Here is a 53,595-nt window from a genome sequence, read left to right as displayed (position 1 = left end):
GTTTTGGGGATAAATTTTGGGGGGTGGGTGCTACGTCGTCCCACCCGTTTGACCAGTCAAAATTTGTGGGGGTTAAAACCCAAAACGGCCGTAAACCCACCCCGGGGGCAACGCGAATCGCGTTCCCGCCGCTGCGGTTTCGTACTGGGCGAGGACTACGCCTCGTCCTCCAGGAGGTTGCGGGTGCGGTTCGGGTCCACCGGGATGCCCGGGCCGGTGTTCGTCGACACCGTCACCTTCTTGACGTAGCGCCCCTTCGCGGTCGACGGCTTGGCGCGCAGGATCTCGTCCAGCGCGGCGCCGTAGTTCTCCACCAGCTTGGCATCGTCGAACGAGGCCTTGCCGATGACGAAGTGCAGGTTGGCCTGCTTGTCGACCCGGAAGTTGATCTTGCCGCCCTTGATGTCGGCCACGGCCTTGGTCACGTCGTTGGTGACCGTGCCGGTCTTCGGGTTCGGCATCAGGCCGCGCGGGCCGAGGACGCGCGCGATCCGGCCGACCTTGGCCATCTGGTCCGGGGTGGCGATCGCGGCGTCGAAGTCCAGCCAGCCGCCCTGGATCCGCTCGATCAGCTCCTCGGCGCCGACCGCGTCCGCACCGGCAGCTTCGGCCTCGGCGGCCTTCTCGCCCGCGGCGAACACGATGACGCGCGCGGTCTTGCCGGTGCCGTGCGGCAGGTTCACGGTGCCGCGGACCATCTGGTCGGCCTTGCGGGGATCCACCCCGAGCCGGACGGCGACCTCCACGGTCGCGTCGGTCTTGGTGGTGGCGGTCTCCTTGGCCAGCTTCGCGGCGGCCAGCGGGGAGTAGAGCGTGTTGCGATCGACCTTCTCGGCCGCGGCGATGTACGCCTTGCTGCGCTTTGCCATGTTTCTCTGTCCTCTTTCGAAAAGTCAGCGGTGGTTCTCGGGCCTGGCCGGCCCTCCCACGGGGAGCGAGCGGGGTGCGCTCAGCTCTGGACGGTGATCCCCATCGACCTGGCGGTGCCTGCGATGATCTTGGTCGCCTGCTCCAGGTCGTTGGCGTTCAGGTCTTCCTGCTTGGTCTTGGCGATCTCGCGCACCTGGTCCAGGGTCACCGTGGCGACCTTGAGGCGGTGCGGCTCGGCCGAGCCCTTCTCGACGCCTGCGGCCTTCAGCAGCAGCTTCGCGGCAGGCGGGGTCTTCAGCTTGAAGTCGAAGGACCGGTCCTCGTACACCGAGATCTCGACCGGGATGACGTTGCCACGCTGCGACTCGGTCGCGGCGTTGTACGCCTTGCAGAACTCCATGATGTTGACGCCGTGCTGGCCGAGCGCGGGACCCACCGGGGGGGCGGGATTCGCCATTCCGGCCTTGATCTGGAGCTTGATGATCCCGGCGAGCTTCTTCTTCTTGGGGGGCATCTTTCTTTCCTCGGTTGTCGGTCGTGCTTTCCTACAGAGCGGCTCTGCAAGTACTAGATCTTCGCGACCTGCGTGAAGGCCAGCTCGACCGGGGTCTCCCGGCCGAAGATCGAGACGAGCACCTTGAGCTTCTGCTGCTCGGCGTTCACCTCCGAGATGCTGGCGGGCAGGGTGGCGAACGGGCCGTCCATCACGGTGACCGACTCGCCGACCTCGAAGTCGACCTCGATGACCGGCTTCGGCGCGAGGTCGTTGCCGGAATCCGCGCTCTGCGCGGCGGCGGCGGGCTTCTTCTGCTGCTGCGCCGCCGGGACCAGGAACTTCACCACGTCGTCCAGGGACAGCGGGGAGGGCCGTGAGGTCGCGCCGACGAAGCCGGTGACGCCGGGGGTGTTCCGCACCGCGCCCCAGGACTCGTCGTTCAGCTCCATCCGGACCAGGATGTAGCCGGGCAGCACCTTGCGGCTGACGTTCTTGCGCTGGCCGTTCTTGATCTCGGTGACATCCTCCGTCGGCACCTCGACCTGGAAGATGTACTCCTCCAGGTCCAGGTTCTGCACGCGGGTCTGGAGGTTGGTCTTCACCTTGTTCTCGTAGCCGGCGTAGGAGTGGATGACGTACCAGTCACCGGGGGCGCGCCGCAGCGCGGCCTTCATCTCGGCGACCGGATCCGCGGGCTCCTCGGCGACGGCGGGGGCCGGCTCCGGCTCGGCGGCTGCGGTCTCCGCGGGCTCGGCCGCGTCGTCCGATGCGGCGGCGTCCTGCTCGTCCGCACCGGCGACGACGGAATCCTCGACGGACTCCGCGGGGTCGGCCGGGAACTCGTCGCTGGTGTCGTTCTCCGGGGTGGTCACCGGTGCGCTCGCTTCCTGTGTCGTCACAAACATCTTCTGCCTGCCGGAGTGGCACGGCGGATCACGCCGCCCGGCTTCCCCGGGATCGGCTCCCGGTGTCGGCGTCGTTCCGCCCGGCCGGTGGGCCGGTCAGCCGAACAGCCAGTCGACACCCTTGATGAACGCCAGATCGATCCCGGCGATGAACGCGACCATGAAGACCACGAACACCAGAACAACGATCGTGTAGGTGATCATCTGCTTCCGGTTGGGCCAGATCACCTTGCGCAGTTCCGCGACGACCTCGCGCAGGAACTTGATCAGGCGCTTGAACGGATTGCCCGTTCCCTCGCGCCGGGCCTTGGCGGCGGGCTTGGCAGCCGGACGTTCGATCGTCGCCACCGAACCGGTGTCGGCCGACGAGGCAACGCGACTCCGCCGCGCGGTCCGTTTGCCGCTCGGCCGAGTCGATGCGGCGGTGTCCTCACCGTCGTCGGACGCATGCGCGCCGTGGCGAGTATCCCGCTCGTCGCTCACGTCGATCCTCTCTCGTCGCCGGCATTGAGGGCAGGGGCGACAGGACTTGAACCTGCAACCTGCGGTTTTGGAGACCGCTGCTCTGCCAGTTGAGCTACGCCCCTTCGGTCGGACCGATGCTGCCCGTGAGCTCGCCGGGCCCGACCACATTTCCCATCTGAAATTATAGTTTCGGTCCCACACAACACGCGCGCCACTCCTCAGAGCAGCGCGCTACGACCGGTGATCCCAGATTCCCGAGTGTACGTTACCGTCCACCCGATAAGCCAATCCGGTACCGACCCGCAGGTCAGGACAGCTGCACCGTCGCGGTCGCGCGGCCGAAGATCTTGCGCCCCGCCGACTTCGCCACGATGGCGACGACCGCGGTCCGCGCCTCCGGATCCACCGACTTCACCTTACCGGTGTACTCGACCTCGGCGGGCTCGTCGGCGCCGACGAAGACCGGGCTGGTGAACCGGACGTTGTACTCCTTGACCGCGCCCGGATCGCCGAGCCACGAGGTGACGAAGCCGCCGCCGAGCCCCATGGTGAGCATGCCGTGGCCGACCACGTTGTCCAGCCCGACCAGCTTGACGACCTCGTCGCTCCAGTGGATCGGGTTGGCGTCGCCGGAGACGCCCGCGTAGTTCACCAGGTCGCCGCGGGTGAGCCGGACGGTGCGCGGCGGCAGCTCGGCGCCGACCTCGACGTCGGCGAGGGAGAGCGCGTGCCTGCTCGCGGTGATGCCGTCGGCGGGCGGCACCGGCGCCGCCGTGACGGTCGGCGCGCTGTGCGCGGGCTCGTCGTCGCCCATGCCGTGCATGAGCACCTTGCGGACGGCCTCGTTCACGTTCGGGTCGATGTCGCCGCCGGTGCGGCCGACCAGCGTGGTGTAGGTGGTGAGCACCAGCTCACCCGCCGCGTCCGAGACGATGTTCTTGGTGACGATGATGTCGCCGCCGAACGCCTGCCGGAACGAGTCCAGGTAGACGTCGCAGATCAGCTTGTCGCCGACCGCGATCGGGCGGTGGAACTCCAGCACCTGGTCGGTCTGCATGATCTGGCTCAGGTCGTAGCCGGTGACCACGTTCTCGAACAGCTTGCGCTGGGCCAGGATGCCGACCAGCGAGATGAAGGTGAGCGGAGCGAGCAGCCCGGGGTAGCCGTACTCGCGGGCGACATCTTCCTCCCAGTGCACCGGGTGGTAGTCCTGCACGGCCCGCGCGTACTCGCGCACCTTCTCGCGCCCGACCTCGTAGTAGTCGTCGACGCGGTAGTGATGACCGACCATCGCCGCCGCGTGTGCGGCCGGATCGACTTCGGTGGTGCCGGTGTTCGATGTCACGGGAGGGACTGTACCTATCTGACCCCGGACGCCGGGATCTCGTCGGACGGTTACCGCCACGGTCCGGCAACGCGAGCGGGGCCGGACATGACGTCCGACCCCGGCGGGCTGTTCACGCGGCAGTGGCCACGCGTGCCAGATCAGCGCGATTCGCGGTGCGCCCGGTGCGTGCCGCAGTTCGGGCAGAACTTCTTCAGTTCCAGCCGATCCGGGTCGTTGCGCCGGTTCTTCTTGGTGATGTAGTTGCGATGCTTGCACTGCTCGCAGGCCAGAGTGATCTTCGGCCGGACATCAGTGGACTTCGCGGCCACGGCTTTGCCTTCTTTCCGGTGTTCGGTGCGTACTCTCTACATGGTAGCGATGGCCGGACTTGAACCGGCGACACAACGATTATGAGTCGTTTGCTCTACCGACTGAGCTACACCGCCTTGTGCACGGGAATTGCGAGCCCCCTAACGGAATCGAACCGTTGACCTTTTCCTTACCATGGAAACGCTCTACCGACTGAGCTAAGGGGGCATGACTGCGCTCGCACCGAACTCGAAGGACGTCCGACTCGGTGGCTCGAAGTCTTGAACGAGGTTACACACTCCCCCGTCGCCGCACCAAATCGCCTGGTGAGAGGCGGTAAACAGCGAAGTCCCCGCCGACCGTGATCGACGGGGACTTCGGGGTGGCAGATGTAGGATTCGAACCTACGTAGGCTTTCGCCGACGGATTTACAGTCCGCTCCCATTGGCCGCTCGGGCAATCTGCCGTGCGCACCTCAGTGCGATGAGCAGAATACATCCCGGGGCCCCCCGGATTGCAAACCACCAGGTCACGCGCGCTAATGTGCCCGGTGCATACATACCTCGGGGACAGGAGCACAGCGTGGCCGATTCGTCGTTCGATGTCGTGAGCAAGGTCGACCGCCAGGAGGTCGACAACGCGCTGCAGCAGGCCGCGAAGGAGCTGGGCACCCGGTACGACTTCCGCGGCACCGGTGCCGCCATCGAGTGGTCCGGTGACGACAAGGTCGTGCTCAGCGCCGACGCCGAGGAGCGGGTGAAGGCGGCGCTGGAGGTCTTCAAGGAGAAGCTGATCCGCCGGGACATCTCGCTCAAGGCGTTCGAAGCGGGCGAGCCCGCGGTCTCCGGCAAGATCTACAAGCTCACCGGGACGCTGGTGCAGGGCATCGACACCGAGCACGCCAAGAAGATCACCAAGAAGATCAGGGACGAGGGGCCGAAGGGCGTCAAGGCCCAGGTCCAGGGCGAGGAGCTGCGGGTGAGCAGCAAGAAGCGAGACGACCTGCAGGCCGTGATCTCGCTGCTCAAGGGCGAGGACTTCGGGATCGCGCTGCAGTTCGTGAACTACCGCTAGGGCAGGCGGCGGCCGCCGGCCAGCTCCTCCAGCCGGGCGATCCGGTCGGCGATCGGCGGGTGCGTGGAGAAGAGCCTGGCGCCCCGCTCGCCGACCCGGAACGGGTTCGCGATCATCAGGTGCGACTGCGCAGTGAGCTGCGGCTCCGGCGGCAGCGGCGCCGCCTGCGTGCCGCGCTCGAGCTTGCGCAGCGCGGAGGCGAGCGCCAGCGGGTCGCCGGTCAGCTCGGCGCCGGACTGGTCGGCCTGGTACTCCCGCGACCGGGAGACCGCCAGCTTGACCAGCGCGGCCGCGATCGGGCCGAGCAGCGAGAGCAGCAGCACCCCGATCAGGTTCGGCCCGCCGTCCCGGTTGCCGCCGAAGAACGAGGTGAAGTAGGCCAGGTTCGCCAGGCCGGAGATCACCGCGGCGAGCGCGCCCGCGACCGACGAGATCAGGATGTCCCGGTTGTAGACGTGCGAGAGCTCGTGGCCGAGCACCGCGCGCAGCTCACGCTCGTCGAGCAGCTGCAGGATGCCGCTGGTGCAGCAGACCGCGGCGTGCCGCGGGTTGCGGCCGGTGGCGAAGGCGTTCGGGGCGTTGGTCGGGCTGATGTAGAGCCGCGGCATGGGCTGGCGGGCGAGGGTCGCGAGCTCGCGGACGATCCGGTAGATGACCGGCGCCTCCAGCTCGGAGACCGGCTGGGCGTGCATGGCCTTCAACGCCAGCCGGTCGCTGTTGAAGTAGGCGTACGCGTTGGTGCCGACGGCGATCAGCACCGCGAGCACCAGGATCACCGGATTCCGGAACAGGGCGCCGGCCAGCACGATCAGGGCGGAGAGCCCGACCATGAGGCCGAAGGTCTTCAGTCCGTTGGCGTAGCCGTGCCCGTGCATTCCGCTCCTCGCCCCCCGCGATCCCCCTTCTCACCCTTGCTGTCCTAGGCGACAACGACCCGGACCCCGCGCGGAGTTCCGCACGGGGTGGGTCGATCGGGGTGATTCAGCCGACGCGCTCGATGGTGTAGCGGACCAGCTGCTCCAGCGCGTCGTTGGCCGGGCCTGCGGGCAGCGCGGCCAGCTCGGCGTAGGCGAGGTCGGCGTAGCCGCGCAGCTTCTCCCCCGCCTCGACCAGGCCGCGCGAGTCGGCGAGCAGGGCCAGCGCCTCGCTCACCTCGTCGTCGCTGCTCAGCGGGCGGGCGAGCAGGGTGCGCAGCCGGTCGCCGACCGGCCCCTCCTCGCGCAGCGCGTACAGCACCGGCAGGGTGTGCACGCCCTCGCGCAGGTCGGTGCCCGGCGTCTTGCCCGACTGCTCGGCGGCCGAGGAGATGTCGATGATGTCGTCGGAGATCTGGAAGGCGGTGCCGACCGCGTCGCCGAGCCGGGCCAGCCGCTCGACGTGCTCGCCGGCACCGCCGGAGAAGGTGCCGCCGAAGCGCCCGGCCGCGGCGATCAGCGAGCCGGTCTTCTCCCAGACCACGCGCAGGTAGTGCTCGACCGGGTCCTGCCGCTCGGTGGCGCCGATGGTCTCCCGCATCTGGCCGGTGACCAGCTCGGCGAAGGTCTCGGCGATGATCCGCACCGCGTCCGGGCCGAGCGTCGAGGTGAGCCGGGAGGCGTGCGCGAAGAGGTAGTCGCCCGCCAGGATGGCGAAGCTGTTGCCCCAGCGGGCGTTGACGCTCGGGGCGCCGCGGCGCAGCTGTGCCTCGTCCATCACATCGTCGTGGTAGAGCGTCGCGAGGTGCACCAGCTCGACCACGGTGCCCGCGGTGATCAGGTCCGGGTCGGTGGGGCGCGGGCCGAGCTGTCCGGTGAGGATCGTGAAGAGCGGGCGGAACCGCTTGCCGCCGGCCTTGGCCAGGTGCAGCGCGGCCTCCTGGAGGAAGTCCGCGCCGTCGGAGAGCTCCTCGACCAGCAGGTTCTCCACGGCGGCGAGGCCGGTGCGAACGGTCTCGGCGAGTTTGTCGTCGCCGAGTTCGACCCCGCCCACCACCGTGTTCCCCGCGCTCACAGCCGATGTACTCATCTCTTCTCCCAGCGACGCGTCCGACCCCACGGTAGAGAACCTAGCCTGTCGCGTCACGGCCGCCCATGAACACCGTCACTTGCGCGGGGGCGCGGCCCTGCGAGGATGGAGTCATGGAAGCACCGGACGTCATCCCCGCCGCGGTCGAGGTGCTCGTGGTCGGCGCGGGCCCGGCGGGCTCGGCGGCCGCCGCCTGGGCGGCCAGGGACGGCCGTGACGTGCTGTTGATCGACGGCGCGGTCTTCCCGAGGGACAAGACCTGCGGCGACGGCCTCACCCCGCGCGCCACCGCCGAGCTGGAGCACCTCGGGCTCGGCCCGTGGCTGCGCGCGCACACCGTCAACCACGGTTTGCGGATGGCGGGGTTCGGCCGGGAGGAGCTGCTGCCCTGGCCGGGCGGGTCGTTCCCGACCTACGGCAGCGCGGTGCCGCGCACCGAGCTGGACGACACGCTGCGGCAGACGGCGGTGAAGTCGGGCGCGCGCATGCTGGACGGCACCAAGGCCGTCGAGGTGCTCCGCGACGGCGAGCGGGTGCGCGGGATCACCGTCAAGACCGGTTCCGGCATGCACACCGTCGAGTGCAGGACCCTGGTGGTGGCCGACGGGGTGCGCTCGCCGATCGGCAAGCAGCTGGGACGCAGCTGGCACCGCCGCTTCGCCTACGGCACCGCGGCGCGGGCCTACATCCGCTCGGCGCGCAGCGACGACCAGTGGATCACCTCGCACCTGGAGCTGCGCAACGCCGACGGCGCGCTGGTACCCGGGTACGGCTGGATCTTCCCGCTCGGCAACGGCGAGGTGAACATCGGCGTCGGCTCGCTGGCCACCGAGCGCAGGCCGTCGCACATCGCGCTGAAGCCGCTGCTGGAGCACTACACCGCGCAGCGCAGGGACGAGTGGGGCTTCGACGGCGAGCTGCGCGCGGTGGCGTCGGCGCTGCTGCCGATGGGTGGCGCGGTGTCGAACGTCGCCGGGCCGAACTGGGTGCTGATCGGCGACGCCGCGGGCTGCGTGAACCCGCTCAACGGCGAGGGCATCGACTACGGGCTCGAAGGCGGGCACATGCTGGCCGCGCTGCTGGACGAGCCCGACCTGAGCACCGTCTGGCCGGAGCTGCTCCGCGCCCGCTACGGCCGCACCTTCTCGGTGGCGCGCCGGATCGCGGGCATGGCGACGCACCCGAGGATGGTGCCGCTGGGCGGGCCGCCGCTGATGCGCTCGGCGCTGCTGCGCCGCACCGCGGTGCGGGTGATGGGCAACCTGGTGACCGACGAGGACGCCGACCTCACCGCCCGGCTGTGGCGGACGGCGGGGCGCGGGTCGATGCGCGCCGACGACCTCGTCCCCTTCGCCTGAGATGGCCGCAAGGCCGCCGCTGGCGCTGCTGCCGCACCTGCGCCGGGCCCGCGACCTGGCCGACCGGCACTACGCCGAGCCGCTCGACCTGACCGCGCTGGCCGCGGCAGCGGGCGTCTCCAAGTTCCACTTCCTGCGCGCCTTCGCGGCGGTATACGGCCGGACCCCGGCCGCGTACCTCACCGAGCGCCGGATCGAGCGGGCGCAGGACCTGCTGCGCGCGACCAACCTGACCGTGACCGAGGTCTGCATGCTGGTCGGCTACAGCAGCCTCGGCTCGTTCAGCAGCCGGTTCCGCGCGCTGGTCGGGGTGGCGCCATCGGACTACCAGGCCAAGTTCGCCGACGGGGCGCCGCGCATCCCCGGCTGCTACGTCTTCATGCACGGGCTCTCGGACCGGACCGCAATTCCGGAGAAGCGCGAACCTGCCTCCGGCTCCTAGCCTCAGCGGTATGACGATCACCAATGTTTCCCTGGTCACCGTGTACGTCACCGACCAGGAGGCCGCCAAGCAGTGGTACCTGGAGAAGCTGGGCTTCGTCGAGGCCGCCGACGTCAGCATGGGTGACAACGGCTTCCGCTGGCTCACCATCGTGCACCCGGACCACCCGGAGCTGGAGGTCACGCTCATGGTGCCCGGCCCGCCGCTCGACCCGGAGCTGGCCGACGCCATCCGCCGGGCGCTCGCCAACGGCACGCACGGGGCGCTCGGCCTGCGGACCGACGACTGCCAGCGGACCTTCGAGGAGCTCACCGCGAAGGGCGTGGAGTTCGTGCAGCCGCCTGCCGAGCGGCCCTACGGCACCGAGGCCATCGTCCGGGACAACTCCGGGAACTGGCTGGTGCTGGTGGAGCGGAAGGAGTTCACCCCCGCCGACTTCGCCTGAGCCTCACCCCTCGGGGTGCTCGGTGAGCCACGTGGCGAAGAACTCGCGCTCGTTCTGCACCACGCGCTGGTGCAGTTGCTCGACCATGCGCTCCAGCGCGCCGCCGACCACCGGGACGTCGAACTTGGCCTCGCCGCTGATCTCCAGCACGGCGCCGTCGGCGGTGGGGCGGAGCAGGTAGTCGCCTGCGAGCTCGCCGCGCACCCCGGTGGTGGCGGCGGTGAAGAAGCCGGTGGCGCGCTCGCCGTCCAGCCGGTTCCAGGTGTCGGTGCGCTCCAGGGTGAACTCGCGGCCGAGCACCGAGCGGACCACCTTGGGCACGGCGTCGCCGCCGACCCGCTCGGACATGTGAATGCGGATACTGCCCTCGCCGTCGGGGTGCTCGAGGTCGTAGTTCGCGGACTTGGCCTCGGCGAAGCGCGCGCGCCAGGCCTCGGGATCGGTGTATGCCCGGTGAAGCAGGGTCACCGGGGCGGAATAGGGCACGGTGAAGCTATAGGTGCGGGACATGGGCGCACACGCTAGCGGACCCGTCCACTAACCTGGCCCGGTGTCGGAAACCAGCCTCCGCGTGGCGCGTTCGGGTTCGCTGGGGCGGGGCGGGCTGACGGTGCTCGTCGTCGCCGCGGCGATCAGCGCGCTCATGGTGCTGCTCGTGCTCGCCGCCTTCCGCAACGACTACCTGATCAGCTCGGATCGCGGCGTGACAACGGCCGAGGTGCTCTCCGCCGGGCGGCTGCGCTCGGCCGTGATGTACGTGACGCCGGACGGCGTGACGCACAACCCCAAGGTCGGGGTGCTGTACCCGACCAACCTGACCGCGGGGCAGAACATCAACGTCGAGTACAACCGGGCCGACCCGGATCTGGTGCGGGTGGCCGGGCGCGACGCCACCGTGGCGATCATCCCGGCGGGATCGGTGATCGTGGTCGTCTGGCTGATCGCCCTTCCGTTGCTGTGGTACCTGCCGCGGCGCAGGAAGAACTGAGCGTTCGCCCGAACTTTCCGCGCCCTTCACGAAGCCGTGGCGCCGCCGGTCACCGGAATTGCGAGGCTGGACGGGTGCGCGTAGCCATCGTCGCGGAGTCGTTCACGCCGAACATGAACGGTGTCACGAACTCCGTCCTCCGGGTGCTCGACCATCTGGACCGGCTCGGCCACGACGCCCTCGTGGTCGCGCCCGACACCGTGCGCGGGCTGCCGCCCGCCCCGGATCACCAGGGCAGATTCCGGGTGCACCGGGTGCCCGCGGTCATGGTGCCGAAGATCAGCTCACTGCCGGTCGGGCTGCCGCAGCCCGGCATCACCGCCGCCATCGCCGCCTTCGACGCCGACGTGGTGCACCTGGCCTCGCCCTTCCTGCTCGGCGCCGGCGGGCTCGGCGCGGCGCTGCGGCTGGACCTGCCGAGCGTCGCCGTCTACCAGACCGATGTCGCCGGCTTCGCCGAGAGTTACGGGCTGAGCCTGGCCGCACGGGCCGCCTGGGGCTGGACCAGGCGGATCCACGAGGGCGCCACCCGCACGCTCGCGCCGTCCAGCGCGGCCGCCGCCGATCTGGCCGCACACGGCATCCCCCGGGTGCACCGCTGGGGCCGAGGCGTCGACATCGCCCGCTTCGCGCCCTCGCGGCGCAGCCGGGAGCTGCGCGAACGCTGGCTCGGCGGCGCCGAGCGGATGCTGGTCGGCTTCGTCGGCAGGCTGGCGCCGGAGAAGCACGTGGACCGGCTGGCCGTGCTCGCCCGCGATCCGGGCGTGCGGCTGGTGATCGTCGGCGACGGCCCGGAGCGCGCCCGGCTCGAACAGCTGCTGCCCGGCGCGGTCTTCACCGGCGAGCTGGGCGGGCTGGAGCTGGCCGCGGCGTACGCGAGCCTCGACGTCATGGTGCACCCGGGCGAGCACGAAACCTTCTGCCAGGGCGTGCAGGAGGCACTGGCCGCAGGCGTTCCGGTGATCGGGCCGGACGCGGGTGGCCCGCGCGACCTCGTCGCGCACTGCCGCAACGGCTACCTGCTCCCGGTCGAGCGGTTCGAGGAGCTGCTGCCGAGCGCGGTCGACGCGCTGCGCGACCTGACGCTGCGCGCCAGATACGCCGTCGCGGCCCGCAGGTCGGTGCTGCACCGCACCTGGCCCGCGATCTGCGACGAGCTCATGGGGCACTACGCCGCGGTGACCGGCTGGACGGAACGCACATCACACACGGCCTGAAGGGTGAAACACCCGTGACCGGATAGGGTCGCGGTGTGGCGAAAACAGGACAGCGCGAGACGATCCGGGCCTCGCTGGAGAAGCGGCCGGACGAGGTCGCGTCGATGTTCGACGGGGTCGCGAAGCGGTACGACCTCACCAATACCGTGATCTCCGGCGGGCAGGACCGGTACTGGCGCTGGGCGACCAGGCGCGCGCTCGATCCGCGCCCCGGCGAGCGGGTGCTCGACCTGGCCGCGGGCACCGGCGTCTCCACGGTGGAGCTGCGCCGCTCCGGCGCCTGGTGCGTCGCCGCCGACTTCTCGCAGGGCATGCTGGCCGCCGGTCGCGGCAGGCAGGTGCCGATGGTCGCGGGCGACGCCATGGCGCTGCCCTTCGCCGACGATTCCTTCGACGCCGTCACCATCTCCTTCGGGCTGCGCAACGTCGCCGACATCGACCTCGCCATGCGCGAGATGCTGCGCGTCACCAAGCCCGGCGGGCGGCTGGTGATCTGCGAGTTCTCCACGCCGGTGCTCGGGCCGTTCCGCACGGCCTACATGGAGTACCTGATGAAGGCGCTGCCCCGGGTGGCGCGCGCGGTGAGCAGCAACCCGGACGCGTACGTCTACCTGGCCGAGTCCATCCGGGCCTGGCCCGCGCAGCGCCAGCTGGCGCGGCGGATCACCGAGGCGGGCTGGTCCACGGTGAAGTGGCGCAACCTGACCGGCGGCGTAGTCGCCCTGCACCGGGGTTTCAAGCTCGGTTGACCTGCGCTTTCGTGATTCCCGCCACAGCTCACCGGGAAAATTTTCGCCGGTGAGGCGGAATGTCACCTGACGATAACGTCGGGTAAAAACCGCGCAACCGCGCCGCAGCACCATGGACTCCATGCGGGAAGCGGATACGGTGCGCACACAGTGCTCGTACTGCGGTGTCGGCTGCGGCATCACCGTGGCGACCGGGGTCGAGCGCGGCGTGCCGGTGATCGCGAAGGTCGCGGGCGACAAGCTGCACCCGGCGAACGCGGGCAGGCTCTGCACCAAGGGCGCGACGCACGCCGAGCTCATGCGCACGGACGGGCGGATGAGCACCGCGCTGCGGCGTCCGGCGCGGAACCGTGAGCCGGAGCCGGTTCCGGTGGACGACGCCGTCGCCGAGGCCGCGGCCCGGCTGAAGGCGATCCTGGACGAGCACGGGCCGGACGCCGTCGCGCTGTACGTCTCCGGGCAGATGTCGCTGGAGGCGCAGTACCTGGCCACCAAGCTGGCCAAGGGGTACCTGCGCACGGTGCACATCGAGGCCAACTCGCGGCTCTGCATGGCCAGCGCGGGCACCGGCTACAAGCAGTCGCTCGGGTCGGACGGCCCGCCCGGCTCCTACGACGACTTCGACGCCGCCGACCTGTTCTTCGTGATCGGCGCCAATACCGCCGACTGCCACCCGATCCTGCACCTGCGGATGGCGGACCGGCTCAAGGCCGGGGCCAAGCTGATCGTGGTCGACCCGCGCCGCACCGAGACCGCCGACCGCGCCGACCTCTTCCTACAGATCGCGCCAGGCACCGACCTGGCGCTGCTGAACGGCCTGCTGCACCTGCTCGTCGCGGACGGCGCGATCGACGCCGAGTTCATCGCCGCGCACACCGAGGGCTGGGACGCCATGCCGGAGTTCCTTGCCGAGTACCCGCCGGAGCGGGTCGCCGAGCTCACCGGGCTGGCCGAGCCGGACATCCGCACCGCGGCGCGGATGATCGCCGAGGCCGGCGAGTGGATGTCGCTGTGGACCATGGGGCTGAACCAGTCCACGCACGGCACCTGGAACACCAACGCGGTGGTCAACCTGCACCTCGCCACCGGGGCCATCTGCCGTCCGGGCAGCGGGCCGTTCTCGCTCACCGGCCAGCCGAACGCCATGGGCGGGCGGGAGATGGGGTACATGGGGCCGGGGCTGCCCGGCCAGCGCAGCCTGCTCTCCCCCGCCGACCGCGCCTTCGTTGAGACGGCATGGGAGCTGCCTGCGGGCACCATCCGGGACGAGGCCGGGCCGGGCACCATCGAGATGTTCCGGGAGCTGAGCGCGGGGCGGATCAGGGCGGCCTGGATCATCTGCACCAACCCGGTGGCGACGGTGGCGAACCGGACCACGGTGATCGCCGGGCTGGAGGCCGCCGACCTGGTGATCACCCAGGACGCCTACGCCGCGACGGCGACCAACACCTACGCCGACATCGTGCTGCCCGCCACGCTCTGGGCCGAGGCGGAGGCCACCATGGTGAACTCCGAGCGCACGGTGACGCTGCTCGGGCAGGCGGTGCCGCCGCGCGGCGACGCCAGGCCGGACTGGCTGCTGATCGCGCAGGTCGCGCGGGCCATGGGCTTCCCAGGCTTCGAGTTCGAGACGGCGGCCGAGGTCTTCGCCGAGATCACCCGCTTCGCCAACCCGGCCACCGGCTACGACCTGCGCGGCATGAGCCACGCGGCGCTGCGCGACGGGCCGATGCAGTGGCCGTGCCCCGACCCGGAGCGGCCGCGTAACCCGATCCGCTACGTCAACGACGGGGTCAGCCAGACGCTGTTCACCGCCGCGGACGGCAGCACCCCGCGGCTGGCCTTCGCCACGCCGAGCAGGCGCGCGGTGTTCCTCGCGCGGCCGCACCTGCCGCCGCGGGAGATGCCGGACGACGACCACCCGTTCCTGCTCAACACCGGCAGGCTCCAGCACCAGTGGCACACCATGACCAAGACCGGGCGGATCGGCAAGCTGACCAAGCTCACCGGGGAGCCGTTCCTGGAGATCTGCCCGGCCGACGCGGATCGGCTGGAGATCCGGCCCGGCGACGGAATCGAGATCACCTCGCGGCGGGGCCGGGCGGTGCTGCCCGCGCGGATCTCGGATCGGGTGCGGCCCGGTGACTGCTTCGCGCCGTTCCACTGGAACGACGAGCACGGCGAGTACCTGACCATCAACGCCGTCACCAACGACGCGGTCGACCCGGACTCGCTGCAGCCGGAGTTCAAGGCCTGCGCGGTGGCGCTGCGCCGGGTGCCTGCCGCGCCGAGGCCCACGCCGCAGCCTGCCCCCGCGGCGCACCCGCTGGCCGCGGTGCTCGGGCTGGCCGGCACCGCGCCGACGCTGAGCGAGGCGGAGCGGATCTACCTCTCCGGCTACCTCGCCGCGCTGCAGTCGCTCCCGGTGACCGGGCAGCCGGTGCTCCCGGTGACCGCGCCGATCTCGCCGGGCAGCCGGATCTGGATCGACGGGCTGCTGGCCGGGATGTACTCCCGGGCGGGCGAGACCGCCGACGCGGCGCCGGAGCGCGCGGTGACGGTGCTCTGGGCCTCGCAGACCGGCACCGCGGAGGAGCTGGCGGCGAGCGCGGCCGGGCGGCTCACCGCGGCCGGGTTCAGCCCCAGGCTGCGCGACATGGACGCCTGCGACCCGGCCGAGCTCGGCGGCGACGTGCTGGTGGTGAGCAGCACCTTCGGCGACGGCGGGCCGCCGGACAACGGCCGCGACTTCTGGGAGCGGCTGGCCGAGCACCCCGGGCGGTTCAGCGGCATGCGGTACGCCGTCTTCGCGCTCGGCGACTCCTCCTACGACGACTTCTGCGGGCACGGCCGCAAGCTGGACGAGACCTTCGCCGCCCGCGGCGCGCAGCGGTTGCTGACCAGGGTGGACAGTGAGCCGGAGTACGGCGAGGCGGCGGATGCCTGGTTCGACGCGGTGCTCGCGGCGCTGGGGCCGGGCGGTGCCGATGCCGGGCAGGCGGGCGATGGCGCGGGTCGCGGCCCCTCGGGCGCGAACGGCGGCCCCTCGGGCACCGACGGTGTGCCGGTCGGCCCCGGTGGGTTTCCCGACGGGGCCGACGGCCGCCCGGTCGGTGCGGGCGGGGTACCGGCCAACGGCGGCGTACCGCTGAACAGGGGCGGCATCCTGCTCGGCGCGGGTGCCGGCCCGGCAGGCATGGGCAGCATGCGTGCCGGAGCGGGGGGTGTCCCCGGTCCGGCCGGGGGCGGGATCGCGACGGCGGTGCGCCCGGAGACGAAGCGCGCCGCGCGGTTCACCCGCAATGCGCCGGTCCGCGCGCCCCTGGTGCGCAACGAGGTGCTCTCCGCGGGCCGCGCGAAGGAGGTCCGCCGCTTCGGCTTCGACCTGCGCGACCTCGACGTCCGCTACGAGGCGGGCGACGCGCTCGGCATCTGGCCGCGCAACGGCGACGCGCTGGTCGCCGAGTGGCTCGCCGCCACCGGCCTGGACGGCGCCCGCTCGGTCGAGGTGGACGGCGCCGAGCTCCCGCTGGCCGAGGCGCTCGCCACCCGTTACGACATCACCAGGGTCAGCAACGACCTGCTCACCTTCGTCGCCGAGCACCACCCGGGCAACAACCAGCTGGCGAAACTGCTGCGCCGGGACAACCGCAACGAACTCGACAGCTACCTGTGGGACAAGCAGGCGGTCGACGTGCTGCGCGACTTCCCGGTCCGCGCCGACCTGGTGGAGTGGCTCGGCGCGCTGAAGAAGCTGCAACCGCGCCAGTACTCGATCTCCTCCAGCCCGCGGGTGAGCCCGCACGAGGTGGAGCTCACCGTCGGCGTCGTCCGCTACGCCGAGCGCGGCGGCGTCTGCTCCACCTTCCTCGCCGACCGGGCGGGCACCGAGGTCCCGATCTTCCTGCAGCGCGCGCCGCACTTCCGCCCGCCGCTGGACCGCACCGCCCCGATGATCATGGTCGGCCCCGGCACCGGCATCGCCCCCTTCCGCGGCTTCCTGCACGAGCGCCGCGCGCTCGGCGCCCCCGGCCGCAACTGGCTCTTCTTCGGCGACCAGCACGCCGCGCAGCACTTCTACTACCGCGCCGAGCTGGAGGACATGTTCCGCTCCGGCTTCCTCACCCGGCTCGACCTGGCCTTCTCCCGGGACCAGCGGGAGCGGGTCTACGTGCAGCACCGGATGATCGAGCACGGCGCCGAGCTGTGGTCCTGGCTGCGCGACGGCGCGTACTTCTACGTCTGCGGGGATGCGGCCAGAATGGCCACCGACGTCGACGAGGCGCTGCTCACCATCGCCAGGGTGCACGGCAAGCTCGACGACGACGGCGCCCGCGCCTTCCGCAAGCAGCTCGTCGCGGAGAAGCGCTACGTCCGGGACGTCTACTGAACGCCTGCCAGCGGCGGGTCGAGCCGGGCGAAGTCCGGGAGCCGGTGGTAGGGGTAGCGCGGGTAGGGCGGGGTGGTCGCGCTGGCGGCGTCCAGCCGGGCCAGCTGCTCCGGCGTCAGCGCGACCTCGAGCGCGCCGAGATTCTGCCGCAGCTGCTCCTCGTTCCGCGCGCCGACGATCACACTGGTCACGGTCGGCCGGGTGTGCAGCCAGGCCAGGGCGAGCTGCGGGACGGCGTGGCCGGTCTCGGCGGCGAGTTCGTCCAGCACGTCGACCACCCGGTACAGCCGCTCGTCGTCCACCGGCGGGCCCGCGGCGGCGGTCCGGTGCAGCCTGCTGCCCGACGGCAGCGCGGCGCCGCGGCGGATGTGCCCGGTCAGCCGCCCCCACCCCAGCGGTGACCAGACCAGCGCGCCGACGCCCTGGTCGCGACCGAGCGGCATGAGTTCCCACTCGTAGTCCCGGCCGACCAGCGAGTAGTACACCTGGTGCGCGACGTACCTGGTGAGCCCGTTCCGGTCGGCGGCGGCGAGTGACTTCATGAGCTGCCAGCCGGCGAAGTTGGAGGCGCCGATATAGCGCAGCTTGCCCGCGCGCACCAGGTCGTCGAGCGCGCTCAGCGTCTCCTCGACCGGGGTCTGCGCGTCGAAGGCGTGCAGCTGGAACAGGTCGATGTGCTCGGTGCCGAGCCGGCGCAGCGCCGCCTCCACCGCGCGCACCAGCCGGGCGCGGCCGGTGCCTGCCTCGTCCGGGCCGGGGCCGGTCGGCAGCCCGGCCTTTGTGCTGATCAGCACCCGGTCGCGGCGGCCGCGCAGCGCCGCGCCGAGCACCTCCTCGGAGGCGCCGTCGGAGTAGACGTCGGCGGTGTCGAAGAGGGTGACGCCCGCCTCCAGGCAGATGTCGACCAGCCGCCGGGCGGCGGCCACGTCGGTATCGCCCCAGGCGCCGAAGAGTTCGCCGCGGCCGCCGAAGGTGCCCGCGCCGAAGCCGAGCACGGGCAGGACGAGACCGGAGGCACCGGATCGCCGATACTCCATGATCACTCCTAAAGGGTCTATAGTTCCGTTAACTCGTCCGACAGTACGCCCGAGCGGCCACAAATGGAACTGGAGACCCGTTATGACTTCGGACCCGGGGTCGGTCCGGCCCGGCGGGCGCACCGCAAGGGTGCGCGCGGCGGTGCTGCGGGCCGCGGGCGACCTGCTCGCCGAGCGCGGCCTCGGCGCGCTGGATCTCACCGAGGTCGCTGCGCTGGCCGAGGTCGGCAAGACCACGGTGTACCGGCGCTGGGGCACGCCAGCCGGGCTGGTGACCGACCTGCTGGTGGCCATGGCGGAGGAGTCGGTGCCGCGCGCCGACACCGGCACCCTGCGCGGGGACCTGCTTGCCAATGCCAGGCTGGTGCTCGGCACGCTCACCGACGCCAGGCAGGGGCGGCTGTTCCGCGCGGTGATCGCGGCCGGGACCGCCGACCCCGCGACCGAGGTCGCGCTGCGGCGCTTCTACGACGTGCGGCTGGCGGAGTGGGCGCCCTGCGTCACCGACGGGATCGCGCGCGGGGAGGCGCCGGTCGGCACCGATCCGCGGGCGGTGCTCTCCGCGGTCGCGGCGCCGCTCTACTACCGGCTGTTGATCAGCGGCGACCCGCTCGACGACCCCGCCGCGGTGCGCGCCGCCGCAGCGGCCGTGGACGCCATCGCCGCCGGCCGCTTCATCGCGACTTGACCCGATCCGGACCGGACTGCTCGAGCGGTCCGGCCCGGCTTCCGCCTCAGGCGGTCCAGTCGGCCCTGCGCCCCGTGCGGGCCAGCACCCGGTCCAGGCGGGAGGCGTCCGCGGCGACCGGCTGGGCCGGGCCGAAGAGCCCCGGCGTCCCCTCGGCGGGCATTCCGGCGAGGAACCCCTCCAGCACCTCGAGCTCGCCCGGCGTGACGTCGAAGGGCAGCCCGGTGGCGCGGGCCAGGTCCCAGCCGTGGATGACGAGCTCGTCCAGCGCCACCGCCGCCATCGCGGGGGCAGGCGCGGTAACCCCGCCCGCCTCGGTCTCCCCCGCCCACGCCTCCTCCTCGCGCCACGCGCTGACCAGCGCGTTCAACCGCGTCGGGATGAGCGTGCGCCAGTCGGCGGGCAGCTCGCTCGCGGCCACCTCCGGCGGCTGCGAGCCGTCGACCTCCTTGACCGCGGCCTGCCGGAATGCCTCGGTGAGCCCGGCGACGTGCCCGAGCAGGGCGGCCACCGGAACACCGGGGCACGGGGTCGGGCCGGTGAGCTGATCGTCGCCGATCCCGGCGACCAGGGCGGCCATCCGGTCGGCGGCGACGGCGAAATCGAACGTGGGGGCGGTAGCGGTCACGACGGATCTCCTGTTCCTCGGTACGGCTCTCACCGATACCGACGGGCCGGGGCCGCGGAATTCATCGCCGCACCGTGGGTATACCGGCTCCGGACAGAGAACCCCCGCGGAGAGGAGCGCACGATGGTAGATCGCAGCACACCCGCCACGTTCGAGGTGTCCGAGGCCGATCTGGCCGACCAGTCCCGCCCGGTCGACCCGGCCGACGACGCGCCGCCGCCGGAGGTGCCGGGCGACCTGTGGAGCGCCGACCCCGCCGACGTGGTGGAGCAGCGCATCGAGGTCCCGCTCGACGACGAGCGGGAGTAGCCCTCAGCCGATGGCGGCGCGCACCGAGGCGTGCAGCTCGCGCAGCCCGGAGCGCTCGGTCGCGACCTCGAGCACCCGCACCCCATGCGCGTGGCCGGTGAGCGCCGCCGCCAGCTCGGCGGTATCCACCTGCCGGTGCGGGATGCGGTAGGCGGCGCAGAGCGCGGCCAGGTCCATGCCGTGCGGGGTGCCGAAGACCCGCTCGAAGACCCCGGCGTACTGCGGGTCGCCCTGTTCGAGCAGCTCGAAGATGCCGCCGCCGTCGTCGTTGGCGACCACGATGGTGAGGTCGTCCGGGCGCGGCTCGCCGCGGCCGATGAGCAGCCCGGAGGCGTCGTGCAGGAAGGTCAGGTCGCCGATCAGGGCGAAGGTGCGGCCGTCGTGCCGCATGGCGGCGCCGAGCGCGGTGGAGACGGTGCCGTCGATGCCCGCCACGCCGCGATTCGAGACCACGGTGATGCCCGGCCGCGGCGCGGAGACCAGCGCGGTGTCGCGCACCGGATTGGAGGCGCCGAGCAGCAGCTGGTCGCCCTCGCGCAGCGCGTCGGCGACCACGGCGGCGACGTGCAGCCCGGTCGGCTTGGGGTGGCCGGCGAGTTCGTCCCGGACGGCATGGTGCGCGCGCTCGTTGAGGTCGTGGCAGCGGGCGAGCCAGGCCGGGTCCGGAACGCCGGAGACGACGGCCCTGGTCCCGGTGCCGACGACATTGCCGGAGACGTCCGGCCAGCGCGGGCCGGTGGTCAGCGCGTAGACGGTGACCTCCGGGTCGGCGAGGAGCTTGGCGACCGGGCGGTGCAGGGTCGGGCGGCCGGTGATGATCGCCTGCTTCGGCCGGAGCAGCGGCAGCGCCAGCGGATGCAGGGCGGGGCCGTGCAGCGGCGCGGTCGGCTCGGCGACGGTGGGCAGCGCGGCGAGCTCGGGCCGCAGCCCGGCGCCGTGGCCGGAGATCACCACGGTGTCCGCGGTGAGGTCGATGGCGAGCGGGACGTCGAGCGTGGCGTTCTCGGTGCGGGTCCACGGGGCGTCGCCCGCGCGGCCGGGGATCGCGGGCGCGTCCGGGTCGGGGACCAGCGGCTCGCGCAGCGGGATGTCGAAGTGCACCGGCCCGGCATTGCCGGAGCGGGTACCGCGGGCGGCGGCGAGCACCCGGCAGACCGCCGAGCGCCAGACGCTGTTCTGCCGCGTGTAGCCGGGATCGGCCTCGAGTTCGGCCAGCCCGAGGCTGATGGTCGCGCGCACCTGGCTGCCGAAGAGCCCGAGCTGCTCGACCGTCTGGTTGGCGCCGGTGCCGAGCATCTCGTAGGGCCGGTTGGCGCTGAGCACCACCAGCGGCACCCTGGCGTAGTTGGCCTCCAGCACGGCGGGGCCGAGATTGGCCACGGCGGTGCCGGATGTCATCACCACCGGCACCGGGGCGCGGCCGGACAGGGTGAGCCCGACCGCGAGGAATCCCGCGGTGCGCTCATCGATGCGCATGTGCAGGCGGAGCCGCCCCGCCGCATCCGCGGCCTGCAGTGCGAAGGCCAGCGGGGCATTGCGGGAGCCGGGGCACAGGACCACGTCCAGCACCCCGCCGCGCACCAGTTCGTCGACGACGACCTGCGCCTGCGCTGTTGACGGATTCACGTCTCCAGACTTCCAGACTCGGGCCGATGCCGCCGCGTCACCCTGCTCACAGCGGGGCGATGCTCGCGCCGCCGGCGACAGCGGCGGCGGCGCGAGACACGGGTCAGACCGTCGCGTGCCGCTGGACCAGCGCACCCACCCGCGGCAGCGCCTCGACCACGTTCTTCTTGGCCGAGGAGCGCAGCGAGGAGTACACCTTCTGCAGCGCGGGGCGGGTCGAGGACTGCGCCCGCTCGTCGGTCACCGCGAGCAGCGCCTCGGCGACCTCGTCGGACTTGGCGACCAGCAGATCGGCGAAGCTGCCGGTGCTGCCGGACGCGGTGTATTCCTGCCAGTAGGGCTCCAGCTGGGCCACCAGGCGCGGGGCCAGGGACTCCAGGGCGTCGGGGACGATGGACGGGCCGATCTTCTTGACCGCCGCGTAGCCACCCTTCACAGCGAGGCCGGACGCACCACCCTTGTCCGAGACCTCGGCATCCAGGACCTCGACAGCGTCGGCAAGGAAGGCCGGCCGCTTGGCATCGTCGAGCAGGGATTCAGACAGTGCTGCAACCACTTTCAGGTTCCTCCGGAATCGGTTCGTTGTACGAGCACGCGCCACTATACGCACCGCCGCCCGCATCCACCCGGCTACGGCTGCCCGGGCAGCAGTTGAATCATCAATCCTTCGGCATCCGCGAGCAATTCGCCCTGATCATCGCGGAGTTCCGCGGTGACGAAGGTCTTCCGTCCTTCGACCCGGTCGACCCGTCCGCGAACGGCCAGCGTCCGCTCCAGCGGGGTTACCTTGCGGTAGTTCACGTGCAGGTAGCCGGTCCGGCTGATCGGCCTGCCCGCGTAGTGCAGCACCGAGCCGAAGAGCTCGTCGAAGAGCAGCGGGAGCACCCCGCCGTGCGCGGCGCCGTTGCCGCCGAGATGGAAGCGGCGGAAAACGCCCGTCATCGCGACCCCGTCCGGCCCGGCCTCGGCCGTCTGCCACGGGAGCAGCAGCAGGCTGCCGCGGCCGGGCAGCTCCACCGCGCGCCCGGCCGGGCCCTGCAGCTCCGGCGCCCGGTGCGGCTCCAGCAGCGCGGCCAGCCGCTCGGCGAGCGCCGCGGCCTCGGCGTAGACCCCGTCCGGCGCGTCGACGCTCACCGCGAGATCCTGCACCCGGCGCAGCGCGTCGACGAACGGCCCGAAGCTCGGCCCGATCGGCTCCCGCGACACCTTCGGGAAGAACCGGGCGTGCTGCTCGTACCGCTCCGGATCGATCGCACTCATGTCGATAACCGGTTCTATTTTCTCGCTCATCCCTGCACGCTATCCGGGTGTTGTACACCGTCCGAACGGGGGCGCTCCCGCGCTGTTTCGGGCAGCGCCGATAATCGCGGGGTGACCTTCGATCCCGCGTTGTGGCGCCCGGTACCCGGCTTCGAGAACCTGACCGACATCACCTACCACCGGCACCTGTCGCAGGGCACGGTGCGGGTGGCGTTCGACCGGCCGGAGGTGCGCAACGCCTTCCGCCCGCACACGGTGGACGAGCTGCACCGGGCGCTCGACCACGCCAGGATGACCTCCGACGTCGGCGCGGTGCTGCTCACCGGCAACGGCCCGAGCCCCAAGGACGGCGGCTGGGCCTTCTGCTCCGGCGGCGACCAGCGCATCCGCGGCCGCAGCGGCTACCAGTACGCGGACGGCGAGACCGCGGAGACGGTCGACCCGGCGCGCGCCGGGCGGCTGCACATCCTGGAGGTGCAGCGGCTCATCCGGTTCATGCCGAAGGTGGTGATCGCGCTGGTGAACGGCTGGGCCGCGGGCGGCGGGCACAGCCTGCACGTGGTCTGCGACCTCACCCTGGCCAGCCGGGAGCACGGGAAGTTCAAGCAGACCGACGCCGACGTCGGCAGCTTCGACGGCGGCTACGGCAGCGCCTACCTTGCCAAGATGGTCGGGCAGAAGTTCGCCAGGGAGATCTTCTTCCGCGGCCGCCCGTACACCGCCGAGGAGATGCACCGGATGGGCGCGGTCAACGAGGTGGTCGACCACGCCGAGCTGGAGAACGTCGCGCTGGAGTGGACCGCCGACATCCTCGGCAAGTCGCCGCAGGCGCAGCGCATGCTCAAGTACGCCTTCAACCTGGCGGACGACGGGCTGGTCGGCCAGCAGCTCTTCGCGGGCGAGGCGACCAGGCTGGCGTACATGACCGACGAGGCGGTCGAGGGGCGGGACTCCTTCCTGGAGAAGCGCTCGCCGGACTGGTCGCCCTACCCGTGGTACTTCTGATGGATGTCCTGAGCAGCCGGATCATCCTGCGCCCCGGCGACTACGCGGCGACGCTCGCCTTCTACCGGGACGCGCTCGGGCTCGCGATCGCCAGGGAGTATCCGGGCGGCACGGTCCTCTTCGCCGGGCAGTCCCTGATCGAGGTCGCCGCGCACGGCGGGTCCGGCGAGCCCTCGCACTTCGGCGGCGCGATCTGGCTGCAGGTGCGCGATATCGCCGCTGCCGCCGCCGAACTCGCGCGGGCGGGGGTGCGCGTCGACCGGGAGCCGAAGCGGGAGCCGTGGGGGTTGCTGGAGATGTGGATCGCCGACCCGGACGGGGTGCCGATCGTGCTGGTCGAGATCCCGGCTGAGCACCCGCTGCGCCGCGATTCGCGCTGAGGTCGCCACCTTCGAGTTGCCAGCAAGCAAACCGAAAGGGACGATAACGACTCGGGCGAGACCCGACCGCCGACGTCCGGGAGCCATCTCGCCGCGTTCCGTCGGACGAGAGAATCGCGGTTTCGATGCCTGTCGTACCTGAGCCGTTGTCGGCCCGCTCCCGGGCGCGCCGTGCGCGTTCCCGGACCACCCGTTCCGTGTGCACGCACGCGGCCATGACACGATCGCTGTCGTGAGCAAGCCCCTTCGGATCCTGCCGATGCCGACCGGGTCCGGCGTCGGCGACGTGCTCCCGCACCTGCGCGAGGCGCTCGAGGGCACCGGCCCGGCATGGCTGCCGGTGCCGAACAGCGACCGGCGCGAGGCGCGCAGGCTCGGTGACGCGCTCGCCCCCGGCGAGCCGATCGACGAGGACGTGGCGCTGGTCGTCACCACCTCCGGCACGACCGGGGTGCCCAAGGGGGCCATGCTCGGCTCCTCCGCGCTGCGCGCGAGCGCGAGCGCGACGCACGAGCGGCTCGGCGGGCCGGGGCAGTGGTTGCTTGCCCTTCCGACGCACCACATCGCGGGCGTCCAGGTGTTGCTGCGCAGTATCCAGGCGGGGACCGAGCCGGTCGTGCTCGACGTCGGCGGCGGATTCCTGCCGGAGGCGCTGGCCGGGGCGATCCGGGCCATGCGCGGGGAGCGGCGGTACACCTCGCTCGTTCCCACCCAGCTGATCAAGGTGCTGGAATCGCCCGTCGCGGCGGCCGCGCTGGCCGGGCTGGACGCGGTGCTCGTCGGCGGCGCGGCGACGCCGGCCCGGGTGCTGGAGCGGGCACAGGCCGCCGGAATTCGCGTCGTCCGCACCTACGGGATGAGCGAGACCTGCGGGGGGTGCGTCTACGACGGGGTCCCGCTCGACGGGGTCGGGCTGCGGATCGAGGACGGGCGGGTGCTGCTCGGCGGGGCCACCGTCGCCATCGGGTACCGCAACCACCCGGACCACCCCGCCTTCGCCGAGCCGGGGTGGTTCCGCACCGACGACGCCGGCGTCCTCGAGGACGGGGTGCTCCGGGTGACCGGCCGGTTGGACGAGGGGATCAGCACCGGGGGGTTGCTGGTTCTGCCGCAGGTCGTCGAAGCAGTGCTCGGGACGCATCCCGCCGTCGCCGAGTGCGTCGTGCTCGGGTTGCCCGACGAGCGCTTGGGCCAGCGGGTCGCCGCCGTCATCGTCCCGGTGCCCGGCGCCGAGCCCCCGAGTCTGGACGAGGTGCGCGCCCACGTCACCGCCGAACTCGACGCCATCGCCGCACCCCGCGAACTCGCCGTCCTCGACGAACTCCCGCTGCGAGGTCCGGGCAAACCGGATCGCGCCGCCCTCCGCGACCACCTCCTGGCGCACAGCACGCACTGACGGGGGCGCGCACGTCCCCAATCGGTGCAGATCAGCAGCCGCACGCAAGAGCGGTGCAAGAGGTGTGCGGGCGGTGCAAGGACGCCCGCGCACCCTTGCGACATGACAGACTCCGCACCCCTCGCGGTGGAAGCCACCGATCTGGTCAAGGTGTTCGGCACCCAGCGCGCCGTCGACGGCGTGAGCCTCGCCGTCCCCGAGGGCTCCGTGTACGCGGTCCTCGGCCCCAACGGCGCGGGCAAGACCACCACGATCCGCATGCTCACCACCCTGCTCCCCCTCGACGGCGGCACGGCCCGGATCTTCGGCCACGATGTGGCGAAGGAGCCGACCGCGATCCGCTCGCTGATCGGCGTCACCGGCCAGTACGCCTCGGTGGACGAGGACCTCTCCGCCACCGAGAACCTGATCGTCTTCTCCCGCCTGCTCGGCCTGAGCCGCCAGGATTCCCGGCGCAGGGCCACCGAGCTGCTCGCGGAGTTCGGCCTCACCGACGCGGCGACCAAACCGCTGCGAACCTTCTCCGGCGGCATGCGCCGCCGCCTCGACCTGGCCGCGAGCCTGATCGCGACCCCGCCGCTGCTCTTTCTGGACGAGCCGACCACCGGCCTCGACCCGCGCACCCGCGCGCAGATGTGGGACACCATCCGCCGCCTGGTCCGGGAGGGCGCGACGGTCCTGCTCACCACCCAGTACCTGGACGAGGCGGACCAGCTCGCCGACCGGATCGCCGTGATCGACCACGGGAAGGTGATCGCCGACGGCACCGCGGACGAGCTCAAGGAATCGGTCGGCGGCTCCTCGCTGCACCTGGTGCCCGCCGATCGGTCCCGGCTGGCGGAGGCACGGCAGCTGGTCGCGACCTTCCTCGACGCCGAGGCCACCGTCACCCCGGAGGCGGGCCGGATCACCGCCCCGCTGCGCGACGCCGACGTCACCACCGACCTGCTGATCCGGCTGCGCGAGGAGCGGATCGCCATCGCGGAGATCAACGTCAGCAAGCCGAGCCTGGACGAGGTCTTCCTCACCCTCACCGGCCGCCCCTCCGAGGACGCGGCCGACACCGAAAAGGACGCAGCATGACCGACACCCTCGTCTCCCCGGCCCCGCCGAAGCGGGTCGCCGCGGTGCGGCAGGCGAGCAACAGCGTGAGCCTGGCCGCCACCGTCTCGGCCTCGCTCACCATGGCCTACCGCGGCCTGCTCAAGATCAGGCACAAGCCGGAGCAGCTGTTCGACGTCACCATCCAGCCGATCCTGTTCACCGCGCTGTTCGCCTACATCTTCGGCGGCGCGATCGGCGGCAGCGTGCAGAACTACCTGCCGGTCCTGATCCCCGGCATCCTGGTGCAGACCGTCGTGCTCACCTCGGTGGTCACCGGCACCCAGCTGCGCGAGGACATGGACAAGGGCGTCTTCGACCGCTTCAAGTCGCTGCCGATCGCCCGGATCGCCGCGCTCGCGGGCGCGCTGATCGCCGACATGGTGCGCTACACCCTCGCCACAGTGCTCACCGTCGTGGTCGGGCTCGCCATCGGCTACCGGCCCGCGGGCGGGGTGGTCGGCGTGGTCGCGGCCGGGGTGGTGATCGTGCTCTGCTCGTTCGCGGTGAGCTGGATCTGGGCGCTGGTCGGCGTCACCGGGCGCAGCGCGGCGGGCGTGCAGGGCATCTCGATGATGGTCATGTTCCCGCTGACCTTCATGTCCGGCGCGTTCGCGCTGACCAGCACCATGCCGGGCTGGATGCAGGCGATCAACCACGCCAACCCGGTGTACTACATGGTCAACGCCTGCCGCGACCTGATGAACGGCAACGGCTTCGGGAGCAGCACGGTGTATTCGCTGCTCGGCGCCGTCGTGGTGATCGCGGTGTTCGCGCCGCTCGCGGTGCGGGCCTACATGCGCCGCGCGTGAACTCCGTCGGGGGCGTCCGGTTCGCCGGGCGCCCCCGTCGTCGTCCCGGCGATCAGCGCGAGTACGCGGTGCAGCAGCCGCATCCGGCGCGCGGGGCCGAGTGCCGCCTCTGCCTCGGCGACGGCCGCGGGCCCAAGCCTGGCCTCGGCGAGCTCCAGGTGCCTGCGCACGAGCATGGACGGGAAGTCCTGCCTCGCGGGCAGCCGGGGCGCGGCGAGCAGCAGCCGCAGCCCGGTCTCCGGGTCGTCGCCGGTGGCGATCAGCCTGCTGCCGAGCGCGCAGGCGATGGCGCCGACCTGCGGGACGTCCTGGAAGGCGCCGAAGATCCGGCCCGCCGCCTCGGCCAACTCGCGGGCGATCTTCCCGGCCGCGACCGGGTCGCCGTACAGCACCTCGGCGTCCAGCGCCGCCGCGACCAGCATGAGCACCCACGCCCCCGGCCCCCGCGAGCTGCCGGGCCAACCGGAGACGGCGAGCGCGCGCCGATACCTGCGCACGCCGTCCTCGATCCGGCCGCGCGCGATCAGCAGCTCCGCCTGCGCCTGGAAGAGCACGCCGAGCAGCCCGCTGACGGTGCCGTCCGGCGCCTCCGGGTCGAGGTCGGCGAGTTGCACGGTGCGCTCCAGCTCGGCGGCGGCGCGGTCCAGCTCGCCGCAGCCGATGAGCACGCCGACCAGCGCGGTGCGCGCCTCGATCAGCTCGTCGTAGGCGCCGATCCGCTCCAGCAGCCCGATCCCGCGCTCGTAGTGCCCGACGGCCTCGCCGTACCGGCCCGCCTGGCCGTGCAGCTGCGCCATCTGCCGGTGCGCCGAGGCCAGGCTCCAGCCGTCGCCGGGGCGGAGCAGGGTGAGCGTCGTCGCCGTGTCCCGCAGCGAACCGCGCAGGTCGCCGAGGTTCTCCCGGATGTTCGCGCGCAGGATCAGCGCGTTCACCCTGGCGTCCCGGTCGGGTGAGCGCACCGCCGCGGCCACCAGCCGCGGGATCCCGGTGCCGCGCGGCGGGCTCACCAGCAGCCGGGCCGCGAGCAGCACCGACGCCGAGAGGTCGGTGCGCACGGCGAGCAGCCGCCTTGTCCGCAGCCGCACCCGGGCCAGCCTGCGCAGTTCGGAGCGGTCGCCGAAGGCGGCGTGCAGGATCTGCAGCGCGGAGCCGATCACCAGCAGGTCGCCGGGCGGGTGCCGCACGTCCGGCGCGGGCAGCGGCACGTGCAGCAGCCGCTCGGACCAGGCGATCACCTCGCCGTGCGCGCCGCGCATCATCCAGAGCACGCCGAGCGTGGGGAACACGGTGTACACGGTGACGCCGTCGGCGCGCTCGGCGGCCCAGCGCAGCGCGGCGAGCAGGTTGTCCTGCTCGGCGTCGAGCTCGCCGCCGAGCTGCATCTGGTCCTCGCGGTAGGCCCGCGCCCCCAGGTCCTCGCAGCAGGCGCGGGCCCAGCTCAGGGTGCGGGTGATGATCTCCTCGCCCTCCCCGCTCGCGGCCAGCCGCTCCTCGCCGTACTCGCGGACCGTCTCCAGCATCCGGTAGCGCAGCCCCGCCACGGAGTCCTGCACGGTGAGCAGGGACTGGTTCACCAGCCCGTCCACCGCGGCGGCGACCTCGCCGACCTCGGCGCCCGCGGCCACCGCCTCGGCCGCGGCCAGGGTGAAGCCTGCCGGGAAGCGGCAGAGCCTGCGCAGCGCCGCCCGCTGGCCCGGCTCGAGCAGGTTCCAGCTCCAGTCGATGACGGCGTGCAGGGTGCGGTGCCGCGCCGGGGAGCTGCGGTCGCCGGAGCGGAGCAGGGCGAAGCGGTCGTGCAGCCGGTCGGCGATCTCCTCGACGCTCATGGTCCGCACCCGGGCGGCGGCGAGCTCGATGGCGAGCGGGAGGCCGTCGAGGGTGTGGCAGAGCCGCGCCACGACGGCCGGGTCGATCCGCACCGACGGCCGGACCGCGCGGGCGCGCGCCGCGAAGAGCTCGGTGGCCGGGGAGCCCGAGGGGTCGATGTGCAGCGGGGGCAGGGGGTAGACCGCCTCCGCGGTGATCATCAGCGGTGCGCGGCTTGTGGTGAGTACCCGGAGCCGGGGGACGTGCGCGATGAACTCGGCGACCAGGGTGGCGACGGCGTCGATCAGGTGTTCGCAGTTGTCGAGGACGAGCAGCGTCGGTCGGGCCGAGACGGCGTCGAAGAGGCGCTGGCGCAGCTCCACCGGGCCGGTGCGCAGCGTGGAGCTGTCGAACGGCGCCTCGGAGACGCCGAGCACCGCCGCGATCGCGCTCTCGATCTCGGCGCGCGCGATCTCCGGTTCGGCGGCGCGGATGGAGGCCAGCTCGACCAGGGCGACCGCGCCTGCCTCGCGGGCGCCGAGTTCGTGGGCGACGCGGGTCTTGCCGGTGCCGCCGGGGCCGAGCACGGTGGTCACCCGGGAGCTGCGCAGCAGCTCTTCGAGTGCGGTCAGGTCGGTGTCGCGGCCGAGCAGCGGGTTGGGTGCGGCGCGGACGCCGAGGCCGAGGAACGGCGCGCGCTCCGGCGCACCGGGCGCGGGCCCGGCTGCGCTGGTCGCGGTCCCCGCTTGGCCTGCGGGGGCGATTCGCTCGCCGCGCAGGACGGCGGTGTTGAGCTCGGTGAGTTCGGGGCCGGGGTCGGCGCCGAGGCGGTCGGCGAGGCGATCGCGGAAGGTGGCGACGGTCTCCAGTGCGGCGGCGGAGTGGCCGGTGGCGGCGAGCAGCCGGACCAGCTCGACGTGCGCGGGTTCGTCGAGCGGCAGTGCGGCGGCGCGGCGCGCGGCCAGCCGGAGCGCACCGTCGGGGTCGCCGGTGCCCGCGCGGGCGGTGATCTCCAGCGCGTCGAGTTCGGCCGCGTAGCCTGCGGCGCGCTCGTGCAGCTCGGCGGCGAGCGGGCCGGGCGGCAGGTCGGCGCCGGGTTCCCCGCGCCAGAGCGCGCGGGCGGCGAGCACGGTGGCGAGGGAGGCGGCGTAGGCGCCGGAGGCGCGCTGCGCGCGGGCCCGGTCGAGGAGCCGTGCGCAGCGGGTCAGGTCGACCTGCTCGATGTCGAGTTCCAGCCGGTACCCGGCCGGGCCTGCGCGCAGCGCGCCGTCCGGCAGCACCGAGCGCAGCCGGGACACCTGGGTGTGCAGCGCGTTCATCGGCGCCCGCGGCGCCGATGAACCCCACACGTCCTCGATCAACCCCGCCGCGGTCCGGCTGCGCCCCGGCCGCAGCGCCAGCGCCGCGAGCAGCGCGCGGGCCCGCGCCCCGGGCAGCGGCCACAGCGCACCGTCCCGGCGCACCGCCACCGGCCCGAGCAACCCCACCTCGAGCACAGCGGACCCGTCCGCGTCCCCCGGCGGAGACTCCCCGCCGCGCGGAGCGACCATGCGTTCACGCCCCATCGGGCCACTGCTCTCCGGCACCATTCCGGAATCGATCCTAGGGTTCACGCGACCGATGCGGCGCGCGTCCCGCGCGGCCCCGGTGCTCGGCTTAGAGTCGGCCCATGGCCGACTTCGAGGTTGCCCGGCGCACCGTGATCGCCGCCGAGCCCGCGCGCATCCACGGGTTGATCGACGATTTCCACGAGTGGGTGCACTGGTCGCCGTGGGAGGACATCGACCCCGAGCTGAACCGCCGGTACGCGGGCCCCGAGTCCGGTGTCGGCGCCTCCTACTCCTGGAACGGTAACCGCAAGGCGGGCAGCGGCACCATGACCATTACCTCCAGCGCCGAGCACGAGATCGGCGTCCGGGTGGAGTTCCGCAAGCCGATCGCCGCCACCAACGACGTCCGCTTCGAGCTGGCGGGCGTGGCAGGCGGCACCGAGGTGACCTGGCGGATGACCGGCAGGCGCACCGGCCTCCTCGGGCTGGTCGGCCGGGTGGTCCCGATGGACAAGTTCATCGGCAAGGACTTCGAGAAGGGGCTGGCCCGGCTGAAGACGGCCGCCGAAGAACCCGCCTGAACCCGGGCGCGCATCGCGCCGGATTAGGCTGCGCGCATGGCAACTGCAGCGCAATGGCTCGAAGGCGCCCGGCCGCGGACCCTCCCCAACGCGATCGCCCCGGTACTCGCCGGTACCGGCGCCGCCGCCGCGCTCGACGCCGCGGTGTGGTGGAAAGCACTGCTGGCACTTGTGGTCTCGCTCGCCCTGATCGTCGGGGTGAACTACGCCAACGACTACTCCGACGGCATCCGCGGCACCGACGACGTCCGGGTCGGCCCGGTGCGGCTGGTCGGCCAGCGGCTGGCCGAGCCGAAGGCGGTGCGCAACGCCGCCGTCGCGAGCCTGCTGGTCGCCGCGCTCGCCGGCCTGGTGCTCGCGCTGCTCACCGCCTGGTGGCTGCTGCTCTTCGGCGCCGCCTGCCTGGCAGGCGCCTGGTTCTACACCGGCGGGCGGAACCCGTACGGCTACAGTGGCTTCGGCGAGATCGCGGTTTTCGTCTTCTTCGGTCTGTTCGCGGTGCTCGGCACCCAGTACGTGCAGGCCGAGCGGGTGGACTGGGCCGGGCTCGCCGCCGCGGTCGCGGTCGGCGCCTTCTCCAGCGCGGTGCTGGTCGCGAACAACCTGCGCGACATCCCCACCGACACCGAGTCCGGCAAGACCACGCTCGCGGTCAAACTCGGCGACCCGCGCACGCGGACGCTGCACGCGGTGCTGCTCGCGCTGCCCTTCGCCATGACCCTTGTCCTCGCGCTGCGCACCCCGTTCGCGCTGCTGGCGCTGGTCGCCGTCCCGCTCGCGCTGCGCGCCAACGCGCCGGTGCGCGGCGGCCGCGGCGGGCCGGAACTGATTCCGGCGCTGCGCGATTCCGGCCTCGCCCTGCTGACCTGGTCGGCGGTGACCGCCGCCGCGCTCGCCTTCGGCTGAGGCCGGGCTCAGTCGTCGCCGACCAGGAGCCCGAGCCCCCAGTTGACAATCGAGATGATGAGCGCGCCGACCAGCGCGGCCCAGAAGCCGTCCACCCGGAGGCCGTAGTCGGTGACCTCGGTGATGGCCGCGGTCAGCATCAGCATGAGGGCGTTCACCACCAGCAGGAAGAGCCCGAGCGTGACGATCACCAGGGGCAGCGACAGCACCTGGACGATCGGCTTGACCAGGGCGTTCACCAGGGTGAAGACCGCGGCGACGGCGAGCAGGACGATGATCTTCCAGCCGATCTCGTCCTCCGGGCTCACCACCTCGATGGCGCCGACCAGGTAGGCCGCCAGCCAGATGGCGAACGCGTTGATGATCAACCGGAGCGCTAGCTGCATGCCGCCATGCTAGGCGGGCGAGGTGTCGCGCAGGGGGCACAACGCGAGAGCGCTCAGGCGGCCCGGTCCAGCAGCGCGTGGATCCGGGGGCGCAGCGCGTCCAGCGCGGCCGGGCCGCCGAGCAGCCCGGTGGTGACCTCGTTGGCCCCGCGCAGGATGCCGAGCAGCAGGTGCCCGGACTCGATCGAGCGGTCCTTGCGGGCGAGCGCCTCGCGCAGCGCCAGCTCCAGCGTCTTCTTGGCGTCCCGGGTGAACGGGATGTGCCCGCCGGTCCACCGGGCGAACCGCCCGCGCGGCTCCGGCGCCGCCTGCGCGAGGGCGTCCGCGCCGAACCCGGCTTCGAGGCTCGCCCGCACGGCGTCCAGGTCGATGCCGATCGAGCGCAGCGCCTCGGCGTCCTCCGCCCCCAGCGGCTCGCCGCGGCCGCGCTCGGCCAGCGCCGCCGCCACCGCGTCCCTGGTCACCCCGGACTCCGCGAGCAGCGTGCGCAGCGCCGGCTCGGCGTGGCCGAGCAGCCCGAGCAGCACGTGCTGCACATCGATCACCGGGGAGCGCAGTTCGCGGGCGTCCTCCTGCGCCAGCACGATCGCGACCCGCGCCTCCCTGCCGAACCGTTCGAACATCAGCGTCTCCTCGTGTGCTTCTGGTGGACGGCCTGCTTGCTGACCTCGAGCGCGTCGGCGATCGCCTGCCAGGACCAGCCCTGCGCCCTGGCATTCGCGACCTGGATGGCCTCCAGCCGTTCCAGCAGCCTGCGCAGCGCGAGCACCGCGCGCAGCCCGACCGTCGGGTCGGGGCTGCCCGCGGCCGCCGCCAGCGTTGTCGCTTCACTCATGACGTCAATTTTGATTGACACCCCGGGCGTTTGTCAACAAAAGTTGACGAACGGGAGGCTCAGCCGGTCCAGACCCCGGTGGCCGCGAACTTCTCCAGCACCGCCTGCGCGGGCTCCAGCCGGAAGCCCTGGGCCGCCACCCAGGGGTCGTCGTAGTACGTGGTGGCGTAGCGGTCGCCGCCGTCGCAGAGCAGCGTCACCACGCTGCCGGAGCGCCCCGCCGCCAGCAGCTCCGCGATCAGCGCGAAGGCGCCCCAGAGGTTGGTGCCGGTCGACCCACCGACCCGGCGGCCGAGCACGCTGCTCGCGTACCGCATGGTGGCGATCGACGCGGCGTCCGGCACCTGGATCATCCGGTCCACCACCTGCCCGACGAAGGACGGCTCGACCCGGGGCCGCCCGATCCCCTCGATCCGGGACGACATGCCGGTGCCGAACCCCGCGTCGCCGGTCTCGTAGCCGCCGAAGAAGGCGGAGTTCTCCGGGTCGACGACGGCGAGCCGGGTGTGGTGCCTGCGGTAGCGGATGTAGCGGCCGATGGTCGCGCTGGTGCCGCCGGTGCCGGCGCCGACCACGATCCACTCCGGCACCGGGTGCGCCTCCAGCCGCATCTGCTCGAAGACGCTCTCGGCGATGTTGTTGTTGCCGCGCCAGTCGGTGGCCCGCTCGGCGTGCGTGAACTGGTCCATGTAGTGCCCGCCGCACTCGGCGGCCAGCCGCGCGGCCTCGGTGTACATGTCCGGCGGCCGCTGCACGAAGTGGCAGCGCCCGCCCTGCGCCTCGATCAGCGCGATCTTGCGCGGCGACGTGCTCGCGGGCATCACCGCGACGAAGTCGAGCCCGAGCAGCTTGGCGAAGTACGCCTCGCTCACCGCCGTCGACCCGGACGATGCCTCGACGACGGTCGTCCCCTCGCCGACCCAGCCGTTGCAGATGGCGTACAGGAAGAGCGAGCGGGCCAGCCGGTGCTTCAGGCTGCCGGTGATGTGCGTCGACTCGTCCTTGAGGTACAGCTGCACCCGCCAGGCGGCGGGCAGCGGGTAGCGCAGCAGGTGGGTGTCGGCGCTGCGCTGGGTGTCGGCGTCGATCAGCCGTACCGCGTTGTCCACCCACCCGCGCGGGGTGCTGCGGTCGCAGCTCTTCACGGCGTCACGCCCGCTCGTCGTCCTCGCCGCGCAGCCGGGCGCGCAGCCTGGCCTTGTCCTGCCGACGTTTCTGGTCGACCGTCGCGATGTCCTCGTTCACCCTCGACCGCAGCGATTTGAAGAGCGTCAGCGAGAGCGGCATCGCCACGATGATCGCGAACAGCGCCGCCACCACCAGCGGGATCTCGATGCCCGCCAGCCGCGCGGCGCCGACGATCAGGCCCGTGATCAGCACGACGAGGCCGAGCCGGGCCAGCGTGTAGAGGCCGAGGTTCAGCGCGAGCCGCCTGCCCGGCGCCGGCTCGCCCGTGCCTGCTCCGTCGCGCGATGGGGTTGCGTCACTCACGTCGTCAAGCCTATGCCACAGGGTTGCGCGGTCCGGGATGACCGCTTCGCACCAGGTGGGAGGTGTATCCGATTTGTCTATTACCTCCCCTTTACCAACCGTAGATCAATCGAGTACCTAGGGGTCTTCGTGCCACGATGGCGCTGTCCGATGAGGGACTGTCGAAGACGGAGAGGTTTGCTCATGACTGCTGCGACGACCGCCCAGGACGCCCTGCTCACCCCGGGCCAGGTGGCCGCGCTCTTCCACGTCGACCCGAAGACCGTGACCCGGTGGGCGCACGCGGGTCGGCTCGGGTCGCTGCGCACCCCCGGTGGGCATCGCCGATTCCGCGAATCGGAGGTCATGCGGCTGCTCGCCTCGCTCACCACCGAGGCCACCGCGCGCTGACCGTTCGCCGCGCCGCCGACCGCACGCACGCGGGCGGCGGGCGCGGTGACGCCGCGGTGAACGCCGCCCGAAACTGGGCTTAACCGTGGACCGCCGCTACCCTCGTAGCCAGGAGGTGAGCGACGTGATGTACCTGTTGGCACTCATCGCGGTGGTAGCTATCGCGGTGCTGTGCTGGAAGGCCTTCGGCCCGGCCGGGAGCAGTGCTCCCCAGCGCACGCGGACCGTCGGCCCCGACGACGACCCCGAGTTCCTCTGGCGGCTCTCCCGCCAGCAGCACCGGGACGGCGAATCGGGTAAGGGTGGCGCCGGCGACCGCTAGGTGAGCCCCGCGTAGCTGTGCAGCCCGCTGATCACCAGGTTGATGATGAACAGGTTGAACAGCATGGCGACGAAACCGGCGATGTTGATCCAGGCCGCCCTGGTGTCGCGCCAGCCCGAGGTCGCGCGGGCGTGCAGGTACGCCGCGTAGAGCACCCAGGCGATGAAGGAGCAGGTCTCCTTGGGGTCCCAGCCCCAGAACCGCCCCCAGGCCGCCTCGGCCCAGATCGCGCCGAGGATGACGCCGGCCCCGAAGAGCGGGAAGCCGATGATCGTGGTCCGGTAGGCGATCCGGTCGAGGGTGCGGGCATCCGGCAGCCTGCGCGCCACGGCGCCGAGCAGATTGTCCGTTTCACCGCCCTCCGGCTGCCGCAGCCGGTACAGGAAGAGCAGGCTGGCGATGCCGGAGACCAGGAAGACGCCGCTGCCGATGCTCACGATGGTCACGTGGATGGGCAGCCAGAACGAGCGCAGCGCGGGCACAACCGGCGCCGCGTCGGCGTAGAGCACGGTGCCGCCGAGGAACATCAGCACCAGCACCGGCACCAGCAGGAAGACCCACATCGAGCGGTACCGCTGCTCGCGCAGGAAGACCATGCCGACCAGCACCGCGGCCGCCGTCGCCATGGTGACGAACTCGTACATGTTGCCGAGCGGGAAGCGGTTCGTCGCGAAGCCGCGCAGCACGATCGAGGCCAAGTGCAGCGCCACCGCCACCACCAGCACCGAGAAGGCCATGTTGCCGAACCGGTCGGCCAGCGGCCGCTGCGGCGGCGCCACGATCTTGCCCGGCACCGCCGGGTCGTTCCCCGCCCCGACCAGCGCGGGCTCGCGGGCCGCGACCTGCCTGGTGCGCGCCGAGGCGTACTGCACCAGGAGCAGCACCAGCACCAGCGCGTACACCACGATGGCCGACTTGAAGGCGAGGTCGCTGTACCCCGCGAGGGTCGCGTCGATCTCCATCACTGTTCTCCCGTGCTCGGGTCGATCAAGCGGGTGCGCAGCCGGTCGAACTCGGAGCCCCAGCCCGCCTGGTCGGTGCGGGCGAGCCCACCCATCTCTACTACGGTGCGTCGTTGGTCAACGGTACCGGGTGCGCTCGCGGCCGGGTAGACCCGGACCCAGACCCGCCGCCGCCGCACCAGCAGCGAGACCAGCAACCCGGCCATCATGGTCACCGCGCTGATCAGCACCCACTGCTGCGCCGGGTCGTGCGACACCTGGATGTTCACGAACTCCTTCGCGCCGTCGAAGGTGACCGTGGTGCCGTTGGCGAGCTGGGTGGACTCGCCCGGGCGCAGGTTCACCCGCGCCTCCTTCGTAAGCCGACCCTGCCGGACCAGCTCCTGATCCAGCGCGAAGAGGTTCTGCGGGCGGCCGGTGTCGAGCCCGGTGTCGCCGCGGTAGATGTCGACCGCGACCGCCGGGTCGTCCATCCTCGGGAAGGACGAGGTGAGCAGGGCGCCGTGCAGCAGCGCGGTGGGCGCGAAGAGCCCCTCGATGGCGATCTGGTTGCGCCTGCGTTCTTCTTCGTTCGCGAAGAGCCCGCCGGGCGGGTCGATCCGGAGCACGCCGCTGGAGAGGAAGGTCCGCGCGTCGTCCGGGCGCCACTGGATGGTCTCGGTGCGGGTCTCGCCGTTCGGGAAGCGGACCGTGAAGGTCGGCGCGTAGCCGTGGCCCTGCAGGTAGACGCGGTCGCCTGCGACGCGGAGCGGGTGGTTCACCCGGAGCGTCGTGTCCCGCCAGGTGCCCGCGGCCAGGTCGGCGCCTGCCTGGTAGGAGATGTTCGAGGTGAACATCTCGGCCTGGCCGGTGTCCAGGTAGTCGGCGCGGAAGTCTTGCACCCGGACGCAGAGCGGGGTCATCCCGGTGCCGTCGTTCACGTTGCCGGCGCGGAACGAGTCGAAGGCGGCGGGCGAGGTGCTGCAGAAGCCGGGGCCGTCGTCCGCGATCACGATGACGGTGCCCTCGTAGCCGAAGAGCTTGCCCACCGCGATCGCGACCAGCAGCCCGACCAGGGCGAGGTGGAAGACCAGGTTGCCGAGCTCGCGGGTGTAGCCCTTCTCCGCGGAGAGCGTCAGCTCGCCGGGGCGCTCGCCATCGCGGCGGCGCACCCGCCAGCCCTTCAGCCCGGCCTCGGCGGTGGCGAGCACCTGCTCGGGGTCGCGCTCGTCGGTGCCGGACCAGTGGTGCGGCAGCCTGCCGAGATTGCGCGGGGCGCGCACCGGCGGGGTGCGCAGCGCCCGCGCGTGCTCCACCGTGCGCGGCAGGATGCAGCCGACCAGCGAGATGAAGAGCAGCACGTAGACGGCGGTGAACCAGAAGCTGGAGAAGACGTCGAACAGCTCGAACCGGTCCATCCAGGGGCCGAGCGTGGGGCGGTCCGCGATGTACTCCGCGACCTTCTGCTCGTTCAGGCTCCGCTGCGGCAGCAGCGCGCCGGGGATGGCGGCCAGCGCGAGCAGGAAGAGCAGCACCAGCGCGGTGCGCATGCTGGTCAGGCCACGCCAGGTGTTGCGCACCGCGGCGAGCGCGCGGCCGAGCGGGGACTGGCGCGGCGGCGGCGCGGGCGTGGCGGCGGGCGGGCTGTCGGTCATGGTCATATCGGCAGGGTCACCTCGGAGACGAAGGCGTCGCGCACCCACGCGACGAACTGGTCCCAGGCCCCGGTCACCAGGGCGACCCCCACCGCGACCAGCAGGATTCCCCCGATGAGCTGAATGGTGCGGGAGTTGCGGCGCAGCCAGCCGACGCCGCGCAGCGCCCCCGCCGAGCCGAAGGCGAGCACGACGAAGGGCAGCCCGAGCCCGAGGCAGTAGGCCACGATCAGGGTGACGCCGCGCGCGGCGGTCGCGCCCTCGGTGCCCGCCGCCACCGCCATCACGCCGGAGAGCGTCGGGCCGAGGCACGGGGTCCAGCCGAGCGCGAAGACCCCGCCGAGCAGCGGGGCGCCGAGCAGCCCGGTGAGCCGGCGCGGCTCCATCCTGGTGTCCCGCTGCAGCGCGGGGACGAGGCCGATGAAGACGAGCCCCATCAGGATGGTGAGCACACCGCCGATCCGCTGCAGCAGCTCCCGGTTCACGTTCAGGGTCTGGATCAGGCCGAACACCGTCGCGGTCGCCAGCACGAAGACCACGGTGAAGCCGAGCACGAAGAGTCCGGCCGCCCCCGCGATCCGTAGCCTGCCCGCGCGCGCAGCGCGTTTCTCGGCGGCCGGGTCGGCAGCGCCCCTCTCGGCAGTGGCGGCCGTGTCAGTGCCCGGCTTCGCGCGGGCAGGGCTGCCCGCGGCGCCGCGCACCGGGTCGCGCATCGCGCGGTGCGCGGTGCCGCGCCGGCTCCGCGCCTCGGTCGGCGTCACCGGTGGCGCCTCCGCGCCGACCAGCCCGGCCAGGTAGGAGAGGTAGCCGGGGACCAGCGGCACCACGCACGGCGAGGCGAAGGAGACCAGCCCGGCCAGCAGGCACGCGCCGAGCGCGAGCACGAGCGGCCCGCTCGCCGCCGTCTGCTGGAACGAATCCCCCACCCCCGCCAGCACCACCACGGTGCTCACGACGGGTCCTCGCCCGCGAGCCGCTCCACCACCGGCTGCAGGTCCTCGGCGAGCAGGGCGCGCAGGAAGACCGCCGCGACCCGGTGCTGCCGGTCGAGCACGAGCGTGGTCGGGATGACGCTGGTGGGGAAGTCTCCGCCGAGCGCGAGCAGGGTGCGCATGGACGGGTCGTAGATCGAGGGGTAGCCGACCTTGTTGTCGACCACGAAATCCTTCGCCTTGTCCTGCTGCGGGTCGCGGACGTTGATGCCGACGAAGGCGACGCCCCGATCCCGCGTCCGCTCGTACACCTGCTCCAGCGCGGGCACCTCGGCCCGGCACGGCCCGCACCACTGCCCCCACAGGTTCAGCACGACGACCTGGCCGGGGAAGTCGGCGACCGAGACCGTCTTCCCGTCGTTCATCAGGTCGGGGCCGGCCAGCGCGCCGATGGTGCCCCGGCTCGCGGGCGGGTCGTAGACGATGTCGGTCTTGCCGCCGGGCGAGACGAAGTCGAAGGTGCCACCGGACGCCACCGCGTCGGTACCGGTGGCGCAGCCCGCGAGCGCGGCCACCAGGGCCACGCACGCGAGCAACACCGGCCCGATCCGCCGGGGACGCACGGTGGAACAGCTCATGCCCCGGTCTTCCTAGGATCCGAACTACCCGCGGGCTCGGAATAGACGATGTCGACCAGGGTGTCGCCCTCGTACACCAGCGAGGTCAGCGAGGCGAGCGAGCACTGCCTGCTGCGCGGGTCGTGCCAGAGCCGCTGCCCCTGCAGGAAGCGGCGCAGCGTCCACACCGGCAGCTGGTGCGAGACCAGCACCACCTCGCGGCCGCTCGCCTCCACCCGCGCCTTGTTCACCGCGGCCAGCATGCGGTGCGCGATCTGCAGGTAGGGCTCGCCCCAGGACGGGGTGAACGGGTCGCGCAGCTTCCACCAGTGCCTCGGCTTGCGCAGCGCGCCGTCGCCGACCGAGACGCGCAGGCCCTCGAAGGTGTTCCCCGCCTCGATCAGGTTCTCATCGGTGCGGATCGCGATGCCGTGCGCCGCGGCGATCGGCTCCGCCGTCTCCTGCGCGCGCTGCAGCGGCGAGGCGATGACCAGCGCGAGGTCGTGGTCGGCGAGCGCGCGGGCGACGGCGCCCGCCTGCGCCCGCCCGGTCACCGAGAGGCCGAAGCCGGGCAGCCTGCCGTAGAGGATGCCGTTCGGGTTGTGCACCTCGCCGTGGCGCAGCACATGCACGATGGTCTCCACCGGCTCGGCCACCGCGGGCGGCTCGTGCTGGGTGACCGGCCGGACCGCGGGGCGGTCGGCGGCGGGCTCGGCGGGGAGGTCGGAGGGGGTGGGCTGATCGGAGCTCACGCGCGGGTTCCTTCGGGGGTGGCTGCGGCCGCCGCGCGAGCGGCGGCGGGCAGAGCGGCGGCGATGCGGGCGAATGCGTCCTCGTCGAGCGCCGCCGACACGAACCACGCCTCGAACGCACTCGGCGGCGGGTACACCCCGGCGCTCAGCATGGCGTGGAAGAAGGCCGGGTAGCGCCAGGTCGCGGCGGCCTTGGCGGAGGTGTAGTCGGTGACCGGGCGGTCGGCGAAGAACACGCTCACCATATTGCCCGCGAACTGGACCCGGTGCTCGACCCCCGCCGCGCTCAGCGCGTCGGTGAGCAGCCCGCCGAGCCGCTCGGCATTGCGGTCGAGCGCCGCGTAGACGGCGTCGTCGGCGGCGCGCAGGGTGGCCAGCCCGGCCGCGACCGCGACCGGGTTCCCGGAGAGCGTGCCCGCCTGGTAGACCGGCCCGAGCGGCGCGAGCCGCTCCATGACGTCGGCGCGGCCGCCGAACGCCGCGGCGGGCAGTCCGCCGCTCATGACCTTGCCGAAGGTGTAGAGATCGCCCGCGACCCCCTCGCGGCCGTACCACCCGGACCGGCTCACCCGGAACCCGGTCATGACCTCATCCATGATCAGCAGCGCGCCGTCGGCCTCGGTGAGCTTCTTCAGCCCGGCGTTGAAGCCCTCGGCCGGGGCCACCGCGCCCATATTGCCCGCGGCGGCCTCGGTGATCACGCAGGCGATCTCGCCCGGATTCGCGGCGAAGGCCGCGGCGACGGCGTCCAGGTCGTTGTAGGGCAGCACGATGGTGTCGCTCGCCTGCGCGCCGGTGACGCCGGGCGAGGTGGGCAGCCCGAGGGTCGCGACCCCCGAGCCCGCCTCGGCCAGCAGCGCGTCCACGTGGCCGTGGTAGCAGCCGGCGAATTTGATGATCTTGGTGCGGCCGGTGAAGCCGCGGGCCAGCCGGACCGCGCTCATGGTGGCCTCGGTGCCCGAGTTCACCAGCCGCACCCGCCGCACCGGCTCGACCCGCTCGGCGATGGCCTCGGCCAGCTCGATCTCGGCCTCGGTCGGCGCGCCGAAGGACAGCCCGCCGCCCGCCGCCGCCCGCACCGCCTCGACCACGGCCGGGTGCGCGTGGCCGAGGATCATCGGACCCCACGAGCAGACCAGGTCCACGTAGTCGTTGCCGTCCGCGTCGGTGAGCGTGTAGCCGTGCGCCGAGGCGATGAACCGCGGCGTCCCGCCGACCGAGTGGAACGCCCGGACCGGCGAATTGACACCGCCGGGGATGATCCCGGCGGCCCGGTCGAAGAGCTGGGCGGAGACCGGGACCGAACCCTCGGCCGCGCGCGGAGAAGAACTCACGAACTCCAGTGTGTCAGCCGCCGCGCGCGGCTTCGACGACAGGGTGTAGTGGAGTGATCCACACCGCAGATCGTCAGGTGTACATGCAGGGGAACTGCGGGGAGACCGTGTGCAGGAGGCACATCGCGTGGTTGTACGGCCCCGCCGAACCCGACTCCGGCACGAACCCGGCCTGCACCGGCCCGGCCGGCTGCGCGGCCGCGGGCTCCAGCGGCAGCCCCGGCGCGGCGACCGCCTGCCCCGCGCCGAACCCCACCGCGGCGACCGCCATCGTCGCCATCCCGAACCGCACCACGAACCGCTTCACAGAAAACCTCTCGCTGGTAGAGCAGAATCCGCGATCCGGCAGACAGACCGGAATCGCCACGGACACACTACTGTTCGCGGTGCGCCGCGCTCGCATTCCGGGCCGTCGCGAGTTGCGCGACGACGTCGACCAGCAGCAGCCCGGCCACCGTGAGCAGGGTGGCGGCGAGGAAGATCCAGGGGCCGGCGTACCGGGTGGCCTCGAAGGCGGGGACGTCGCCGGACGGCGCGAACTCGGTGGTGCGGATGCCGTTGCGCCAGGCGAGGACACCCGCGAGCACGGCGGCGAGCGCGAGAACCGCCCCCACTGCCGCCCGCACAATCCTGTACCTCACCGCTGCGCCCCGTCCTCCCGGTCGTCGTCAGCGGGCACGGTACCCGGTGCGGTGGCACCGCGCGCAGCGGGCTCCCCGGACTTCCCGAGCCGCGCGGGCGCACCCGCTGGCGACGCGATCCCGGAACCGGCCGGGTCGGCCGCGCCCGCGGCATCCACCGGATTCGCCCGGCTGCTCGGCTTCGCCGGTTCACCCGGCGGCGTGCCTGCCGCCGCGTCGGCGAGCGCCGCCTCCAGGGCGGCGCGCAGACCGCGGTGGTCGCGGGCCCAGCCCTGGACCAGCGCACCGTTGCGCAGCTTCAGCCCGACGCCGGTGCGCCTGCGCGGCACCCCGTGCAGCTCGCCGAGCGCGCGGGCGGACTCCCAGTCCAGATCATCCCAGTTGTCGTCGTCGCGCTCGGGCAGCACCGCGGCGATGTCGCGCAGGGGAAGGAGCTCGGTGCCCTGGCGCAGCTGCTCGGGGGTGAGCTCGACGCTCACGTGCCGCTGCCCGGCGACCACCTGCAGCGCGACGAAGCCGCCGATGGCGACCCCGCAGAAGATCAGCGCGAACCAGTGCGGCCGGGCACCGGTCGTGAGTTCGACGACGAGCAGGATCGCGCAGAGAACGGGCCCGTAGGCAACGCTGCGCCAGCGCGCGCCCGGTTCGGCGAAGAGCACTATCGGATCAGCGGGTCAGACCTGGGAGCAACAGCACGGCGACCGTCAGTACGCCGAACAGGATCAGCAGACTCAGCACGAGCAGGTCCCGACGAATGCTCTGCGGCTGTTGGATGACCACGCGCATCGTTGCCTCCGATCTTCCGGAGCCGGTCGGGCGAATCTCACCGCGGCAGTAACTCCGCTGGTGAGCACCCCTCGTCCGGGCGACTCACGGTCTTCACGTCCACTGTGACAGCCCTCACCATACATGCAGGCGTGTCCGAGACAAACTCAGCACCCGGTTCGCACGGGATTCACCGGCGATTCACCAGGAAGTAGGCGGTGGAGTCCGGGCGGTACGCCAGAAATATGGCACCGGCTGCCAGTACGCCCTGCACCAGGGTGGCCGCGCCTGCCGCGAGCGCCGCGGCGCCTGAGACACCGTCCAGCGCGAAGAGCGTGCCCGCCGCCATGAGCACCAGCCAGACCCCCGCGATGGTGAGCACGGTGCGCGCCCACAACCGCCCCTTGCCGAGCAGGTGCGCGAAGAGCACACCGAGTCCGGCAAGCACGATGCCGATCAGCACGGCGAGCGCGAGGCCGAGCGTGACCATCAGCTCGGACATGGCCTCGGTGGCGGGCTGCCCGGCCCGCTCCAGGTCACCGCGCATCTGCTCGGCCAGCGAGCCGCGCTGCTGCACGCCGGCGATCACCGAGGCGATCACCTGGATCAGCCCGAAACCGATGACCGCCAGCCACAGTTGCTGCGCGGTGCCGATATCGGTCGGCTTCGGGGCGGGCTCCGGCCGCACCGGCGGCGGGTACGGCCCGTTTGGCGGCGGCGCCTGCTGAGACGGGGTCGGGGAATCGTTCATCGGCGCTATCGCAGCCAGTGCGACGCTTCGGTCGCCCAGTAGGTGAGCACGATGTCGGCGCCCGCCCGGCGGATCCCGGTCAGCGACTCCAGGATCGAGCCGCGCCGGTCGATCCAGCCGCGCTCGGCGGCGGCGGTGATCATCGCGTACTCGCCGGAGATCTGGTACGCCGCGACCGGCACCGTGGAGCGATCCGCGACGTCGCGCAGGATGTCCAGGTAGGACATGGCAGGCTTGACCATCACGATGTCGGCGCCCTCGGCCAGGTCCAGCTCCAGCTCGCGCAGCGACTCCCGCCGGTTCGCCGGATCCTGCTGGTAGGTGCGCCGGTCGCCCTGCAGCGAGGAGGCGACGGCCTCGCGGAACGGCCCGTAGAAGGCCGATGCGTACTTGGCGGCGTAGGCGAGGATCGCGGTGTCCAGGTGCCCGGCGGCATCCAGCCCGTCCCGGATCGCCCCGACCTGCCCGTCCATCATGCCGCTGGTACCGAGCAGATCGGCCCCGGCCTCGGCCTGGGCCAGCGCCATCTCGACGTAGCGCTCGACCGTCGCGTCGTTGTCCACGCTGCCGTCCGCCGCGACGACGCCGCAGTGGCCGTGGTCGGTGAATTCGTCCAGGCAGGTGTCGGCCATGATCACGGTGGCGTCGCCGACCTCGGCGGCGAGCGCCCGCAGCCCGCGGTTGAGAATGCCGTCCGGATCGCTCGCCCCGCTGCCGGCCGCGTCCTTGTCCTCGGCCAGCGGCACGCCGAAGAGCATGAGCCCGCCGACCCCGGCCTCGACCGCCTCCGCCGCCGCCTTGCGCAGCGAGTCGAGCGAGTGCTGGTGCACGCCGGGCATGGAGCTGATCTCCCTCGCCTCGGTCAGCCCGTCGGCGACGAACATCGGCAGCACCAGATGCCGTGGCTCCAGCGTGGTTTCGGCGACGAGGCGGCGCAGGGCCGGGGTACGGCGCAACCGCCGCGGGCGGTCGATTCCGGTCATCTTTCGCACCTTACGCCTGCGGCGGGAGCCGCTACCGGCTGCGGCGGCTCTTCTTGCGCGGCGGCGGGAGCAGCCCCTCGGCGCGCAGCCGCGCGGCGTGCTCGGCCAGCGCCTCGACCAGCGCGCCGACCTGTGCCACCTCGGGCTGCACATCCACCCGCAGCCCGAACTCCACCGCGGTCTCGGCCGTCTTCGGGCCGATGCAGGCGACGATGGTGCGGGCGTGCGGCTTGCCCGCGATGCCGACCAGGTTCCGCACGGTGGAGGACGAGGTGAAGAGCACCGCGTCGAAGCCGCCGGTCTTGATCATCTCGCGGGTCTCCGCGGGCGGCGGGGATGCCCGCACGGTGCGGTAGGCGGTGACGTCGTCGATCTCCCAGCCGCGGTCGCGCAGCCCCTCGGCGAGCGTCTCGGTGGCGATGTCGGCGCGCGGCAGCAGCACCCGGTTCACCGGGTCGAAGACGTCGTCGTAGGGCGGGAAGTCGGCGAGCAGCCCCTCGGAGGACTGCTCCCCGCTCGGCACCAGCTCCGGGTTGATGCCGAAGGCGCGCACCCGGTCCGCGGTGGCCTCGCCCACGCAGGCGATCTTGACGCCGGAGAAGGCGCGCGCGTCCAGCCCGAACTCGGCGAACTTCTCCCAGACCGCGCGCACCGCGTTGGTCGAGGTGAAGACCACCCACTGGTAGCGGCCGTCGACCAGCCCCTTGACCGCGCGCTCCATCTGCGCCGGGCTGCGCGGCGGCTCCACCGCGATGGTCGGCACCTCGGCCGGGATGGCGCCGTGCGTGACCAGCCGCTCGCTCATCTCGGCGGCCTGGTCCTTGGTGCGCGGCACGAGCACGGTCCAGCCGTACAGCGCGCGCGACTCCCACCAGGACATCTTGCTGCGGCTGGAGACCACCTTGCCGATGGTCAGCACCAGCGGGCCGACCAGCTCGGAGGCGGCGCTGTTCAGCGTGGCCAGCGTGGCCTCGATGGTGCGCTGCTGCCTGGTGGTGCCGCGCACGGTCACCGCGACCGGGGTCTGCGGGGCCATGCCGTGCTCGACCAGCGCGCTCGCGGTCTCGGCCAGGTGCCCGGAGGTGGCGTGCAGCACCAGCGGGCCGGGCGCCGCGGCCAGCGCCGCCCAGTCGACCTCGCCGCGCACGTCGGCCTCGGTGTGCCCGGAGCCGAGCGCGATGCCCGCGTAGCTGGGCACGGCGGAGCCGTTCGGCAGCCCGGGCAGCACCTCGAAGGCGACGTGCGAGCGGGTGACGGCGGTGACCTCGGCGATCACCGAGTCGGTGGTCAGCGGGTCGCCCGCGACCACGCGGACCACGTCGCTGCCTGCCTTGGCCTCGGCGATCAGCGTCTTGGCGACCTCGGCGGGCTCGCCGAGCGCGGGCCGCACGTCGACCGCGCGCTCGCCGTCCTCACCCTCCGCCACCGCGGAGCCGATGAGCGCGAGCACGCCCCGGTCCACGTCGGGGTCGGTGAAGGCGAGCGTGGCCCGGCCGATGACCTCCCTGGCGCGCACGGTGAGCAGCGCCGGATCACCGGGGCCGGAGCCGACGAACAGGATGCGCCCGGGTTGCTTCTTATGGGATCGGCTCATCGGGTGTTCTCCATCGGACTGGGGTGGGTGACGTCAGCGGCGGACGGCGGCGCCGTCCGCTGGGTGGGGTCGCCGTCCCCCGCGGCGATCTCCGGGCGCGCCGCTCCGGCGGCCCCGAGCAGTTCGCGTGCGCCGAGGTCGAGCAATTCCCTGGCGAGCGCTCTGCCGAGCTCGTCCGCCCGCTCCGGCGCACCGACGATCGAGGCGCGGACCACGTCCGAGCCGTCGATCGCGGCGGCGCACCCGCGCAGCGAGAGCTCATCGACGATGCGGCCGTCGTCGTCGAGCGACTCGACGACCTCGGCCAGTGCGCCGACCGGCGCGGTGCAGCCCGCCTCCAGCTCGGCCAGCAGGCCGCGCTCGGCGACGACCGCGGCGTGCGACGCGGCGTCGTCGAGGCCGCGCAGGATCTCGATCAGCTCGGCGTCCTCCACCCGGCACTCGATCGCGAGCGCCCCCTGGGCGGGCGCGGGCAGCATCTGCACCGGCTCCAGCGCCTCGGTGACGGCGTCGGTCCGCTCGATCCGGACCAGCCCGGCCCTGGCGACGACGACCGCGTCCAGCTCACCATCGGTGACCTTGCGCAGCCTGGTATCCAGGTTGCCGCGCAGCGGAACGATCTCCAGCCCGAGCCCGAGCGCGAGCAGCTGGGCCGCCCGGCGCGGCGCGGAGGTCCCGATCCGGGAGCCCGCGGGCAGCTCGCCGAGCACGAGGCCGTCCCGCGCGACCAGCGCGTCCCTCGGGTCGGCGCGCGGCGGCACCGCGGCGATCACGAAGCGCGGGTCCTGCGCGGTGGGCAGGTCCTTGTAGGAGTGCACCGCGATGTCGACCGCGCCGGAGGCGAGCTCGTCGCGCAGCGCGGTGGTGAAGACCCCGACGCCGATCTCCTGCACCGGCGCCTGGGAGAGGTCGCCGGCGGTCTTGACCACCACCAGCTCGGCCGACTGCCCGGCCGCGACCAGCGCGTCCCGCACCGTGCCGGCCTGGGTCAGCGCGAGCAGGCTCCCCCTCGTCCCGATGCGCCACGGCGCGCGGGCGCCGACACCGCTCACATCGCCCTCTTCGTGCACCATGGTCATCAGGAAAGCCCCTGTTCGTCGCCGCGGTGTCCCGCGGTGAAGTCGTCGGCGAGACCGGCGGGAACCTCCCCGCCGAGCGCGGTCACCTCCATGGGTGCCGCGACGGCCTGGGCCGCTCCCGGTTTGAGTTCGAACAATTCGCGCAGCGCCTCGGCGTAGCTGTCGCCGCCCGGCGTGGATGCCAGCTGCTTGACCCGCACCGTCGGCGCGTGCAGCAGCTTGTCCACCACCCGGCGCACCGTGCGCGCGACCTCGTCGCGCTCCGGGTTCGCCAGCCCTGGCAGCCGCGAGTCCAGCCGCAGCAGCTCGGCCTCGACCACCTCGGCGGCGCGCTGCCGCAGCGCCGCGACGGTCGGCGTCACCTCGGCCATCCGCTGCCCGGCCAGGTACTTGGCCAGCTCGGCGGCGACGATGCCGCGCGCGGCGGTGGTGTCGTCGGCGGCAGCGCCCGCGGCCGGGTCGTGCTGCAGCGTCTCGATGTCGATCACCGAGACGCCGGGCAGCCCGGCGACGGCGTGCTCGACATCGCGCGGCAGCCCGAGGTCGCAGAAGACCAGCGGCCGCTCGGCGGATTCCCGCCCGGCCAGCGCGCGGTGCACGTCGGCCAGCGTCACCACCGCGCCGACGGCCCCGGTGCAGGTGACAACGACATCCGCCGTTGCCATCGCCTCCGGCAGCCGGGAGAACTCCAGCCCTTCGGCCTCGACGCCGTAGCCGCGGGCGATCTCGGCGAGCCGCTGCGCCCGGCCGAGCGTCCGGTTCACCACGACGATCCGCTCGATCCCGGCCCGCGCCAGGTGCGCGACCGCGAGGCCGCCCATGGCGCCCGCGCCGACCACCACCGCGGTGCGGGCGGCCAGCGTGCCGACGATCTCCTGCGCGCGGTCGAGCGCGACCGAGACCACCGAGGCGCCGGCCCGGTCGATGCCGGTCTCCGAGTGCACCCGCTTGCCGACCCGGAGCGCGTGCTGGGCCAGCTCGTGCAGGGTGCGCCCGACGGCCTGCTGCGCGTCGGCGGAGGCATAGGCGCCGCGGATCTGGCCGAGCACCTGCTGCTCGCCGACCACCATCGAGTCGAGCCCGCTGGCCACCGCGAAGAGGTGCTCGGCTGCGGCCTCGCTGTAGCGCACGTAGGCGTGCCTGGTGAGCTCGGTCATCGGCAGCCCGGAGTGCCTGGTCAGCAGCTCGCCGACCTCGGCGAGGCCGCCGTGGAAGGCGTCGACGACCGCGTAGACCTCGACCCGGTTGCAGGTGGAGAGGATCATCGCCTCGGCGACGTGGCTGGAGGCGAGCAGCCGGTCGACCAGCTTGGGCCGGTCGGTGTCGGTGACGGCCACCTTCTCCAGCACCGCCACCGGCGCACTGCGGTGCGAGATACCGACGAGAAGAACGCTCATGGTGTTACCACCGATCCCTTGCTGCTTGGCTCCGTTGCCGAATGGGATGAATTCGATCGACTGCGGCCGCTGACTCGATTGGCGGCTCCGCCACCGCGGGCACCCGGCGCCCGGCGCGCGATCCGGCCGGAGACGGCGTGCGCGACCTCGGGCGGCGGCGCGTCGCGGGCCGTCTCGAAGGAGAGCATCTGCAGCTCGACCGCGAGGTCGACCCGGCGGATCTGCACCGCCGCGGGGGCGTGCAGCTCGCAGGGCGCGAAACTGAGGATGGAGCGCAGCCCGGCCGCGACCAGCCGGTCGCAGACCTGCTGGGCCGCGGCGTCCGGCACCGCGATCACCGCGATGGTCGGGGCCAGCGCGCCGACCTGGTCGGTGAGCTGCGCGACGTCGGCGACGGCGAGCCCGGCGACCTCGGCGCCGACCAGCCGCGGGTCGCTGTCGAAGATCCCGACCACGCTGAAGCCGCGGCGGCGGAACCCGCCGTAGCCGACCAGGGCGCGGCCGAGGTTGCCCGCTCCGACCAGGACCACCCGGTGGCCCTGGGCGAGCCCGAGCACATCCTCGATCCTGGCGCGCAGCTTGACCACGTCGTAGCCGACGCCGCGGACGCCGTTCGGGCCGAGGAAGGAGAGATCCTTGCGCAGCTTCGCGGAATTGACACCCGCCGCGACAGCCAGTTCCTCACTCGATACGATGGCAACACCCTCGTCGGCGATCCCGGCGAGAACGCGGAGATAGGTCGCCAGCCGGGCGACCGTCGCCTGCGGAATGTCTTTTCTGCCGTCGCCCGGTCTCGAACCGTCGGACCCGCGCAGAGCCCCACCGGAGACGCCACCGGGCGTCTCGTGCTGCTCTGTCACGTTCGTCGGCTCCTCGTTCCGGCCCGGCGGTCCGGCTTGCGTCGCTCGACCCGGGGGCTGCGGTTCCCGGTGCTGCGCGGTCGGGAGGCGGGTCGACTCGAGATGGTGGCGGGGTGCGCCCGGGGCTTCGGCGCGCGGCAGCGCGGCTCGGCGTGCGGGGTGCTGCCACCACCGTAACCGCTTGTGAACGCCTGCACAAAGTCGGTGAACCGGGCCTCATTTTGCCCCGGCAAACCGCCGGCGAGCGAAACCCGGGCGAACCGGTCCGGAGTCAGCGGCCGAGATCGGCGCGCAATCGCGGCTCGTCGACGTCGAAGTAGGAGTGCTCGCGGCCGTCGAGCAGCACCACAGGCAGGCGATCTCCGTACTCCGCGCGCAGTTCCGGGTCGGTGGCCGCCGCCTCGTCGACATCGACGGTTTCCGGGGTCAGCCCGAAGTCGGCACAGATCGCGCGCAGTTGTTCGAGTGCTGTAGCACACAGCCCGCAGCCGGTACGTGTCAGCAAAGTCACCGAACGAGAGGGTCCGCTCATGGTCATCATCAAAACACTGCGCGGCACGGCCGATCCTGCGCACCGGGTCGCGGGAATCCGTCGGCTCCGCCGGTTAGTGTGGGATGTGGTTCGCGCGAACGGGCGGAGGTAGTCGGTGCCGGAACGATCGAGGATGGCTAGGGGCGGCTTCATCGCGGGCCGGTTCGGCGAGTTCCCGGTGCGGTGGAACGTGGGGTCGATCGGCCAGGGGCTGCAGGATCAGATCGCGCGCATCTCGCGCAGCCCGTTCGGGCCGAGCGAGGAGGAGGTCAGGGCGAACCTGGCGGGCGAGGCGAGCGCCGACGCGGCGCTCACCCTGCACGAGTCCGAACTGGCCGAGGGAATCGACATCGGCACGCCGGAGGTCCCCCGCGACCTGACCGCGGCCGCCTTCTTCGACGTCGACAACACCATGGTGCAGGGCGCCTCCATCGTGCACTTCGCCCGCGGCCTCGCCGCGCGCAAGTACTTCAAGACCTCGGATCTGATGGACGTGGCCTGGAAGCAGGTCAAGTTCCGGGTCACCGGCAAGGAGAACAGCGTCGACATGGCGACCGGGCGGGAGAAGGCGCTCGCCTTCATCGCGGGCCGCCCCACCGCCGAACTCGCCATGCTCGGCGAGGAGATCTACGACGAGATCATCGCCGACAAGATCTGGCCGGGCACCCGCGCCCTCGCCCAGATGCATCTCGACGCGGGCCAGCAGGTCTGGCTGGTCACCGCCACCCCGGTCGAGCTGGCCCAGGTGATCGCCAAGCGCCTCGGCCTCACCGGCGCCCTCGGCACCGTCGCCGAGAGCGTCGACGGCAAATTCACCGGCCGCCTGGTCGGCGACGTCCTGCACGGCCTCGGCAAAGCCCACGCCGTCCGCGCCCTTGCCATCCGCGAGGGCCTCAACCTCAAGCGCTGCACCGCGTACTCCGACAGCCACAACGACGTCCCCATGCTCTCGCTGGTAGGAACCTCGGTAGCCATCAACCCCGACTCCGACCTCCGCGAGGTGGCCCGCAACCGAGGCTGGGAGATCCGCGACTTCCGCACCGGCCGCAAGGCCGCGAAGATCGGCGTGCCGACCGCGCTCGCCCTCGGCGCGGCGGGCGGCGCGGTCGCCGCCGCGGTCACCCACCGCAAGAACCACTGACCCGGGGCCGCGGCCCTCAGCCGAGTACGGGGTTGCGCCGCTTCGCCAGCTGCCGGTAGAGCGTCTGCTGGATGGTCTCCCGCACCTGGTCGGTGACCTCGAACATGAGCATCGGGTCGTCGGCCGCCTCCGGCGAGTACTGCGTGGTGGCGATCGGCTCCCCGAACTCGATGTACCACTTGCTCGGCAGCGGCACCGCCCCCAGCAGCCCGAGGTGCGGGAACGTCGGCGTCACCGGGAAGTACGGCAGCCCGAGCAGCCGCGCCAGCGGCTTGATGTCGGCGAGCTTCGGGTAGATCTCCTCCGACCCGACGATCGAGACCGGAATGATCGGCACCCCGGTCCGGACGGCGGCGGCAACGAACCCACCCCGCCCGAACCGCTGCAACTTGTACCGGTCGGCGTAATCCTTCCCGACCCCCTTGAACCCCTCCGGGAACACCCCGGTGAGCTCACCGGAGCGCAGCAGCCGCTCCGCATCCGGCGGGCAGGCCAGCGTATGCCCCGCCTTCCTGGCGAGCGTCCCGAGCACCGGCGTCTCGAAGACCAGATCCGCCGCGAGCAACCGCAGCGCCCGCTGCTTGGCGTGGTGATCGTGCACCGCGAGCTGCAGCATCAGCCCGTCGATCGGAATGGTCCCCGCGTGGTTGGCGACCAGCAGCGCCCCGCCCACCTCCGGCACGTGCTGCATGCCGTTGACCTGCACCCGGAACCAGTGCTCGGCGAGCGGCCGGAGCGCGGGCAGCAGCACCGACTCCAGCAGGTGCTCGTCGAAGCCGAACTCGTCGACCTGGTAATCGCCGGAGAGCCGGCGCCTGGCGAACTCGGCGGTGCGGTTGATCCCCTTGCCGAGCAGCCCGCGGACCAGCCCGGAGACCGACTGCGGCGGCTTCGGCGCGGCCGCGGGCAGTCGGTCGGTGAGCGAGGTGACCGAGCTGGCCGGGGTCCGGCCCGCGCTGTCCGGCCAGCGCCGCGAGGTTGGTCGCTGCCTGGGGTCGACGGCGGCCTCCGGCATCCGGATGACCTTTGCTACGTCGTTCATCTCTGCGCTCCCGTACCGGCCCCGACAAGGCCGAGCAGTTTGTTTTCTGCGGCATCGATCCACCGTGGGTCGATGACGGGTCGCAACGCTGCGCCCCCGATGAAGTCGTCGAAAGCCTGCACCGTTGTCCAGCGCGGCTGGAAGCCGAGCTCGGTGCGCATGCGGGTGGTGTCCAGCCCGCAGCCGAAGTGGAAGTAGTCGAGCTGTTCGCCGCTGAATTCGCGCATGACCCGGCCCATCAGCGTGCGCCCGACGGTGCGGAAGACCGAGAACGGCACCGGCACCTGGATCCGGCCTGCCCGGCGCACGGCCTGGGAGAGCGTGAGCGCGCCGTCGCCCGCCACATTGAAGGTGCCGCTGGCGACGGTGTGCGCGGCGTGCACGAGCGCGGCGACCGCGTCCTCCTCGTGCAGCAGCTGCATTCTGGCGTCCCGGCCGAAGACGGTCGGCGTCACCGGCGACCGGAGGTATTCGATGCCGCGCGCGGCGAGCCGGGGCCCGACGATCGGGGCGAGCCGCAGGGTGCCGATGGCGATGTCCGGCCTGCGCCTTGCCAGCCCGCGGACGAAGCCCTCGACCTCGATCATGTCCCTGGCGAAGGCGCCGCTCGGCGGCCTGCGGGCGCCCATCTCCTCGGTGAACTTCGCCGGGTCCTTCGCGCTGCCGCCGTACACCGCCGACGACGAGCGAACCGCGACGCGGCGCACGGTCGGCGCTTTCTGGCACACGGCGAACAACTGCATCGCGCCGAGCACGTTGAGGTCCTTCATCACCGCGCGGCCACCGCCGGCGGGCGGATGGGTGAGCACCGCGGTATGGATGAGGGTGTCGACCGCATTTCCGTCGACCACCTTGCGAATCAACGGATTTCGAATATCGGCGCGCACGAATTCGGCCCGGCCCATGCGGCGGCGGAGTTCCGCGCTCGGCATCACGGAATCGACCGCGAGCACCCGCTCTATCGCGGGGTCGCGGGCGAGCCTGGCGACGACGTCACCGCCGAAAAACCGGCTCGCACCGGTCACCATCAC

Annotated in this window: 57 protein-coding genes, 4 tRNA genes and 1 pseudogene (1 of these 62 cut by a window edge); 20 read left to right on the top strand and 42 right to left on the bottom strand. The window is 72.3% G+C overall.

The genetic code is table 11. The features are described 5' to 3' along the window. Positions 1 to 155: 155 nt before the first annotated feature. From rplA to ACFUJ1_RS05675, 10 genes are all read right to left on the bottom strand, one after another. Entirely contained in the window at positions 156 to 869 is a 714-nt protein-coding gene (gene rplA, locus ACFUJ1_RS05720) for a 50S ribosomal protein L1 (protein WP_378642869.1), read from the bottom strand. 80 nt (positions 870 to 949) lie between these two features. Then, positions 950 to 1,384 (bottom strand): 50S ribosomal protein L11, encoded by a 435-nt coding sequence (gene rplK / locus ACFUJ1_RS05715; protein ID WP_233020676.1) that lies wholly within the window; start codon positions 1,382 to 1,384, stop codon positions 950 to 952. 53 nt (positions 1,385 to 1,437) lie between these two features. After that, positions 1,438 to 2,238 (bottom strand): transcription termination/antitermination protein NusG, encoded by an 801-nt coding sequence (nusG, locus tag ACFUJ1_RS05710; RefSeq protein WP_378642978.1) that lies wholly within the window; start codon positions 2,236 to 2,238, stop codon positions 1,438 to 1,440. Positions 2,239 to 2,367: 129 nt separating this feature from the next. Next, positions 2,368 to 2,754: a preprotein translocase subunit SecE gene (gene secE, locus ACFUJ1_RS05705; protein WP_378642865.1), complete on the bottom strand. Its 387-nt coding sequence runs from the start codon at positions 2,752 to 2,754 to the stop codon at positions 2,368 to 2,370. Between the two features lie 31 nt (positions 2,755 to 2,785). Further along, positions 2,786 to 2,858, bottom strand: a tRNA-Trp gene (locus ACFUJ1_RS05700). 185 nt (positions 2,859 to 3,043) lie between these two features. After that, positions 3,044 to 4,027: a fused (3R)-hydroxyacyl-ACP dehydratase subunits HadA/HadB gene (locus tag ACFUJ1_RS05695; RefSeq protein ID WP_378642975.1), complete on the bottom strand. Its 984-nt coding sequence runs from the start codon at positions 4,025 to 4,027 to the stop codon at positions 3,044 to 3,046. Between the two features lie 194 nt (positions 4,028 to 4,221). Then, positions 4,222 to 4,392, bottom strand: coding sequence for a 50S ribosomal protein L33 (rpmG, locus tag ACFUJ1_RS05690; protein ID WP_011211653.1), 171 nt, complete (start codon positions 4,390 to 4,392; stop codon positions 4,222 to 4,224). A 41-nt stretch (positions 4,393 to 4,433) separates the two neighbouring features. Further along, positions 4,434 to 4,509: transfer RNA gene (locus tag ACFUJ1_RS05685), tRNA-Met, on the bottom strand. Between the two features lie 18 nt (positions 4,510 to 4,527). Continuing rightward, positions 4,528 to 4,600 (bottom strand) — tRNA-Thr (locus ACFUJ1_RS05680). Between the two features lie 155 nt (positions 4,601 to 4,755). Continuing rightward, positions 4,756 to 4,838: transfer RNA gene (locus ACFUJ1_RS05675), tRNA-Tyr, on the bottom strand. Between the two features lie 116 nt (positions 4,839 to 4,954). On the opposite strand from ACFUJ1_RS05675, the gene ACFUJ1_RS05670 reads away from it, so the two are divergent. Then, complete coding sequence (locus ACFUJ1_RS05670) at positions 4,955 to 5,446, top strand: YajQ family cyclic di-GMP-binding protein (RefSeq protein WP_378642863.1); 492 nt, start codon at positions 4,955 to 4,957, stop codon at positions 5,444 to 5,446. On the opposite strand, the gene htpX is transcribed toward ACFUJ1_RS05670, so the two are convergent. Continuing rightward, the gene (htpX, locus tag ACFUJ1_RS05665; RefSeq protein ID WP_378642860.1) at positions 5,443 to 6,321 is read right to left on the bottom strand and encodes a zinc metalloprotease HtpX; all 879 of its coding nucleotides are present in this window, start codon (positions 6,319 to 6,321) and stop codon (positions 5,443 to 5,445) included. The genes ACFUJ1_RS05670 and htpX overlap by 4 nt on opposite strands. Before the next feature lie 106 nt (positions 6,322 to 6,427). Beyond that, positions 6,428 to 7,450: a polyprenyl synthetase family protein gene (locus ACFUJ1_RS05660; RefSeq protein WP_378642857.1), complete on the bottom strand. Its 1,023-nt coding sequence runs from the start codon at positions 7,448 to 7,450 to the stop codon at positions 6,428 to 6,430. Between the two features lie 113 nt (positions 7,451 to 7,563). On the opposite strand from ACFUJ1_RS05660, the gene ACFUJ1_RS05655 reads away from it, so the two are divergent. The 3 genes from ACFUJ1_RS05655 to ACFUJ1_RS05645 are packed head-to-tail and all read left to right on the top strand — an operon-like array spanning position 7,564 to position 9,695. Further along, positions 7,564 to 8,808 carry a geranylgeranyl reductase family protein gene (locus tag ACFUJ1_RS05655; RefSeq protein ID WP_378642855.1) on the top strand — a complete coding sequence of 415 codons (1,245 nt, stop codon included), beginning with the start codon at positions 7,564 to 7,566 and terminating at the stop codon, positions 8,806 to 8,808. Between the two features lies 1 nt (position 8,809). Continuing rightward, on the top strand, positions 8,810 to 9,250 hold the full coding sequence (locus tag ACFUJ1_RS05650) for a helix-turn-helix transcriptional regulator (RefSeq protein WP_378642853.1): 441 nt from the start codon (positions 8,810 to 8,812) through the stop codon (positions 9,248 to 9,250). Between the two features lie 10 nt (positions 9,251 to 9,260). Next, positions 9,261 to 9,695, top strand: a complete 435-nt coding sequence (locus ACFUJ1_RS05645) for a VOC family protein (RefSeq protein ID WP_378642850.1) — start codon at positions 9,261 to 9,263, stop codon at positions 9,693 to 9,695. A 3-nt stretch (positions 9,696 to 9,698) separates the two neighbouring features. On the opposite strand, the gene ACFUJ1_RS05640 is transcribed toward ACFUJ1_RS05645, so the two are convergent. After that, positions 9,699 to 10,205 carry a DUF2505 domain-containing protein gene (locus ACFUJ1_RS05640; protein ID WP_378642848.1) on the bottom strand — a complete coding sequence of 169 codons (507 nt, stop codon included), beginning with the start codon at positions 10,203 to 10,205 and terminating at the stop codon, positions 9,699 to 9,701. Between the two features lie 40 nt (positions 10,206 to 10,245). On the opposite strand from ACFUJ1_RS05640, the gene ACFUJ1_RS05635 reads away from it, so the two are divergent. The 4 genes from ACFUJ1_RS05635 to ACFUJ1_RS05620 all read left to right on the top strand — a co-directional run bounded on the left by ACFUJ1_RS05635 (position 10,246) and on the right by ACFUJ1_RS05620 (position 17,039). Further along, positions 10,246 to 10,683 carry a DUF3592 domain-containing protein gene (locus ACFUJ1_RS05635; protein ID WP_378642845.1) on the top strand — a complete coding sequence of 146 codons (438 nt, stop codon included), beginning with the start codon at positions 10,246 to 10,248 and terminating at the stop codon, positions 10,681 to 10,683. Between the two features lie 74 nt (positions 10,684 to 10,757). Continuing rightward, positions 10,758 to 11,900 (top strand): glycosyltransferase family 4 protein, encoded by a 1,143-nt coding sequence (locus tag ACFUJ1_RS05630; RefSeq protein ID WP_378642842.1) that lies wholly within the window; start codon positions 10,758 to 10,760, stop codon positions 11,898 to 11,900. 35 nt (positions 11,901 to 11,935) lie between these two features. Beyond that, entirely contained in the window at positions 11,936 to 12,649 is a 714-nt protein-coding gene (locus ACFUJ1_RS05625) for a demethylmenaquinone methyltransferase (RefSeq protein ID WP_378642840.1), read from the top strand. Positions 12,650 to 12,770: 121 nt separating this feature from the next. After that, positions 12,771 to 17,039, top strand: a complete 4,269-nt coding sequence (locus tag ACFUJ1_RS05620; RefSeq protein WP_378642838.1) for a molybdopterin-dependent oxidoreductase — start codon at positions 12,771 to 12,773, stop codon at positions 17,037 to 17,039. Here the strand turns inward: ACFUJ1_RS05620 and ACFUJ1_RS05615 are convergent. Next, positions 17,033 to 18,076 carry an aldo/keto reductase gene (locus ACFUJ1_RS05615; protein ID WP_378642835.1) on the bottom strand — a complete coding sequence of 348 codons (1,044 nt, stop codon included), beginning with the start codon at positions 18,074 to 18,076 and terminating at the stop codon, positions 17,033 to 17,035. The genes ACFUJ1_RS05620 and ACFUJ1_RS05615 overlap by 7 nt on opposite strands. Positions 18,077 to 18,158: 82 nt before the next feature. Here ACFUJ1_RS05615 and ACFUJ1_RS05610 point away from each other — a divergent pair, with 82 nt between their 5' ends. Further along, positions 18,159 to 18,764: a TetR/AcrR family transcriptional regulator C-terminal ligand-binding domain-containing protein gene (locus ACFUJ1_RS05610; protein WP_378642833.1), complete on the top strand. Its 606-nt coding sequence runs from the start codon at positions 18,159 to 18,161 to the stop codon at positions 18,762 to 18,764. A 46-nt stretch (positions 18,765 to 18,810) separates the two neighbouring features. Here ACFUJ1_RS05610 and ACFUJ1_RS05605 read toward each other — a convergent pair whose 3' ends face one another. Next, positions 18,811 to 19,392 (bottom strand): TIGR03086 family metal-binding protein, encoded by a 582-nt coding sequence (locus ACFUJ1_RS05605; RefSeq protein WP_378642830.1) that lies wholly within the window; start codon positions 19,390 to 19,392, stop codon positions 18,811 to 18,813. 123 nt (positions 19,393 to 19,515) lie between these two features. Between ACFUJ1_RS05605 and ACFUJ1_RS05600 the strand changes: the two genes are divergently transcribed. Beyond that, a complete protein-coding gene (locus ACFUJ1_RS05600; protein ID WP_378612934.1) occupies positions 19,516 to 19,701 on the top strand; it encodes a hypothetical protein in 186 nt (61 codons plus the stop codon). Between the two features lie 3 nt (positions 19,702 to 19,704). On the opposite strand, the gene menD is transcribed toward ACFUJ1_RS05600, so the two are convergent. The 3 genes from menD to ACFUJ1_RS05585 form a co-directional block, all read right to left on the bottom strand. Further along, on the bottom strand, positions 19,705 to 21,327 hold the full coding sequence (gene menD, locus ACFUJ1_RS05595) for a 2-succinyl-5-enolpyruvyl-6-hydroxy-3-cyclohexene-1-carboxylic-acid synthase (protein WP_378642828.1): 1,623 nt from the start codon (positions 21,325 to 21,327) through the stop codon (positions 19,705 to 19,707). A 103-nt stretch (positions 21,328 to 21,430) separates the two neighbouring features. Next, positions 21,431 to 21,883 (bottom strand): DUF6918 family protein, encoded by a 453-nt coding sequence (locus tag ACFUJ1_RS05590; RefSeq protein WP_378612937.1) that lies wholly within the window; start codon positions 21,881 to 21,883, stop codon positions 21,431 to 21,433. Positions 21,884 to 21,957: 74 nt separating this feature from the next. Then, entirely contained in the window at positions 21,958 to 22,617 is a 660-nt protein-coding gene (locus ACFUJ1_RS05585) for a PaaI family thioesterase (protein ID WP_378642825.1), read from the bottom strand. A gap of 81 nt (positions 22,618 to 22,698) precedes the next feature. Between ACFUJ1_RS05585 and ACFUJ1_RS05580 the strand changes: the two genes are divergently transcribed. From ACFUJ1_RS05580 to ACFUJ1_RS05560, 5 genes are all read left to right on the top strand, one after another. Further along, positions 22,699 to 23,592: a 1,4-dihydroxy-2-naphthoyl-CoA synthase gene (locus ACFUJ1_RS05580; RefSeq protein WP_378642823.1), complete on the top strand. Its 894-nt coding sequence runs from the start codon at positions 22,699 to 22,701 to the stop codon at positions 23,590 to 23,592. After that, complete coding sequence (locus ACFUJ1_RS05575) at positions 23,592 to 23,972, top strand: VOC family protein (protein ID WP_378642820.1); 381 nt, start codon at positions 23,592 to 23,594, stop codon at positions 23,970 to 23,972. The genes ACFUJ1_RS05580 and ACFUJ1_RS05575 overlap by 1 nt, the downstream gene beginning before the upstream one ends. Before the next feature lie 259 nt (positions 23,973 to 24,231). Beyond that, positions 24,232 to 25,368, top strand: a complete 1,137-nt coding sequence (menE, locus tag ACFUJ1_RS05570; RefSeq protein ID WP_378642973.1) for an o-succinylbenzoate--CoA ligase — start codon at positions 24,232 to 24,234, stop codon at positions 25,366 to 25,368. A gap of 102 nt (positions 25,369 to 25,470) precedes the next feature. After that, the gene (locus ACFUJ1_RS05565; RefSeq protein WP_378642818.1) at positions 25,471 to 26,451 is read left to right on the top strand and encodes an ATP-binding cassette domain-containing protein; all 981 of its coding nucleotides are present in this window, start codon (positions 25,471 to 25,473) and stop codon (positions 26,449 to 26,451) included. Further along, complete coding sequence (locus ACFUJ1_RS05560; RefSeq protein WP_378642815.1) at positions 26,448 to 27,281, top strand: ABC transporter permease; 834 nt, start codon at positions 26,448 to 26,450, stop codon at positions 27,279 to 27,281. Before ACFUJ1_RS05565 ends, ACFUJ1_RS05560 begins: the two co-directional genes overlap by 4 nt. On the opposite strand, the gene ACFUJ1_RS05555 is transcribed toward ACFUJ1_RS05560, so the two are convergent. Further along, on the bottom strand, positions 27,263 to 30,652 hold the full coding sequence (locus tag ACFUJ1_RS05555; RefSeq protein ID WP_378642813.1) for an ATP-binding protein: 3,390 nt from the start codon (positions 30,650 to 30,652) through the stop codon (positions 27,263 to 27,265). The two genes, ACFUJ1_RS05560 and ACFUJ1_RS05555, sit on opposite strands and share 19 nt — an antisense overlap. A gap of 104 nt (positions 30,653 to 30,756) precedes the next feature. On the opposite strand from ACFUJ1_RS05555, the gene ACFUJ1_RS05550 reads away from it, so the two are divergent. After that, positions 30,757 to 31,218, top strand: coding sequence for an SRPBCC family protein (locus tag ACFUJ1_RS05550; protein ID WP_378642811.1), 462 nt, complete (start codon positions 30,757 to 30,759; stop codon positions 31,216 to 31,218). A gap of 36 nt (positions 31,219 to 31,254) precedes the next feature. Beyond that, a complete protein-coding gene (locus tag ACFUJ1_RS05545; RefSeq protein WP_378642810.1) occupies positions 31,255 to 32,124 on the top strand; it encodes a 1,4-dihydroxy-2-naphthoate polyprenyltransferase in 870 nt (289 codons plus the stop codon). A gap of 8 nt (positions 32,125 to 32,132) precedes the next feature. On the opposite strand, the gene ACFUJ1_RS05540 is transcribed toward ACFUJ1_RS05545, so the two are convergent. The 5 genes from ACFUJ1_RS05540 to ACFUJ1_RS05520 are packed head-to-tail and all read right to left on the bottom strand — an operon-like array spanning position 32,133 to position 34,836. Next, complete coding sequence (locus ACFUJ1_RS05540) at positions 32,133 to 32,510, bottom strand: phage holin family protein (RefSeq protein WP_233020702.1); 378 nt, start codon at positions 32,508 to 32,510, stop codon at positions 32,133 to 32,135. A gap of 53 nt (positions 32,511 to 32,563) precedes the next feature. Beyond that, positions 32,564 to 33,133, bottom strand: coding sequence for a Clp protease N-terminal domain-containing protein (locus tag ACFUJ1_RS05535; protein ID WP_378642806.1), 570 nt, complete (start codon positions 33,131 to 33,133; stop codon positions 32,564 to 32,566). Further along, positions 33,133 to 33,345 (bottom strand): hypothetical protein, encoded by a 213-nt coding sequence (locus ACFUJ1_RS05530; protein ID WP_067653721.1) that lies wholly within the window; start codon positions 33,343 to 33,345, stop codon positions 33,133 to 33,135. The genes ACFUJ1_RS05535 and ACFUJ1_RS05530 overlap by 1 nt, the downstream gene beginning before the upstream one ends. A gap of 59 nt (positions 33,346 to 33,404) precedes the next feature. Beyond that, positions 33,405 to 34,490: a PLP-dependent cysteine synthase family protein gene (locus ACFUJ1_RS05525; RefSeq protein WP_378642803.1), complete on the bottom strand. Its 1,086-nt coding sequence runs from the start codon at positions 34,488 to 34,490 to the stop codon at positions 33,405 to 33,407. Between the two features lie 4 nt (positions 34,491 to 34,494). Beyond that, positions 34,495 to 34,836 carry a DUF4229 domain-containing protein gene (locus ACFUJ1_RS05520; protein ID WP_378642801.1) on the bottom strand — a complete coding sequence of 114 codons (342 nt, stop codon included), beginning with the start codon at positions 34,834 to 34,836 and terminating at the stop codon, positions 34,495 to 34,497. A gap of 183 nt (positions 34,837 to 35,019) precedes the next feature. Between ACFUJ1_RS05520 and ACFUJ1_RS05515 the strand changes: the two genes are divergently transcribed. Together ACFUJ1_RS05515 and ACFUJ1_RS05510 are read left to right on the top strand one after the other, a co-directional pair. Then, entirely contained in the window at positions 35,020 to 35,226 is a 207-nt protein-coding gene (locus tag ACFUJ1_RS05515; protein WP_233020706.1) for a BldC family transcriptional regulator, read from the top strand. Positions 35,227 to 35,350: 124 nt separating this feature from the next. Beyond that, on the top strand, positions 35,351 to 35,548 hold the full coding sequence (locus ACFUJ1_RS05510) for a hypothetical protein (RefSeq protein ID WP_378642970.1): 198 nt from the start codon (positions 35,351 to 35,353) through the stop codon (positions 35,546 to 35,548). On the opposite strand, the gene ccsB is transcribed toward ACFUJ1_RS05510, so the two are convergent. The 16 genes and pseudogenes from ccsB to ACFUJ1_RS05430 form a co-directional block, all read right to left on the bottom strand. Beyond that, a complete protein-coding gene (ccsB, locus tag ACFUJ1_RS05505; protein WP_378642799.1) occupies positions 35,545 to 36,510 on the bottom strand; it encodes a c-type cytochrome biogenesis protein CcsB in 966 nt (321 codons plus the stop codon). The two genes, ACFUJ1_RS05510 and ccsB, sit on opposite strands and share 4 nt — an antisense overlap. Then, entirely contained in the window at positions 36,510 to 38,150 is a 1,641-nt protein-coding gene (locus ACFUJ1_RS05500; protein ID WP_378642796.1) for a cytochrome c biogenesis protein ResB, read from the bottom strand. Before ACFUJ1_RS05500 ends, ccsB begins: the two co-directional genes overlap by 1 nt. Continuing rightward, on the bottom strand, positions 38,147 to 39,097 hold the full coding sequence (locus tag ACFUJ1_RS05495) for a cytochrome c biogenesis CcdA family protein (protein WP_378642794.1): 951 nt from the start codon (positions 39,095 to 39,097) through the stop codon (positions 38,147 to 38,149). The genes ACFUJ1_RS05500 and ACFUJ1_RS05495 overlap by 4 nt, the downstream gene beginning before the upstream one ends. Then, on the bottom strand, positions 39,094 to 39,714 hold the full coding sequence (locus tag ACFUJ1_RS05490; protein WP_378642791.1) for a TlpA disulfide reductase family protein: 621 nt from the start codon (positions 39,712 to 39,714) through the stop codon (positions 39,094 to 39,096). Before ACFUJ1_RS05490 ends, ACFUJ1_RS05495 begins: the two co-directional genes overlap by 4 nt. Then, a complete protein-coding gene (locus ACFUJ1_RS05485; protein WP_233021037.1) occupies positions 39,711 to 40,349 on the bottom strand; it encodes a histidine phosphatase family protein in 639 nt (212 codons plus the stop codon). The genes ACFUJ1_RS05490 and ACFUJ1_RS05485 overlap by 4 nt, the downstream gene beginning before the upstream one ends. 92 nt (positions 40,350 to 40,441) lie before the next feature. Then, positions 40,442 to 41,779 carry a glutamate-1-semialdehyde 2,1-aminomutase gene (hemL, locus tag ACFUJ1_RS05480; RefSeq protein WP_378642789.1) on the bottom strand — a complete coding sequence of 446 codons (1,338 nt, stop codon included), beginning with the start codon at positions 41,777 to 41,779 and terminating at the stop codon, positions 40,442 to 40,444. A 73-nt stretch (positions 41,780 to 41,852) separates the two neighbouring features. After that, positions 41,853 to 42,086: a hypothetical protein gene (locus ACFUJ1_RS05475; protein WP_378642786.1), complete on the bottom strand. Its 234-nt coding sequence runs from the start codon at positions 42,084 to 42,086 to the stop codon at positions 41,853 to 41,855. Between the two features lie 67 nt (positions 42,087 to 42,153). Further along, positions 42,154 to 42,393 (bottom strand): hypothetical protein, encoded by a 240-nt coding sequence (locus ACFUJ1_RS05470; RefSeq protein WP_378642784.1) that lies wholly within the window; start codon positions 42,391 to 42,393, stop codon positions 42,154 to 42,156. A gap of 227 nt (positions 42,394 to 42,620) precedes the next feature. After that, positions 42,621 to 43,082 (bottom strand): annotated as a pseudogene (locus tag ACFUJ1_RS05465) (hypothetical protein); the annotation flags it as partial. A gap of 293 nt (positions 43,083 to 43,375) precedes the next feature. Continuing rightward, positions 43,376 to 43,936, bottom strand: a complete 561-nt coding sequence (locus ACFUJ1_RS05460; RefSeq protein WP_378642782.1) for a hypothetical protein — start codon at positions 43,934 to 43,936, stop codon at positions 43,376 to 43,378. Between the two features lie 5 nt (positions 43,937 to 43,941). Next, positions 43,942 to 44,919, bottom strand: coding sequence for a porphobilinogen synthase (gene hemB / locus ACFUJ1_RS05455; protein ID WP_378642780.1), 978 nt, complete (start codon positions 44,917 to 44,919; stop codon positions 43,942 to 43,944). Positions 44,920 to 44,950: 31 nt separating this feature from the next. Next, positions 44,951 to 46,513, bottom strand: a complete 1,563-nt coding sequence (locus ACFUJ1_RS05450; RefSeq protein ID WP_378642777.1) for a uroporphyrinogen-III synthase — start codon at positions 46,511 to 46,513, stop codon at positions 44,951 to 44,953. Then, positions 46,510 to 47,592 (bottom strand): hydroxymethylbilane synthase, encoded by a 1,083-nt coding sequence (gene hemC / locus ACFUJ1_RS05445; protein WP_378642775.1) that lies wholly within the window; start codon positions 47,590 to 47,592, stop codon positions 46,510 to 46,512. The genes ACFUJ1_RS05450 and hemC overlap by 4 nt, the downstream gene beginning before the upstream one ends. Further along, positions 47,592 to 48,989, bottom strand: a complete 1,398-nt coding sequence (locus tag ACFUJ1_RS05440; RefSeq protein ID WP_378642773.1) for a glutamyl-tRNA reductase — start codon at positions 48,987 to 48,989, stop codon at positions 47,592 to 47,594. Before ACFUJ1_RS05440 ends, hemC begins: the two co-directional genes overlap by 1 nt. Then, positions 48,986 to 49,849 carry a redox-sensing transcriptional repressor Rex gene (locus tag ACFUJ1_RS05435; RefSeq protein WP_378642771.1) on the bottom strand — a complete coding sequence of 288 codons (864 nt, stop codon included), beginning with the start codon at positions 49,847 to 49,849 and terminating at the stop codon, positions 48,986 to 48,988. The genes ACFUJ1_RS05440 and ACFUJ1_RS05435 overlap by 4 nt, the downstream gene beginning before the upstream one ends. Before the next feature lie 271 nt (positions 49,850 to 50,120). Then, positions 50,121 to 50,381, bottom strand: coding sequence for a glutaredoxin family protein (locus tag ACFUJ1_RS05430; protein WP_378613803.1), 261 nt, complete (start codon positions 50,379 to 50,381; stop codon positions 50,121 to 50,123). Positions 50,382 to 50,514: 133 nt separating this feature from the next. Between ACFUJ1_RS05430 and ACFUJ1_RS05425 the strand changes: the two genes are divergently transcribed. Further along, positions 50,515 to 51,522, top strand: a complete 1,008-nt coding sequence (locus ACFUJ1_RS05425) for an HAD family hydrolase (protein ID WP_378642768.1) — start codon at positions 50,515 to 50,517, stop codon at positions 51,520 to 51,522. Between the two features lie 16 nt (positions 51,523 to 51,538). On the opposite strand, the gene ACFUJ1_RS05420 is transcribed toward ACFUJ1_RS05425, so the two are convergent. Both ACFUJ1_RS05420 and ACFUJ1_RS05415 read right to left on the bottom strand, forming a co-directional pair. Beyond that, a complete protein-coding gene (locus ACFUJ1_RS05420) occupies positions 51,539 to 52,564 on the bottom strand; it encodes a lysophospholipid acyltransferase family protein (RefSeq protein WP_378642766.1) in 1,026 nt (341 codons plus the stop codon). Beyond that, a protein-coding gene (locus tag ACFUJ1_RS05415; RefSeq protein WP_378642763.1) for an NAD-dependent epimerase/dehydratase family protein crosses the window boundary here: on the bottom strand, positions 52,561 to 53,595 show its 3' portion. Its footprint extends 39 nt past the window's final position; the window shows 1,035 of its 1,074 coding nt (coding positions 40–1,074); the start codon falls outside the window, past its right edge — the gene reads right to left on this strand; it ends in the stop codon at positions 52,561 to 52,563. Before ACFUJ1_RS05415 ends, ACFUJ1_RS05420 begins: the two co-directional genes overlap by 4 nt.

This window comes from Nocardia sp. NPDC057227, assembly GCF_042669725.1.
GTDB classification, from domain to species: Bacteria; Actinomycetota; Actinomycetes; order Mycobacteriales; family Mycobacteriaceae; genus Nocardia; species Nocardia asteroides_A.
This window is presented reverse-complemented; position numbering and strand designations above follow the sequence as displayed.

Bases quoted from the DNA above. Each gene is read 5' to 3' on its own strand.
- ACFUJ1_RS05640 (WP_378642848.1), bottom strand. From the start codon at position 10,205: ATGTCCCGCACCTATAGCTTCACCGTGCCCTATTCCGCCCCGGTGACC.
- menE (WP_378642973.1), top strand. From the start codon at position 24,232: ATGCCGACCGGGTCCGGCGTCGGCGACGTGCTCCCGCACCTGCGCGAG.
- ACFUJ1_RS05555 (WP_378642813.1), bottom strand. From the start codon at position 30,652: ATGGGGCGTGAACGCATGGTCGCTCCGCGCGGCGGGGAGTCTCCGCCG.
- ACFUJ1_RS05565 (WP_378642818.1), top strand. From the start codon at position 25,471: ATGACAGACTCCGCACCCCTCGCGGTGGAAGCCACCGATCTGGTCAAG.
- hemB (WP_378642780.1), bottom strand. From the start codon at position 44,919: ATGACCGGAATCGACCGCCCGCGGCGGTTGCGCCGTACCCCGGCCCTG.
- ACFUJ1_RS05535 (WP_378642806.1), bottom strand. From the start codon at position 33,133: ATGTTCGAACGGTTCGGCAGGGAGGCGCGGGTCGCGATCGTGCTGGCG.
- ACFUJ1_RS05615 (WP_378642835.1), bottom strand. From the start codon at position 18,076: ATGGAGTATCGGCGATCCGGTGCCTCCGGTCTCGTCCTGCCCGTGCTC.
- ACFUJ1_RS05660 (WP_378642857.1), bottom strand. From the start codon at position 7,450: ATGAGTACATCGGCTGTGAGCGCGGGGAACACGGTGGTGGGCGGGGTC.
- ACFUJ1_RS05645 (WP_378642850.1), top strand. From the start codon at position 9,261: ATGACGATCACCAATGTTTCCCTGGTCACCGTGTACGTCACCGACCAG.
- ACFUJ1_RS05500 (WP_378642796.1), bottom strand. From the start codon at position 38,150: ATGACCATGACCGACAGCCCGCCCGCCGCCACGCCCGCGCCGCCGCCG.
- hemC (WP_378642775.1), bottom strand. From the start codon at position 47,592: ATGACCATGGTGCACGAAGAGGGCGATGTGAGCGGTGTCGGCGCCCGC.
- ACFUJ1_RS05695 (WP_378642975.1), bottom strand. From the start codon at position 4,027: ATGGTCGGTCATCACTACCGCGTCGACGACTACTACGAGGTCGGGCGC.
- ACFUJ1_RS05540 (WP_233020702.1), bottom strand. From the start codon at position 32,510: ATGCAGCTAGCGCTCCGGTTGATCATCAACGCGTTCGCCATCTGGCTG.
- rplA (WP_378642869.1), bottom strand. From the start codon at position 869: ATGGCAAAGCGCAGCAAGGCGTACATCGCCGCGGCCGAGAAGGTCGAT.
- ACFUJ1_RS05420 (WP_378642766.1), bottom strand. From the start codon at position 52,564: ATGAACGACGTAGCAAAGGTCATCCGGATGCCGGAGGCCGCCGTCGAC.
- ACFUJ1_RS05430 (WP_378613803.1), bottom strand. From the start codon at position 50,381: ATGAGCGGACCCTCTCGTTCGGTGACTTTGCTGACACGTACCGGCTGC.
- htpX (WP_378642860.1), bottom strand. From the start codon at position 6,321: ATGCACGGGCACGGCTACGCCAACGGACTGAAGACCTTCGGCCTCATG.
- ACFUJ1_RS05560 (WP_378642815.1), top strand. From the start codon at position 26,448: ATGACCGACACCCTCGTCTCCCCGGCCCCGCCGAAGCGGGTCGCCGCG.
- ccsB (WP_378642799.1), bottom strand. From the start codon at position 36,510: ATGGAGATCGACGCGACCCTCGCGGGGTACAGCGACCTCGCCTTCAAG.
- ACFUJ1_RS05620 (WP_378642838.1), top strand. From the start codon at position 12,771: ATGCGGGAAGCGGATACGGTGCGCACACAGTGCTCGTACTGCGGTGTC.
- ACFUJ1_RS05425 (WP_378642768.1), top strand. From the start codon at position 50,515: ATGGCTAGGGGCGGCTTCATCGCGGGCCGGTTCGGCGAGTTCCCGGTG.
- ACFUJ1_RS05530 (WP_067653721.1), bottom strand. From the start codon at position 33,345: ATGAGTGAAGCGACAACGCTGGCGGCGGCCGCGGGCAGCCCCGACCCG.
- ACFUJ1_RS05655 (WP_378642855.1), top strand. From the start codon at position 7,564: ATGGAAGCACCGGACGTCATCCCCGCCGCGGTCGAGGTGCTCGTGGTC.
- ACFUJ1_RS05650 (WP_378642853.1), top strand. From the start codon at position 8,810: ATGGCCGCAAGGCCGCCGCTGGCGCTGCTGCCGCACCTGCGCCGGGCC.
- ACFUJ1_RS05515 (WP_233020706.1), top strand. From the start codon at position 35,020: ATGACTGCTGCGACGACCGCCCAGGACGCCCTGCTCACCCCGGGCCAG.
- ACFUJ1_RS05550 (WP_378642811.1), top strand. From the start codon at position 30,757: ATGGCCGACTTCGAGGTTGCCCGGCGCACCGTGATCGCCGCCGAGCCC.
- ACFUJ1_RS05545 (WP_378642810.1), top strand. From the start codon at position 31,255: ATGGCAACTGCAGCGCAATGGCTCGAAGGCGCCCGGCCGCGGACCCTC.
- rplK (WP_233020676.1), bottom strand. From the start codon at position 1,384: ATGCCCCCCAAGAAGAAGAAGCTCGCCGGGATCATCAAGCTCCAGATC.
- ACFUJ1_RS05440 (WP_378642773.1), bottom strand. From the start codon at position 48,989: ATGAGCGTTCTTCTCGTCGGTATCTCGCACCGCAGTGCGCCGGTGGCG.
- ACFUJ1_RS05610 (WP_378642833.1), top strand. From the start codon at position 18,159: ATGACTTCGGACCCGGGGTCGGTCCGGCCCGGCGGGCGCACCGCAAGG.
- ACFUJ1_RS05585 (WP_378642825.1), bottom strand. From the start codon at position 22,617: ATGAGCGAGAAAATAGAACCGGTTATCGACATGAGTGCGATCGATCCG.
- ACFUJ1_RS05600 (WP_378612934.1), top strand. From the start codon at position 19,516: ATGGTAGATCGCAGCACACCCGCCACGTTCGAGGTGTCCGAGGCCGAT.
- ACFUJ1_RS05460 (WP_378642782.1), bottom strand. From the start codon at position 43,936: ATGAACGATTCCCCGACCCCGTCTCAGCAGGCGCCGCCGCCAAACGGG.
- ACFUJ1_RS05490 (WP_378642791.1), bottom strand. From the start codon at position 39,714: ATGAGCTGTTCCACCGTGCGTCCCCGGCGGATCGGGCCGGTGTTGCTC.
- ACFUJ1_RS05575 (WP_378642820.1), top strand. From the start codon at position 23,592: ATGGATGTCCTGAGCAGCCGGATCATCCTGCGCCCCGGCGACTACGCG.
- ACFUJ1_RS05450 (WP_378642777.1), bottom strand. From the start codon at position 46,513: ATGAGCCGATCCCATAAGAAGCAACCCGGGCGCATCCTGTTCGTCGGC.